52 protein-coding genes (2 of these 52 only partly in view) are annotated in these 54,848 nt (G+C 66.4%); 24 read left to right on the top strand and 28 right to left on the bottom strand.

Features of this window, described 5'->3' with window-relative positions; genetic code table 11:
* Positions 1 to 657, top strand: the 3' portion of a protein-coding gene (locus tag ACUJ46_RS08840) for a dienelactone hydrolase family protein (protein ID WP_445390102.1). The gene continues 219 nt to the left of window position 1, outside the view; the window shows 657 of its 876 coding nt (coding positions 220–876); its start codon lies off the left edge, out of view; its stop codon occupies positions 655 to 657.
* A 23-nt stretch (positions 658 to 680) separates the two neighbouring features.
* Here ACUJ46_RS08840 and ACUJ46_RS08835 read toward each other — a convergent pair whose 3' ends face one another.
* On the bottom strand, positions 681 to 1,424 hold the full coding sequence (locus tag ACUJ46_RS08835) for an alpha/beta fold hydrolase (RefSeq protein WP_445390101.1): 744 nt from the start codon (positions 1,422 to 1,424) through the stop codon (positions 681 to 683).
* 113 nt (positions 1,425 to 1,537) lie between these two features.
* Here ACUJ46_RS08835 and ACUJ46_RS08830 point away from each other — a divergent pair, with 113 nt between their 5' ends.
* Together ACUJ46_RS08830 and ACUJ46_RS08825 are read left to right on the top strand one after the other, a co-directional pair.
* On the top strand, positions 1,538 to 2,755 hold the full coding sequence (locus ACUJ46_RS08830; RefSeq protein WP_445390100.1) for a toxic anion resistance protein: 1,218 nt from the start codon (positions 1,538 to 1,540) through the stop codon (positions 2,753 to 2,755).
* 3 nt (positions 2,756 to 2,758) lie between these two features.
* Positions 2,759 to 3,475 carry a hypothetical protein gene (locus ACUJ46_RS08825; RefSeq protein WP_445390099.1) on the top strand — a complete coding sequence of 239 codons (717 nt, stop codon included), beginning with the start codon at positions 2,759 to 2,761 and terminating at the stop codon, positions 3,473 to 3,475.
* A gap of 84 nt (positions 3,476 to 3,559) precedes the next feature.
* Here the strand turns inward: ACUJ46_RS08825 and ahpF are convergent, their stop codons facing one another.
* The 6 genes from ahpF to ACUJ46_RS08795 all read right to left on the bottom strand — a co-directional run bounded on the left by ahpF (position 3,560) and on the right by ACUJ46_RS08795 (position 10,438).
* Entirely contained in the window at positions 3,560 to 5,137 is a 1,578-nt protein-coding gene (gene ahpF, locus ACUJ46_RS08820; protein ID WP_445390098.1) for an alkyl hydroperoxide reductase subunit F, read from the bottom strand.
* Positions 5,138 to 5,246: 109 nt separating this feature from the next.
* Positions 5,247 to 5,810: an alkyl hydroperoxide reductase subunit C gene (ahpC, locus tag ACUJ46_RS08815; RefSeq protein WP_445390097.1), complete on the bottom strand. Its 564-nt coding sequence runs from the start codon at positions 5,808 to 5,810 to the stop codon at positions 5,247 to 5,249.
* A gap of 149 nt (positions 5,811 to 5,959) precedes the next feature.
* Positions 5,960 to 7,000 (bottom strand): aspartate-semialdehyde dehydrogenase, encoded by a 1,041-nt coding sequence (locus ACUJ46_RS08810; protein WP_445390096.1) that lies wholly within the window; start codon positions 6,998 to 7,000, stop codon positions 5,960 to 5,962.
* Positions 7,001 to 7,086: 86 nt separating this feature from the next.
* Positions 7,087 to 8,130, bottom strand: coding sequence for an AI-2E family transporter (locus ACUJ46_RS08805; RefSeq protein ID WP_445390095.1), 1,044 nt, complete (start codon positions 8,128 to 8,130; stop codon positions 7,087 to 7,089).
* 117 nt (positions 8,131 to 8,247) lie between these two features.
* Positions 8,248 to 9,465 (bottom strand): argininosuccinate synthase, encoded by a 1,218-nt coding sequence (locus tag ACUJ46_RS08800; RefSeq protein WP_445390094.1) that lies wholly within the window; start codon positions 9,463 to 9,465, stop codon positions 8,248 to 8,250.
* A gap of 70 nt (positions 9,466 to 9,535) precedes the next feature.
* Complete coding sequence (locus ACUJ46_RS08795) at positions 9,536 to 10,438, bottom strand: N-acetylmuramoyl-L-alanine amidase (protein WP_445390093.1); 903 nt, start codon at positions 10,436 to 10,438, stop codon at positions 9,536 to 9,538.
* Between the two features lie 174 nt (positions 10,439 to 10,612).
* Between ACUJ46_RS08795 and ACUJ46_RS08790 the strand changes: the two genes are divergently transcribed.
* Positions 10,613 to 12,670 carry a transglycosylase domain-containing protein gene (locus ACUJ46_RS08790; protein WP_445390092.1) on the top strand — a complete coding sequence of 686 codons (2,058 nt, stop codon included), beginning with the start codon at positions 10,613 to 10,615 and terminating at the stop codon, positions 12,668 to 12,670.
* Here the strand turns inward: ACUJ46_RS08790 and ACUJ46_RS08785 are convergent.
* From ACUJ46_RS08785 to ACUJ46_RS08775, 3 genes are all read right to left on the bottom strand, one after another.
* The gene (locus ACUJ46_RS08785; RefSeq protein WP_445390091.1) at positions 12,652 to 13,347 is read right to left on the bottom strand and encodes a M48 family metallopeptidase; all 696 of its coding nucleotides are present in this window, start codon (positions 13,345 to 13,347) and stop codon (positions 12,652 to 12,654) included. The two genes, ACUJ46_RS08790 and ACUJ46_RS08785, sit on opposite strands and share 19 nt — an antisense overlap.
* Positions 13,332 to 14,171 carry a GNAT family N-acetyltransferase gene (locus ACUJ46_RS08780; RefSeq protein ID WP_445390090.1) on the bottom strand — a complete coding sequence of 280 codons (840 nt, stop codon included), beginning with the start codon at positions 14,169 to 14,171 and terminating at the stop codon, positions 13,332 to 13,334. The genes ACUJ46_RS08785 and ACUJ46_RS08780 overlap by 16 nt, the downstream gene beginning before the upstream one ends.
* Positions 14,172 to 14,233: 62 nt before the next feature.
* Entirely contained in the window at positions 14,234 to 15,562 is a 1,329-nt protein-coding gene (locus ACUJ46_RS08775; protein ID WP_445390089.1) for an AmpG family muropeptide MFS transporter, read from the bottom strand.
* A 77-nt stretch (positions 15,563 to 15,639) separates the two neighbouring features.
* Between ACUJ46_RS08775 and ACUJ46_RS08770 the strand changes: the two genes are divergently transcribed.
* Complete coding sequence (locus tag ACUJ46_RS08770; protein ID WP_445390088.1) at positions 15,640 to 16,815, top strand: aromatic ring-hydroxylating oxygenase subunit alpha; 1,176 nt, start codon at positions 15,640 to 15,642, stop codon at positions 16,813 to 16,815.
* Positions 16,816 to 16,840: 25 nt separating this feature from the next.
* Here ACUJ46_RS08770 and ACUJ46_RS08765 read toward each other — a convergent pair whose 3' ends face one another.
* Positions 16,841 to 17,038, bottom strand: a complete 198-nt coding sequence (locus tag ACUJ46_RS08765) for a YdcH family protein (RefSeq protein ID WP_445390087.1) — start codon at positions 17,036 to 17,038, stop codon at positions 16,841 to 16,843.
* Positions 17,039 to 17,382: 344 nt separating this feature from the next.
* Here ACUJ46_RS08765 and ACUJ46_RS08760 point away from each other — a divergent pair, with 344 nt between their 5' ends.
* Positions 17,383 to 17,541, top strand: coding sequence for a DUF465 domain-containing protein (locus ACUJ46_RS08760; protein ID WP_445390086.1), 159 nt, complete (start codon positions 17,383 to 17,385; stop codon positions 17,539 to 17,541).
* A gap of 106 nt (positions 17,542 to 17,647) precedes the next feature.
* On the opposite strand, the gene dksA is transcribed toward ACUJ46_RS08760, so the two are convergent.
* The 4 genes from dksA to hemB form a co-directional block, all read right to left on the bottom strand.
* Entirely contained in the window at positions 17,648 to 18,076 is a 429-nt protein-coding gene (dksA, locus tag ACUJ46_RS08755) for an RNA polymerase-binding protein DksA (RefSeq protein ID WP_445390150.1), read from the bottom strand.
* A gap of 268 nt (positions 18,077 to 18,344) precedes the next feature.
* Entirely contained in the window at positions 18,345 to 19,241 is an 897-nt protein-coding gene (locus tag ACUJ46_RS08750) for a C40 family peptidase (protein WP_445390085.1), read from the bottom strand.
* Positions 19,242 to 19,243: 2 nt separating this feature from the next.
* Positions 19,244 to 20,653: a leucyl aminopeptidase family protein gene (locus tag ACUJ46_RS08745; RefSeq protein ID WP_445390084.1), complete on the bottom strand. Its 1,410-nt coding sequence runs from the start codon at positions 20,651 to 20,653 to the stop codon at positions 19,244 to 19,246.
* Positions 20,653 to 21,645, bottom strand: coding sequence for a porphobilinogen synthase (gene hemB / locus ACUJ46_RS08740; protein WP_445390083.1), 993 nt, complete (start codon positions 21,643 to 21,645; stop codon positions 20,653 to 20,655). Before hemB ends, ACUJ46_RS08745 begins: the two co-directional genes overlap by 1 nt.
* A 47-nt stretch (positions 21,646 to 21,692) precedes the next feature.
* Between hemB and ACUJ46_RS08735 the strand changes: the two genes are divergently transcribed.
* Genes ACUJ46_RS08735 through ACUJ46_RS08725 form a run of 3 tightly spaced genes read left to right on the top strand, consistent with a single transcriptional unit; the run spans position 21,693 to position 23,249 of the window.
* Entirely contained in the window at positions 21,693 to 22,127 is a 435-nt protein-coding gene (locus tag ACUJ46_RS08735) for a ribose-phosphate pyrophosphokinase (RefSeq protein ID WP_445390082.1), read from the top strand.
* Positions 22,120 to 22,821, top strand: a complete 702-nt coding sequence (locus ACUJ46_RS08730) for an alpha/beta fold hydrolase (protein ID WP_445390081.1) — start codon at positions 22,120 to 22,122, stop codon at positions 22,819 to 22,821. The genes ACUJ46_RS08735 and ACUJ46_RS08730 overlap by 8 nt, the downstream gene beginning before the upstream one ends.
* Entirely contained in the window at positions 22,818 to 23,249 is a 432-nt protein-coding gene (locus ACUJ46_RS08725; RefSeq protein ID WP_445390080.1) for a hypothetical protein, read from the top strand. Before ACUJ46_RS08730 ends, ACUJ46_RS08725 begins: the two co-directional genes overlap by 4 nt.
* Before the next feature lie 24 nt (positions 23,250 to 23,273).
* Here the strand turns inward: ACUJ46_RS08725 and ACUJ46_RS08720 are convergent, their stop codons facing one another.
* A complete protein-coding gene (locus ACUJ46_RS08720; protein WP_445390079.1) occupies positions 23,274 to 24,059 on the bottom strand; it encodes a helix-turn-helix transcriptional regulator in 786 nt (261 codons plus the stop codon).
* A gap of 218 nt (positions 24,060 to 24,277) precedes the next feature.
* On the opposite strand from ACUJ46_RS08720, the gene ACUJ46_RS08715 reads away from it, so the two are divergent.
* Positions 24,278 to 24,652: a limonene-1,2-epoxide hydrolase family protein gene (locus tag ACUJ46_RS08715; RefSeq protein ID WP_445390078.1), complete on the top strand. Its 375-nt coding sequence runs from the start codon at positions 24,278 to 24,280 to the stop codon at positions 24,650 to 24,652.
* Between the two features lie 30 nt (positions 24,653 to 24,682).
* On the opposite strand, the gene ACUJ46_RS08710 is transcribed toward ACUJ46_RS08715, so the two are convergent.
* Positions 24,683 to 26,836 carry a S46 family peptidase gene (locus ACUJ46_RS08710; RefSeq protein WP_445390077.1) on the bottom strand — a complete coding sequence of 718 codons (2,154 nt, stop codon included), beginning with the start codon at positions 26,834 to 26,836 and terminating at the stop codon, positions 24,683 to 24,685.
* A gap of 44 nt (positions 26,837 to 26,880) precedes the next feature.
* On the opposite strand from ACUJ46_RS08710, the gene ACUJ46_RS08705 reads away from it, so the two are divergent.
* From ACUJ46_RS08705 to ACUJ46_RS08695, 3 genes are all read left to right on the top strand, one after another.
* Positions 26,881 to 29,292, top strand: a complete 2,412-nt coding sequence (locus tag ACUJ46_RS08705) for a ligase-associated DNA damage response DEXH box helicase (RefSeq protein WP_445390076.1) — start codon at positions 26,881 to 26,883, stop codon at positions 29,290 to 29,292.
* A gap of 178 nt (positions 29,293 to 29,470) precedes the next feature.
* Positions 29,471 to 30,979, top strand: coding sequence for a hypothetical protein (locus ACUJ46_RS08700; protein WP_445390075.1), 1,509 nt, complete (start codon positions 29,471 to 29,473; stop codon positions 30,977 to 30,979).
* Between the two features lie 97 nt (positions 30,980 to 31,076).
* A complete protein-coding gene (locus ACUJ46_RS08695) occupies positions 31,077 to 33,767 on the top strand; it encodes a TonB-dependent receptor domain-containing protein (protein ID WP_445390074.1) in 2,691 nt (896 codons plus the stop codon).
* 100 nt (positions 33,768 to 33,867) lie between these two features.
* On the opposite strand, the gene ACUJ46_RS08690 is transcribed toward ACUJ46_RS08695, so the two are convergent.
* The 5 genes from ACUJ46_RS08690 to gyrA all read right to left on the bottom strand — a co-directional run bounded on the left by ACUJ46_RS08690 (position 33,868) and on the right by gyrA (position 40,761).
* Positions 33,868 to 34,938, bottom strand: coding sequence for a glycosyltransferase family 4 protein (locus ACUJ46_RS08690; RefSeq protein ID WP_445390073.1), 1,071 nt, complete (start codon positions 34,936 to 34,938; stop codon positions 33,868 to 33,870).
* Positions 34,935 to 35,861 (bottom strand): UDP-2,3-diacylglucosamine diphosphatase, encoded by a 927-nt coding sequence (locus ACUJ46_RS08685; protein WP_445390072.1) that lies wholly within the window; start codon positions 35,859 to 35,861, stop codon positions 34,935 to 34,937. Before ACUJ46_RS08685 ends, ACUJ46_RS08690 begins: the two co-directional genes overlap by 4 nt.
* Positions 35,862 to 35,954: 93 nt before the next feature.
* Entirely contained in the window at positions 35,955 to 36,941 is a 987-nt protein-coding gene (locus tag ACUJ46_RS08680; RefSeq protein ID WP_445390071.1) for an NAD(P)H-dependent glycerol-3-phosphate dehydrogenase, read from the bottom strand.
* Positions 36,938 to 37,972: a tRNA (adenosine(37)-N6)-threonylcarbamoyltransferase complex transferase subunit TsaD gene (gene tsaD / locus ACUJ46_RS08675; protein ID WP_445390070.1), complete on the bottom strand. Its 1,035-nt coding sequence runs from the start codon at positions 37,970 to 37,972 to the stop codon at positions 36,938 to 36,940. The genes ACUJ46_RS08680 and tsaD overlap by 4 nt, the downstream gene beginning before the upstream one ends.
* The gene (gene gyrA / locus ACUJ46_RS08670) at positions 37,972 to 40,761 is read right to left on the bottom strand and encodes a DNA gyrase subunit A (RefSeq protein ID WP_445390069.1); all 2,790 of its coding nucleotides are present in this window, start codon (positions 40,759 to 40,761) and stop codon (positions 37,972 to 37,974) included. Before gyrA ends, tsaD begins: the two co-directional genes overlap by 1 nt.
* A 95-nt stretch (positions 40,762 to 40,856) precedes the next feature.
* Here gyrA and ACUJ46_RS08665 point away from each other — a divergent pair, with 95 nt between their 5' ends.
* The gene (locus ACUJ46_RS08665) at positions 40,857 to 41,510 is read left to right on the top strand and encodes a hypothetical protein (protein WP_445390068.1); all 654 of its coding nucleotides are present in this window, start codon (positions 40,857 to 40,859) and stop codon (positions 41,508 to 41,510) included.
* 64 nt (positions 41,511 to 41,574) lie between these two features.
* Here the strand turns inward: ACUJ46_RS08665 and ACUJ46_RS08660 are convergent, their stop codons facing one another.
* Positions 41,575 to 42,429, bottom strand: a complete 855-nt coding sequence (locus ACUJ46_RS08660; RefSeq protein ID WP_445390067.1) for a peptidoglycan DD-metalloendopeptidase family protein — start codon at positions 42,427 to 42,429, stop codon at positions 41,575 to 41,577.
* A gap of 682 nt (positions 42,430 to 43,111) precedes the next feature.
* On the opposite strand from ACUJ46_RS08660, the gene ACUJ46_RS08655 reads away from it, so the two are divergent.
* Entirely contained in the window at positions 43,112 to 43,825 is a 714-nt protein-coding gene (locus tag ACUJ46_RS08655; RefSeq protein ID WP_445390066.1) for a PEPxxWA-CTERM sorting domain-containing protein, read from the top strand.
* A 92-nt stretch (positions 43,826 to 43,917) separates the two neighbouring features.
* Here the strand turns inward: ACUJ46_RS08655 and surE are convergent, their stop codons facing one another.
* Complete coding sequence (gene surE, locus ACUJ46_RS08650) at positions 43,918 to 44,676, bottom strand: 5'/3'-nucleotidase SurE (RefSeq protein ID WP_445390065.1); 759 nt, start codon at positions 44,674 to 44,676, stop codon at positions 43,918 to 43,920.
* Positions 44,676 to 45,944: a serine--tRNA ligase gene (serS, locus tag ACUJ46_RS08645; protein ID WP_445390064.1), complete on the bottom strand. Its 1,269-nt coding sequence runs from the start codon at positions 45,942 to 45,944 to the stop codon at positions 44,676 to 44,678. Before serS ends, surE begins: the two co-directional genes overlap by 1 nt.
* 123 nt (positions 45,945 to 46,067) lie before the next feature.
* Between serS and ACUJ46_RS08640 the strand changes: the two genes are divergently transcribed.
* A complete protein-coding gene (locus ACUJ46_RS08640; protein WP_445390063.1) occupies positions 46,068 to 47,615 on the top strand; it encodes an AbgT family transporter in 1,548 nt (515 codons plus the stop codon).
* A gap of 24 nt (positions 47,616 to 47,639) precedes the next feature.
* Here ACUJ46_RS08640 and ACUJ46_RS08635 read toward each other — a convergent pair whose 3' ends face one another.
* Both ACUJ46_RS08635 and ACUJ46_RS08630 read right to left on the bottom strand, forming a co-directional pair.
* Complete coding sequence (locus ACUJ46_RS08635) at positions 47,640 to 48,299, bottom strand: queuosine precursor transporter (protein WP_445390062.1); 660 nt, start codon at positions 48,297 to 48,299, stop codon at positions 47,640 to 47,642.
* A gap of 25 nt (positions 48,300 to 48,324) precedes the next feature.
* On the bottom strand, positions 48,325 to 49,752 hold the full coding sequence (locus ACUJ46_RS08630; protein ID WP_445390061.1) for an MATE family efflux transporter: 1,428 nt from the start codon (positions 49,750 to 49,752) through the stop codon (positions 48,325 to 48,327).
* A 95-nt stretch (positions 49,753 to 49,847) separates the two neighbouring features.
* Here ACUJ46_RS08630 and ACUJ46_RS08625 point away from each other — a divergent pair, with 95 nt between their 5' ends.
* From ACUJ46_RS08625 to ACUJ46_RS08605, 5 genes are all read left to right on the top strand, one after another.
* Positions 49,848 to 50,093 carry a DUF2312 domain-containing protein gene (locus ACUJ46_RS08625; protein WP_445390060.1) on the top strand — a complete coding sequence of 82 codons (246 nt, stop codon included), beginning with the start codon at positions 49,848 to 49,850 and terminating at the stop codon, positions 50,091 to 50,093.
* A 61-nt stretch (positions 50,094 to 50,154) separates the two neighbouring features.
* The gene (locus ACUJ46_RS08620; RefSeq protein ID WP_445390059.1) at positions 50,155 to 50,793 is read left to right on the top strand and encodes a glutathione S-transferase family protein; all 639 of its coding nucleotides are present in this window, start codon (positions 50,155 to 50,157) and stop codon (positions 50,791 to 50,793) included.
* A 112-nt stretch (positions 50,794 to 50,905) separates the two neighbouring features.
* On the top strand, positions 50,906 to 51,373 hold the full coding sequence (locus ACUJ46_RS08615) for a (2Fe-2S)-binding protein (RefSeq protein WP_445390058.1): 468 nt from the start codon (positions 50,906 to 50,908) through the stop codon (positions 51,371 to 51,373).
* Entirely contained in the window at positions 51,370 to 52,149 is a 780-nt protein-coding gene (locus ACUJ46_RS08610; protein ID WP_445390057.1) for an FAD binding domain-containing protein, read from the top strand. Before ACUJ46_RS08615 ends, ACUJ46_RS08610 begins: the two co-directional genes overlap by 4 nt.
* Complete coding sequence (locus tag ACUJ46_RS08605) at positions 52,146 to 52,463, top strand: heavy metal-binding domain-containing protein (protein WP_445390056.1); 318 nt, start codon at positions 52,146 to 52,148, stop codon at positions 52,461 to 52,463. The genes ACUJ46_RS08610 and ACUJ46_RS08605 overlap by 4 nt, the downstream gene beginning before the upstream one ends.
* Positions 52,464 to 52,503: 40 nt before the next feature.
* Here the strand turns inward: ACUJ46_RS08605 and ACUJ46_RS08600 are convergent, their stop codons facing one another.
* Positions 52,504 to 52,980 (bottom strand): hypothetical protein, encoded by a 477-nt coding sequence (locus tag ACUJ46_RS08600; protein WP_445390055.1) that lies wholly within the window; start codon positions 52,978 to 52,980, stop codon positions 52,504 to 52,506.
* A gap of 80 nt (positions 52,981 to 53,060) precedes the next feature.
* On the opposite strand from ACUJ46_RS08600, the gene ACUJ46_RS08595 reads away from it, so the two are divergent.
* The 3 genes in view from ACUJ46_RS08595 to ruvA are tightly spaced (each overlapping or abutting the next) and all read left to right on the top strand, a layout consistent with a single transcriptional unit that may run on beyond the window.
* Positions 53,061 to 53,801 (top strand): YebC/PmpR family DNA-binding transcriptional regulator, encoded by a 741-nt coding sequence (locus ACUJ46_RS08595; RefSeq protein WP_445390054.1) that lies wholly within the window; start codon positions 53,061 to 53,063, stop codon positions 53,799 to 53,801.
* Entirely contained in the window at positions 53,798 to 54,289 is a 492-nt protein-coding gene (gene ruvC, locus ACUJ46_RS08590; RefSeq protein WP_445390053.1) for a crossover junction endodeoxyribonuclease RuvC, read from the top strand. The genes ACUJ46_RS08595 and ruvC overlap by 4 nt, the downstream gene beginning before the upstream one ends.
* A protein-coding gene (gene ruvA / locus ACUJ46_RS08585) for a Holliday junction branch migration protein RuvA (protein ID WP_445390052.1) crosses the window boundary here: on the top strand, positions 54,286 to 54,848 show its 5' portion. 40 nt of this gene lie beyond the right edge of the window; 563 of the gene's 603 nt are visible here — the first part of the coding sequence; the start codon lies at positions 54,286 to 54,288; its stop codon lies beyond the right edge, outside the window. Before ruvC ends, ruvA begins: the two co-directional genes overlap by 4 nt.

The following is a 54,848-nucleotide window of genomic DNA, read 5'->3' as shown; positions in this document are numbered from 1 at the left end:
CGCGGCAAGCGCGGCCATGATGCCCCGGTCGTGCTGGTGGTGCAGGAAATCTTCGGCCTGCACGAATGGATTAGGGACGTGACACGCAGGCTCGCCCATGCGGGCTATTACGCCATCGCGCCCGACATGTACCAGCGTCAGGGCGACCCGACGAAGGTGTCCGATATCCAGACCCTGTTTCGCACCATCGTCTCGAAGGTGCCGGATGCGCAGGTGATGGCCGATCTCGACGCGGCGGCGGCCTATGCCGGACGGCATGGCGGCGACGCGAAGCGCCTTGGCATCACCGGCTTCTGCTGGGGTGGGCGCGTCACCTGGCTTTACGCCCACCACAACCCCGCGCTGAAGGCAGGTGTTGCCTGGTATGGGCGGCTGGTGGGCGAACCGTCGGACCTGCAGCCGCGCCACGCCATCGATGTCGCCGGTGCGCTGAAGGCCCCGGTGCTGGGGCTTTACGGCACGCTCGACAAGGGCATCCCGCTTGCCGATGTGGAGCGCATGAACGCGGCGCTGAAGGCCGCCGGCAGCCCGAGCCACATCCGCCTGTTCGAGAATGCGGACCATGGTTTCCTGGCCGATTACCGCCCCAGCTACAATGCGGCGGCGGCAAAGGCGGCATGGGCCGATGCACTGGGCTGGTTCAAGGAGCATCTCTGAGCAGGTGGCCGCTCAGAGTCTTTTCAGAGGCTTTCCAGGAAGTCGATCATCGCCGCTGCCAGTTCGGGTTTCGTCACCGAACTCATGTGCGTGCCCGGAATGGCGCTGTAGCGGCCCTGCGGCAGCAGCCGGGCAAGATCGGGGGCCGGGCCATTGTCCTCGTCTTCCGTGCCGCACACCACAAGGGCCGGCAGGTCGAAGCCCGCAAGCACGTCTGCTGGCGTGTCCAGCTGCTGGCGCAGCAGGTGAACAAGGGCATCGGGTTGCGTCACATGGGTCTTCATGAAGGCTTCGGCCATGAAATAGGGGTCACCGCGTTTCCATTGCCCGCGCCCCTCGATCATGGTGATGAACCAGTCGCTGCGGCGGCTGGCGCTGGTAAGCCCTTCCAGCCCCATGCCGGCGAAGATGGCGGCGCGCGGCCGCATGCCCCGCGCCAGCAGCCGCGCGGTGGTGCGCGCGCCCAGCGAAAAGCCGCCGAGGACAAAGTCCCCGCCAAGGCCCAGCTGTTCGACGAGCGCCTCGATATCCCTTGAAAGCACATCGGCGGGCCATGCATCTGCATCGAGCGGCGCGTCGCTTTGCCCATGGCCGCGCAGGTCGGGCATGATCAGGCGATAGCCTGCATCCATCAGTTTCCGCGCCGTGCCGAAGCGGACCCAGTTGACATCCGCATTCGAGAACAGGCCATGGATAAGAAGAAGGGCCGGCCCATCGCCCATCTCCGTCACGTGAAGGCTGGTTCCGTCGAAGCTTCGATAGTGCATGTGGAAAGAGCTAGAGCCTTGAGGTGCCGCCGGCAAGGCGGCTGCTCTTGCGAACTGGCCGCGCAATCGCCATCCTCTGTTCCCGAGAGGGGTGTCAGACAGAGAAAGATGCCATGGAGCCCCAGACTGAGAGTGCCGCCGCCATTGCCGGGCAGAAGCCCCTGAAGCTCGACGCGCCCGAGCCTGTTCCCGCCGTCTCTCCCGAAACGGCGGCCGGGCTTGTGCCGCTTGACGAAGGGCAGAAGACCGAACTCGACCGCAAGGTGGAAGCCTTCATCGCCGATCTCGTGGCACAGGATGCCAACAGCCCGGAATTCGGCAAGCGCGTAGACCAGCTTGCGAGTCTTGGCAGCCGCCAGATCGCCGAGGCATCGGGCCAGTCCAACCGCTTTCTCGACCGGCCCGTGCGCGCCATGGACGCCGACACCGGTATCGGCGCCGACCTGACCGAATTGCGCCGCACGGTGGAGGATCTCGACCCATCGCGGCGCGGTGACATCACCAGCCGTCGCAGGCTCTTCGGGATCATTCCCTTCGGCAACAAGGCGCGCGCCTATTTCGACAGCTATGCCTCGGCCCAGTCGCATATCGCCACGATCCTGAAGCGGCTGCAGGGCGGCAAGGATGAACTGCTGCGCGACAATGCCGCCATCGACGTCGAGCGCCGGCAGCTGTGGGAAGCCATGGGCAAGCTTGAGCAGATGATCCACCTGTCGAAGACGCTGGACGCGCGGCTGGAGGAAAAGGCGGCCGAACTCGACCATGTCGATCCCGCCAAGGCCAAGGCCATCCGCGAGACGGCGCTCTTCTATACCCGCCAGCGCACGACCGACCTTCTGACCCAGATGGCGGTTTCGGTGCAGGGTTATCTGGCACTCGATCTCGTGAAGAAGAACAATCAGGAGCTGGTGAAGGGTGTGGACCGGGCATCCACGACCACGGTTTCGGCACTGCGCACCGCCGTCACGGTTGCCCAGGCATTGACCAACCAGAAGCTGGTGCTCGACCAGATCACCGCGCTGAACACGACGACCGCCAATGTGATCGATTCGACCGGCACCATGCTGCGCACGCAGACAGCCGAAATCCACAGGCAGGCGGCGTCTTCCACCATCCCGCTCGAAACGCTGAAACAGGCCTTCCAGAATATCTACCAGACGATGGATTCCATCGACCAGTTCAAGCTGCAGGCGCTGTCCAGCATGAAGCAGACGGTGGATACGCTTTCGGGCGAAGTCGAGAAATCGCGCGGCTATATCGCTCGGGCCGAGGGCATGGCGCAGATCGAGGGCAAGGCGCAGGAAAGCCCCTTCGCGCCTGTCGAGGGCTGATCCATGTCCCTGCTGCCCGAAACCCGCGAGGCGCTCGCCCGCTATGATGCGTGGCTGGCGCGCACCGTGAAATCGCCCGAGGCGATGAAGGCGCGCGCCCGCCGGATCGAGCGCAAGACCCGCGCCGTCGGCCGCAGGATCCGCAACATGCTCCTCGGCGCCTTTGCCGTGGTGCTGGCGGCTGTTGTCTATGGCGGCTTCATCGGCCCGCTGGGTTTCGGCGGGGTCATGCTCACCATTCTTGCGGCCTTTGTCGTCATGGCCGTTCTGACCAGCTGGCCGCGCGAGCGTTCGCCGACGCTCGAAGCCCTGCCCGAAGTGCCGCTGAAGGCGCTTCCCGCGCAGGTGGAGGACTGGCTGGAGGGCCATCGCGCCCTGCTGCCGGCGCCTGTCACGGCGGAGATCGACCGCATCATGACAAGGCTCGATCTCATCACGCCGCAACTGGCGAAGCTGGATGCCGGGCACCCCATGGCAGACGATGCCCGCCGCCTGATCGGGGATCATCTGCCCCGGCTGGTGAAAAGCTATGCCGAAGTACCGGCGACCCACCGCGCCACGCCGGAAGCCACCCGCCACCTGAAGGAAGGGCTGAAGGTGGTGGCGGCGGAGATCGACCGCATCAACGGCAGCATCGCCCGCGAAAGCCTGACCGCGCTGGAGGTCGAGGGACGCTTCCTCGAAAACCGTTATCAGCCGGAAAAGCCCGGCAAGCCCTGAGATCCGGGTTCATGAAAAAGGCCGCCCCCCGGAATGGGATGGCGGCCTTTTCATTCAGCCTGTTCAGGTTTGGCCTGTCGCGGTTCAGGCGGCCTTGGCCACATCCTGCGGCAGGCGGATCATGTAGTCGAAGGCGGACAGGGCTGCCTTCGAGCCTTCGCCCATTGCGATGACGATCTGCTTGTAGGGAACCGTCGTGCAGTCACCGGCCGCGAACACGCCGGGCACGCTGGTCTCGCCCCTGGCGTTCACCTCGACCTCGCCACGCGGAGAAAGCGCGACCGTGCCCTTCAGCCATTCGGTGTTGGGCACGAGTCCGATCTGGACGAAGATGCCTTCCAGTTCCACTTCGTGCAGCTGGTCGGTCGTGCGGTCCTTGTAGACAAGGCCGGTCACGCGCTCGCCATTGCCCTTCACCTCGGTGGTCAGCGCCGACGTGATGATGGTGACATTGGGCAGGCTGCGCAGCTTGGTCTGCAGCACCGCATCGGCGCGCAGCTGGCTGTCGAACTCGATCAGGGTGACGTGAGCGACGATACCGGCAAGGTCGATCGCGGCTTCCACGCCGCTGTTGCCGCCGCCGATCACGGCCGTGCGCTTGCCCTTGAACAGCGGGCCGTCGCAGTGCGGGCAATAGGCAACGCCCTTGTTGCGATAGTCATCCTCGCCCGGCACATCCATGGTGCGCCAGCGCGCGCCTGTCGAGAGGATGACGGTGCGGGATTTCAGGCTGGCGCCGTTCTCAAGTTTCACCTCGACAAGGCCGCCCGGCGTTGTGGCCGGCACCAGTTCGATTGCCTGCTGAAGGTTCATGATGTCCACATCATTGTCCTTCACATGGGCTTCAAGCTGCGCGGCGAGCTTCGGCCCCTCGGTATAGGGGACGGAAATGAAGTTCTCGATCCCCATGGTGTCGAGCACCTGGCCGCCGAAACGCTCGGCCGCGACACCGGTGCGGATGCCCTTGCGCGCGGCATAGATGGCCGCCGCCGCGCCCGCCGGGCCACCGCCCACGACCAGCACGTCGAAGGCGTCCTTGGCCCGGATCTTCTCGGCGGCGCGCGCGGATGCGTTCACGTCGATCTTCGCGACGATCTGCGCGAGGTCCATGCGGCCCTGGCCGAACACCTCGCCGTTCAGGAACACGGTCGGCACCGCCATCACCTTGCGGGCGTCTACTTCCTCCTTGAAGAGGGCGCCGTCGATGGCGACGTGGCGGATGCGGGGGTTGATGACGCTCATCAGGTTCAGCGCCTGCACCACGTCGGGGCAGTTCTGGCACGAGAGCGAGAAATAGGTTTCGAAGAGGAAGTCGCCGTCGAGGTCGCGCACCTGGTCGAGCAGTTCCTGCGCCTCGCGCGAGGGGTGGCCGCCGACCTGGAGCAGCGCGAGCACCAGCGAGGTGAACTCATGCCCCATGGGGATGCCGGCGAAGCGCACGCCGATGTCGGTGCCGGTGCGGCGGATCAGGAAGGAGGGGCGGCGCGCATTGTCATCGGCGCGAACATGGCTGACCTTGTCCGACAGCTCCGCGATCTGGCCGAGCAGTCCGGCGAGTTCGGCCGACTTCGGACCGTCATCGAGGGATGACACCAGCTCGATCGGCATGGTGATCTTCTCGAGATAGGCCTTCAGCTGGGCCTTCAGGTTGGAGTCGAGCATGGGGGTGTCTCCGGGTCAGTGAACAGGTGGCCGTCTTGTCGGGCCGGTGGCAGCCGCCGCCCGCCCACTGGGGGTGGGCGGCAGCGCCGTCATGCGGCTGGGGCCAGCCTCAGATCTTGCCGACGAGGTCGAGCGAGGGAGCAAGGGTCTTCTCGCCTTCTTCCCACTTGGCCGGGCAGACTTCGCCGGGGTGCGAGCGGACATACTGGGCCGCCTTCACCTTGCGCAGCAGTTCGGACGCATTGCGGCCGACGCCTTCCGAAGTGACCTCGACATACTGGATCACGCCATCGGGATCGACGACGAAGGTCGCGCGGTCGGCAAGGCCGACGCCTTCGCGCATGCAGTCGAAGTTGGTCGTGATCTGGCCGCTCGGGTCGCCCAGCATGAAATAGTTGATCTTGCCGACGGCCGGCGAGGTTTCGTGCCAGGCCTTGTGGCTGAAATGCGTGTCGGTCGAAACGCTGTAGATCTCGACGCCGAGCTTCTGGAACTCGCCGTAAAGGTCAGCCATGTCTTCGAGTTCCGTCGGGCAGACGAAGGTGAAGTCAGCCGGATAGAAGAAGAAGATGGCCCACTTGCCCTTGACGTCGCCGTCGGTGACGGTGACGAACTTGCCTTCCTTGAAGGCCTGGGCAGTGAACGGCTTGAGGGTGCTTCCGATGATGGGCATGCGAACTCCTTTGCCAGTTGATTCGGGCAAGGTGTATATAGGTCGCAGGCTTCAATCGAACAAATTGATTTACTGGAAGTGCGTGATCGCAAAAAGCGATTGAGCGAGCCGGGGCGCGCCATCTGGCTGCCCCGGCTGCCCGTTTGCTGTCAGCCCTTTTTCAGGTGGCGGCGGCCGAGAAGCTCGGCGATCTGCACCGCGTTGAGGGCCGCGCCCTTGCGGAGATTGTCGGAAACGCACCAGAGCACCAGCCCGTTTTCCACCGTGGGGTCGCGGCGGACACGGCTGACGAAGGTGGCATAGTCGCCCACGCACTCGACGGGTGTCGTGTATCCGCCGTCTTCCCGCTTGTCGATGAGCATGACGCCCGGCGCTTCCCGCAGGATGGACTGGGCGCGCGCCACGGAAATGGGCCGCTCGAACTCGAGGTTGATGGCTTCGGAATGGCCGACGAACACGGGCACGCGCACGCAGGTCGCAGTGACGCGGATGTCGGGCGAGAGGATCTTGTTGGTCTCCGCCGCCATCTTCCATTCTTCCTTGGTGTAGCCGTCATAGCCGGATGAGGAATCGAGGAAGACGTCGATGTGGGGGATCACGTTGAAGGCGATCTGCTTGGTGAACTTCTTGCGGACCTTTTCGTCGCCCACGAAGACGGCGCGTGTCTGCTCGAAAAGCTCGTCCATGCCGTCCTTGCCCGCGCCCGAGACGGACTGGTAGGTCGAGACGACGCAGCGGGTGATGCCGGCTTCGTCATGAAGCGGCTTCAGTGCGACCACCATCTGCGCGGTCGAGCAATTCGGGTTGGCGATGATGTTGCGCTTTTTGTAGCCGTCGATCGCCTCCGGGTTCACTTCCGGCACGATGAGCGGCACGTCCGGGTCCATCCGGTAGAGGGAGCTGTTGTCGATGACGGTGCAGCCCGCCGCCGCCGCACGCGGCGCGTGGATCTTCGTCGGCCCGGAACCGGCGGCGAAGAGGGCGATGTCCCAGCCGGTGAAATCGAAATTCTCGATGTTCTGGACCTTCAGCTCCTTGCCGGTATCGCCGAAGTCGATCATCGTGCCCTGCGAGCGCGGCGAAGCCACGGCCGCGATGTCGGCCAGCGGAAATTCGCGTTCGGCAAGGATGTTCAGCATTTCGCGGCCCACGTTGCCCGTGGCGCCGACGACGACAACCCGATAACCCACGTTAAAGCTCCAATCCCGGTTCATGCAGAGATATGCGACAGCGGCGCTTGGCGCAGCCGGCCCTTGCAGTCAATCTTTGCAGGGTTTCAGCCTGCGGGCGGCAGCGCCCCCTCGCCATATCTGGAGGCGACGAACTGCTTTACCAGCACAAGGCCGACGACGGTGAGCGGAACGGCCAGAATGACCCCCAGCGGCCCCAAGAGCACGCCGGCCGCAATCAGCGAGAAGACGGTGAGGGCAGGTGGAAGATCGACCATGGCCGACTGCGCCATCGGCGTCACGACATTGCCCTGCAGCTGCTGCACGACGATGAGGGCAATGACGGTGGCGATCCCGGTTTCGAAGCTGATGGAAAAGCCGAGAATGACGGCCGGGATGGAGACGACGATCACCCCCAGATAGGGCACGAACTCGCACAGGCCGGCCACCAGCCCAATGGCGAGCGGCGAGGGCAGGCCAGCGATCCACAGGCCAAGCGCCGTGCCCGCTCCGACGAAGCTCATCGACACCGCCTGTCCCTTCAGCCAGGCGTTGAGGCTGGCGAGCACGGCCTCGACCGTCATGAGGGCGGCCTGACGCCTTGCGGGGGGCAGCATCAGCAGGAGGCCCCGGCCATAAAGGCCCGGCTGGGCGGCCAGATAGACGCCCGACACCAGCACCACGACAAGGCCCGTGATTGCCGTGCCGGCGCTTCCGAGCACGGTTTGCACCACGGAGACGATGCGCTGGCCATCGGGCATGAAGCCGCCGATGTTCTCCATCACGGCGCGGCCTTCGGTCGATGTGTCGAGCCAGGTTTTCACCTGGGCAAAGGCCGAGGGCAGTTTTTCGAAGAGAATGGCGAACTGCTCGGCCATCAGGCTGCCGAAGGCCCAGCCAATGATGCCTATGCCGACGATTGGCAGGATCACCGCCAGAATCAGCGCCAGCGGGAAGGGCAGGCGCAGGCGGCGTTGCAGCAGCCGGGCGAATTCATGGAACATCAGCGCCACCAGCGCCGAGGCGAAGAGCAGGAGCAGAAGATCGGTCAGCCGCCAGAGCATGACGCAAAGCCCGATGGCCGCCGCCACCACGAGCGTGCGACGGAAGATGGCGGTATCTGTGAGGGGTGGGCGCGGCACGTCTGGCATCAAGGTCTCCTGCGCCCACAATAGGCTGGCCGCCCGCTCCCCGGAAGGGGGCAGGCAGCCTGCCTTGATGTCACCACGGCCCGGCTGGCGCAGGCCCGTAGCTTCAGCCCGATGGCCTCAGCCCTGCCGGTCGCGCTGGCCGAGCAGCCGCAGTCGCAGGGCGTTCAGGCGGATGAAGCCCTTGGCGTCGCGCTGGTCATAGGCGCCGGCATCGTCTTCGAAGGTGACGATGTTGGCGGAATAGAGCGAATAAGGCGATTTTCGGCCGACGACATTGACGCTGCCCTTGTAGAGCTTCAGCCTGACCGTGCCCGTCACCTTTTCCTGGCTGTAGTCGATCGCGGCCTGCAGCATCTCGCGTTCGGGTGCGAACCAGAAACCATTGTAGAGCAGCTCCGCATAGCGCGGCATCAGCTCGTCCTTGAGGTGGGCGGCGCCACGGTCGAGGGTGATGGATTCGATGCCCCGGTGGGCGGCGATCCAGATGGTGCCGCCGGGCGTCTCGTACATGCCGCGGCTCTTCATGCCGACGAAGCGGTTTTCCACCAGGTCGAGCCGGCCGATGCCATGGCGCTTGCCATAGTCATTCAGCCGGGTCAGCAGACTGGCGGGCGACAGGCCTTCGCCATTGATGGCCACAGGGTCGCCGCGCTCGAAATCGATGGTGATATATTCCGGCGTATCGGGCGCGTCTTCCGGGTTGTCGGTGCGGGAATAGACATAATCCGGCACTTCTTCCCACGGATCTTCCAGAACCTTGCCCTCGGACGAGGTGTGCAGCAGGTTCGCATCGGTCGAGAAGGGGCTTTCGCCACGTTTGTCGCGCGGGATCGGGATCTGGTGCGCCTCGGCGAAGGCGATCAGCGCCTCGCGGCTGGTCAGGTCCCATTCGCGCCAGGGCGCGATGATGCGGATACCGGGTTCGAGCGCATAATAGCCAAGCTCGAAGCGCACCTGGTCATTGCCCTTGCCCGTCGCCCCATGGGAGACGGCATCGGCGCCCACCTGCCGGGCGATTTCGATCTGCCGCCTGGCGATCAGCGGGCGGGCGATGGAAGTGCCGAGCAGATACTGGCCTTCGTAAAGCGCGTTCGCCCGCATCATCGGCGCCACGTAATCGCGCACGAATTCCTCGCGCAGGTCGTCGATGAAGATTTCCTTCACGCCCATCAGTTCGGCCTTGTGGCGGGCTGGCTCCAGCTCCTCGCCCTGGCCGAGATCGGCGGTGAAGGTGACCACCTCGCAATTATAGGTGGCCTGCAGCCATTTCAGGATCACGCTGGTATCCAGCCCGCCCGAAAAGGCGAGCACAACCTTTTTCACCTGCTCCGTCATTGCGCGCATCTCCTGAAAAAACGTCTTCGCGGGCCGCTTAACGGTCCGCGAAGACGGGCGCAATGAATCGCTAGTGCCGTGTCGCGATAGTTTCGCTGCCAACCGGCTTCAGATAGCCGCCATGGCACCAGCCCTCGAAGGGGGCCGCAAGACCGCCGGAATCCTCCACGCGCACGCGCAGCCAGTCGCCGTGCGCCTCCAGCGCATGCACCTGCCGGCCGTGCGGCAGCGGCCCGCGCTTCAGCGGTTCATAGCGGGTTCCGGGCCCGCTGCGGACATTCAGCGGCGTTTCGGGCGAGACAACGCGCATCCGCCGCCCGGCCCGTGCCGCCTCGCGGCCGGGCTGCGCCAGCAGGCGGCGCATGCGCTCCATGGGAAAGGCGGGGCCGGGGTCCACCTTCAGCCTGCGTACCGTATCGACATCGCGGTGGCCGACGATGGCCGAGATGGATGGAAACGCCCCGAGACAGGCCGTCACGATCTGCTCGATGGCGCGCAGCTGCCCTTCGGGATAAAGGGGCCAGAAGGCGGCGGCGGAGCCGACCCATTGGTCACGTGCTTCCAGCATGCCCGGAAAGGGTCTCAGCCTTGCTGCAGGCACGGGTTTCCGCTGCCAGTTCAGCCATTCGCCCGTATCGCTGCGGAAATGATAGCCGGGATTGACGATCTCGATCCCGATGGAGCGCTGGTTCACCTGCCCGGCGCCCCGGAAGACACCGCCCCCTGCATGCCAGGCGGTGTCGTTCAGGCTAACCATCTGGGTGATTCTGCCATCGGTTTCGATCACGAAATGGGCGCTTGCCCGTGATGCCCTGTTCCGGAATGTCGCGATTGCGGATTCAGCCGTGTAGCCTGCCGTGTAATGCATGACGATGCAGTCGCGCGCCCGGTGCCCGGTTTCGAAATTCGGTGAAGCCGCGCGCGCGGCGCCGGCCGCCCAGCCGTCGATGATCTGGCCGTTCAAGTTTTGCATGCCCCTGTCTCCCCCAGAAGGATTAACCAGATAGGTTAGTTACACGGCATTTCAAGGATTGTCGGCCTGGTGGTCCCTGTTGCGACTTGACCTGTAGTGACGTGTCCTGTTGCGACGAGCCGAGGGCGCATGGATCTTGTTGCCGCCATAATCCCTCCCTATTCCTGAAACCCCATGAAAGGCACATCCTCCAGGCGGAAAGCGCCGCGGCGCTCGCTTATCGGGCGCATCGTCTTCGGTCTTATCGGCTGGGGCGCGATATTGGCGCTGCTCGGCACGCTCGGGCTGGCGCTTGCCGTGGCTGTGAGCATGGCGTCCCTGCCCGGTTATTCCGAGATGATGAAAAGCCCGCAGGGCCAGTCCGTCGTCATCCGCGCGGCCGATGGCACCGAGCTTGTCACCGTCGGGCCAAGCTATGGCGCCTGGCTGCCTTATGATCGGATCCCGCGCGAGATGATCGAGGCGATGAAGGCCGTGGAGGACCGCCGCTTCGACTGGCACCCCGGCATTGACCCCTTCGGCATCGCGCGTGCGGCGGTGGTCAATTTCCGCGCCGGCGGCACGGTGGAGGGCGCCTCCACCATCACCCAGCAGCTGGCGCGGAACCTGTTCCTGACCCGCAAGCAGACCTATGGCCGCAAGCTGCGCGAGGCGGTTCTGGCGCTGGCGATGGAGCGGCGCTTCACCAAGAAGCAGATCATGGAGCTCTACCTCAACCGGGTCTATTTTGGCGGCGGCGCCTATGGAATCGATGCGGCCTCGCGGAAATTCTACGGCCATCCGGCAACGGAGCTCGATCTCGAGAAATCCGCCATCATCGCCGGGCTGGTGAAGGCGCCCAGCCGCTATGCCCCCACCGCAGACCCGGAACGCGCCCGCAGCCGCGCCCGCGTGGTGATCGGCACCATGCGCGAATCCGGCGCCATCAGCCCGGCCGAGGCAGCCGCGGCCGATGTCGGCGCCGTCCGCTTCGTGGTCGACCGCGATCAGGGCGACGTGCGCTACTTCACCGACTGGGTGCTCACCCAGCTGGAAACGCTGACGGACGAGGCCGACGAGGCGCTCGACGTCACCACCAGCCTCAACCCGCGCCACCAGGCCGCAGCCGAAGCTGCCGTGCATTCGCAGATGGTGGCGGGAACGCAGGCCGCCGTTGTGTCCATGCGCGCCGATGGCGCCGTCACCGCGATGGTGGGCGGGCGTGATTATGCGACCAGCATGTACAACCGCGCCGTCGTCGCGCGCCGCCAGCCGGGATCATCCTGGAAGCTCTTTGATTATCTTGTCGCGCTGGAAGAGGGGATGACCCCGGACAGCCGCGTGGTGGACGAGCCGCTGACCATCGGCAACTGGAGCCCGCGCAATTCCAACGGCCGCTATCTCGGCTCTGTCACGCTGCGCCAGGCCTTTGCGCTTTCGATCAACACCGTGGCGGCCAGGCTGGCGCAGCAATATGGCTATGACCGCGTGGCCGGCATGGCCCGGCGCTTCGGCATCACCACCCCCATTTCCACCCAGCCGGCCATGGCGCTGGGCTCGTCGGAAACGACCCTGCTGGAGATGACGTCGGCCTATGCGGCCATAGCCGCGCGCGGCGTGGAAGCCCGCCCCTGGGCCATCCAGTCGATCACCACATCCTCCGGGCGCACCCTCTACAACCGGGAGCCGGAAACCCCGCGCGTGCTCGTTGCCCCTTTCGTCGCCGCCTACATGACCGACATGCTGCGCGCCGCCGTCGAGGCGGGCACCGGCCGGGCGGCGCAGATCGGCCGCCCGCTGGCGGGAAAGACGGGCACCACCAGCTCGAACAAGGACGGCCTGTTCATCGGCTTCACGCCCGAACTCGTGGCCGGCGTGTGGATCGGGCGCGACGATGCGAAGGCGGTCCGCGGGCTGGCGGGCGGACAGGCGCCTGCACGGCTATTTTCCGCCTTCATGGCCAAGGCCCTCAGCGGTGTCGCCATTTCCGATCTCGAAGACCAGGTCGAGCAGCCGGAATACGGCAGCGAGCCCGACGCCGAGGCCTACGGCATCGTGCCCGGTTCCGAATTGTTCGGAGAGGGCGGGGAGACGCTGGATCCTGGCGCGCTCGATCCCAGTCTGGCGCCCGTCGCCGAGTCGCCCGTCCAGACCGGGGCCCTGCCGGAACCCGAGCCGCTCACCGACCGCTGGCTCGAAGATGCCGTCCGCCAGGAACGTCGCCAGCAGGCCGGTCAGGCGCCGGCGCCATAACCCATCAGGCGCGGGCCATGCTCCCTCAGCCAGGCGCGCGCCGGGCCATGGGGCGTGCCGAGCAGCTCTGTCGCCAGCGCCCAGAAGCCCGGGCCATGATTGGGGTGAGCCAGATGCGCCACTTCATGGGCGACAAGAGCCGCGCGGATCGTATCGGGCGCCAGGATCAGCCGCCAGCTATAGGCAATTCGTCCGTCGCGGGCGCAGCTTCCCCAGCGGCTGCGATAATCGCCCACGCGCACGCCAGTCACCCGTAGCCCCGCCGATGCCGCCAGCTGGCGGGTCTCCGCCTCAAGTAGCACCAGCGCCTGTTGGGTCAGCCAGCGCCGAACCCGGCCGGCAAACAGGCTGCCTTCCCCCGGAACCAGCAGCTGGCCCCCTTCATGCCGTGCGAGGCGGCCGCTGCCCGGCGCCAGCAGCAGGCTGCCGCCCCGGAAGGGCAGGTCGAGGCCCGGCACGAAGGGCCGGTTCAGCGTCGCGCGCCGTTCCCGTTGCAGGCGGATCCACTCCCGGTTGCGGGTGATGAAGGCCTGCGCCTCGGCGCGCGAGGTGCGCGGCGGAAGCGTCACGCGGGCCGTGCCGCTATCGGGACACAGGCGCAGCACCATGCGCCGGGCGCGCGGGTTCACCCTGATGTCGACGGCAAGGCCATCCTCGTCTTTCAGCAGCGTTCGCAACCCCCGGTGAAACGGTCGAGATAGCGGCGCGTGATCCGCTCGACAGGCATCAGCACGAACACGTCCACCGTGTTGAACTGCCGGTCGATATGGGCGCCGTCACCCACCATCGCGCCGACCCGCAGATAGCCTTTCAGCAGGGGCGGCAGGGCACGCTGGCTTCCACGCACATCATAGCTGCCGGCGGGCAGCCGGTCCATCGGCTCGTGGACGAGGGCGCGTGCCCGCAGGTCCGGGGGTGCCAGATGATGGTGGAACAGATAGCTCAGCTCGGCGGCATGGTCATCGGGGTTCGTGCCATGGAAGGATGCGCAGCCGAACATGTGGCCGATATCGTGCATGGCCAGATAGCTGGCGATGCCGCGCCACAAGAGGCTGATGGTCTGGCTGTCGCGAAAGGCAGGCGCAACGCACGACCTGCCCAGTTCGAGCAGTTGCCCGCCCTGATGCGCCGTGCGGAGCAGGGGGCCAAGATCATATTCTCCAGCGGAATAGAAGCCGCTGTTCTCCATCGCCACGTCCTGCCGCAGCAACCGGTAGGTGCCGACGACTCTTGGCCCTTCCGGCCCCTCATGGTCGATCACCAGCAGATGGTCGCACAGGCTGTCATAGGGGTCGATATCGCGCCCGGCCTCGATGGTGGCCGCATCGGCGCGCGCACCCATTTCGCCATAGAAAATGCCATGGCGCAGTGCCTGCGCCGCAGCGACCTCCTCGTCCGACCGGGCGAGCCGGACGTCGAGTCGGCCCTGCCGGTGAATGTGCGGAGATGTCGCCAGCCGGCGGGCGCAAATGGCGGTGGATGCGGATTCGGTCTGCTGCATGGCGGTCCCGTCCCTCGTTCGAGGCCCCGCGCGGGCCTGTCGACGAGGCCTGTGGCATCGAATTATGACAGTCTGTCGGGCATGTTTCCATCCCCGGCAGGCGGCGGGGCGTAGCGCTTCATCAGCAGCCGGAAGATAAGGATGCCCGGAACCGCCAGAACCGTCGTCAGTATGTAGAAGTTGACGAAGCCCATCACCTCGATAAGCCCGCCCGCCGTGGTGCCCGAAAGGAAGCGCCCCAGGATGGAGGCAAGGGCCGACAGCAGGGCGAACTGGGTGGCGGTGAAGCGCAGGTTGCACAGCCAGGACAGATAGGCGACGACGGCGACGCCACCGACCCCGCTGGAGAAATTCTCGAAGCCGATGGTGACGGCGAGCGCCCAGTCGATCGCGCCCATGGTTGCAAGCCAGGCGAAGCTGAGGTTGGAAACCGCCATCAGCACGAGCGAGAGCATGACGGCGCGCATCATGCCGAGCCGGGCATAGACAGCCCCGCCGACGAAGATGCCGACGAGTGTGGCCACAAGCCCGAAGCCGACGTCATAGACGGCGATCGAATCCTTGGTGAAGCCGAGGTCTGACAGCAGCAGCCTGAGCGAGAGGTTCGCCAGTGTATCGCCGATCTTGTGAATGATCACGAACAGCAGCACCAGAACCGCCCCCTGGCGCTTCATGAAATCGGCAAGCGGGGCGATGAAGGCGGTCCGCAGCCGCTGGCCCAGCGGCTGCAGCGCCTCGGCGGCCAGTGCCGCCGTCCGTGCGGCAGGTTCCCCCAGCAGCAGCCCGGCAGCCAGCGCCGGCAGCACGAAAAGGCCTGCCGCCGCATAGGCAAGCCCCCAGCCCGAACGCTCTGCAAGCACCAGGGCGAGGGCGCCCGCGCCTGCGGCGCCGAGCCGCCAGCCATATTGGCTCATCCCCGACCCCGCGCCCAGCTGGTCCTCGCGCAGGCTTTCGATTCGATAGGCGTCGATCACGATATCGAAGCTGGCGCCGAGGAAGGCGACGAAGAGCGCCGCCGCCACCATCTGGCCGATATCGGCCACGGGATCGACGGCCCCCATCCAGGTGAAGCCTGCCGCAAGGCCGATGGCGATCAGCACCAGCCATGCGCGGCGCTGGCCGACAGCGGCCGCCAGCAGCGGCAGCCGCGCCCTGTCGATCACCGGCGCCCACAGGAACTTGAAATTATAGAGCAGGAAGGTGAGCGCGAAGGCCGTGACGGTGGATTTCTGGATGCCCGATTCGGCAAGCCTCGTGGTGAGGGTTGCGGCCAGCATGGCAAAGGGCGCGCCCGAGGACAGGCCCAGCAGAAGCGCGCCGACGGGACCGCGTTCGAGATAGGGGCGTATGGCCGCGCCCCAGCCGCGGCCCTCTTTGGCGGATGCTGTCATGCGGCTGCTTGTGGCCGGTTTCCGTGCCCAAGGAAACAGGCTTGCGCTGATGGCGATGCCGGGCGCATCATGCCGGCATGAAGGCGTCCTTCGCCAACGCGCAAGGCGCGGCAGTGGCCCGCGCGCCGACCAGCGGCCAGATCCGCCTGGCGGAGCAGTGCCGTGACGGGCCGCCGCCCGATACGTCCATCATCTCGACCGTGCCGGCCAGCGCCTATCTCTGCCCGGACCGCTTCCGCGCCGAAAAGGAAAGGCTGTTCGGGGGCATGCCCCTCCTGATCGGGCCATCCGCCATGCTGCCAGCGCCCGGAACGATGCTGACGCATGACGGCTTCGGGCTCCCCTTGCTTCTGCTGCGGGATCCGGAAGGGCGGCTGCGGGCCTTTCTGAATGCCTGCCGGCACCGGGGCACGCGGCTGGCCGATGCGCCCGAACCGGTGGAGGCGTCGCAGATCCTCTGCCCCTATCATGCATGGGCCTATGGCCTCGATGGCCGGCTGAAGGCCCTGCCACGGCCAGAGACATTTCCCGGCCTCGACAAGGCGGTGATGGGACTGGTCGAGTGCGTTTCGGCAGAAGCCGGCGGGCTCGTCTGGGTTGCGCCCGGCCCTTCGGCGGATGTCGATTTCAGCCTGGCCCGGGGCCTGCTGGCCGAGGATTTCGACGCCCTCGGCCTTGGCGGCATGCATCTCTACGCCCGCCGCACCCACAGGGTCGCTTCCAACTGGAAGCTGGTGATGGATGCCTTCCTTGAAAGCTATCATGTCCAGCGGCTGCACCGGAATTCCATCGCCCGCTTCTTCGAGGACGGGCTTTCGGCCGGAGACAGCATCGGGCCGCACATGCGCTCTGCCGTGGCGCGGCTTGGCGGGCTGTCCGGGGTTGATTTCAGTGACTGGGCAGCTCTGCGCCGCATCGTCACCTATGCCTATCAGCTGCTGCCCGGCGCGATCCTGATTGCCAGCCCCGATTATGTGAACCTGATGGTGCTGATGCCGCAATCGGCCGGGGAAACGCTGGTCGAGGATTTCATGCTCATCCCCCAACCACCCGGAACGCCCGAGGAAGAGGCGCACTGGCGCAAGAGCTGGGCGCTGCTCGACGGCAAGGTGTTCGGCGCGGAGGATTTCATGGCGGCCGAAGCCGGGCAGCGTGGCCTGGAATCGGGCGCCGTGCCAGATCTGCTGCTGGGCGGGCTGGAGCAGGGCATTGCAGGCTTCCACGCACGGATCGAGGCGCTGCTGGCCCGCTGAAGGCCTCAGCTGCTCAGCCAGTCCTTCAGGCGATGATGTCGGGGATAAGCAGGTCGGTGATCTGGGCGATCTCGTCCTTCAGGCGCAGCTTGCGCTTTTTCAGCCGCGCGATCTGGAGGATATCGGCCGTTGCCGAACGCGATAGCGCCTCGATCGCGGCATCGAGATCGCGATGCTCCTGCGACAAGGCATGAAGGCGCGCCCTCAGTTCCGCTTCATCCATGGAATGCCGCCTGTTCCTGTTGCCCATCTATGCAATGGCTTGCCGGATGCCCGCCGCCGGGCCGGGCCGACATTGCGCGCCAATGACCATAAGCCATGCCCGCGTCAACATGCAGCCGGCCCGCCGCCGAGTCGGCTTCTGGCCCTTGCCCGGCAGAGATTCGGCCATGGCCCTCATCTTGTGGTGAAGCGCCTGGCACGGCCCCACATATGGCCATGGAAACGGCCGGGCCGGGACCATGGCGAAATTCCTGTTCAGCCCGCTGACAGGGGCACGAATGCATGATTTACTTTCCCCTGCGCCCAGGAATCCGGGCGCTTTCTGGAGAGAAAGGAACCGCCACCATGGCCAGCTCGCATCTCGAAGCTCTCAACTCCCGTCATGCCATGATCGAGGGTCAGATCACGACCGAGATGAACCGCCCGGTGCCGGATTCCGTGAAGCTCAGCGAACTGAAGAAGCAGAAGCTGAAGCTGAAGGAGGAAATCCGCCGCATGCAATAGCAGCGCTATCCGGGCTGGCGGCGGATGCGATCCGCCGCCTTTTCCCGTGTCGCCTGTTCAGCAACCCGCATAGCCAGGGGTGAGACCCCTTGGGTTCAGTTCGGGTTCAGTCGTCCCGGCTGATGCGCTCTTCCCGCTCGTGGCGTTCCTGCGCTTCCAGCGTCATCGTGGCGATCGGACGCGCTTCCAGCCGTTGCAGCGAGATCGGCTCGCCCGTGATCTCGCAATAGCCATAGTCCCCGCTGTCGATCCGCCGGAGCGCCGAGTCGATCTTGGAGATCAGCTTGCGCTGGCGATCACGCGTGCGCAGTTCCAGCGCCCAGTCGGTTTCCGATGACGCCCGGTCGGTCTGGTCCGGCTCCTGGATCGGGCCTTCCTTCAGCGTTTCGAGCGTAGCCTTCGATTCGGCTGCTATGTCGGCCTTCCATTGCAGCAGCTTGGCGCGGAAATAGGCCAGCTGCCTGTCATTCATGAAGGGTTCGTCATCGCTGGGCTGATAGTCCCGCGGAAGGCCGAGGCCTTCCAGGCGGGCCATCAGGCCGCCATGTTCCAATATGTCCGCACCAGATTGTTTCGAATGCATGTCCGCCACCTGGGCCTCTCCCGTTAGCCGGCGTTTTCACCGGTCCGTTTCGAGGGGTCTTTTGCCCCTTCCGGTGCCTCCCCGCACCTTGCGGGGCCAGATACTGCACGGTCCATGCAGCGGCAAGCGGAACAGATGCCGCAACAGAAATTTCATGTGGTTGCGGCAGAATGGCAACGGGTCGGGCTGTGGGTCGCAAGGCCCCATGGGCGGGCCGGTGTCAGAAGCGGCGCAGCCTTGGCTCGGGCTGTGCTTCGCCCCGCTGGCGCGCACGCGCCACCACATCTTCCAGCGGCTCCACCACGCAGGCCATCCAGTGGGCGTTGGCGTGCAGCAGGTGGCGGTCATCAACCATCACGCCGATATGGCCGGGCCAGCAGGCAAGATCGCCCCGGCGCACTTCGCCCGGCATGACGGCGTAGCTCGCGTCTTCCATCTGCATGTCGCTGTCCCGCCGGCAGGCATGGCCGGACAGAAGGCGCGACACCTGCACCAGGCCCGAACAGTCCACGCCGGCCCGGCTGCGGCCACCCCAGCGATAGGGCGTGCCGACGAAGCGTTCCGCGAATTCGACCCAGTCGGCGCTGCTGTCCCCGCCTGCGGGCAGCAGGTGCCGGTGGTGCATGAAGCAGCCGGCATGGGGGCCGGCAAGGATTGCATGGAAACGTTCGTCATGCGGGGTCACTTCGACCCGGGCCGCCATGGGCAGGGTGGCGACGACAGGCGCCTTCACCGCCGGTGCTGCCAGTACCAGCCCGTCTCCGGGGCCGATCAGCATGGCTTCGCCCGCAGGGGGCTGCGAAAGCGCCAGCGCGTCGAGCGGGACATGGCCCACATAATGGTCATGAAGGGAATAGCCCCAGCCATAGCCGTGGCCGCTGTCCAGCAGGGCGAAGGTCTCGCCCGGCAGCAGTTCGCTCACGGCGGGCGCGTCGGCGCGGTCGGCGCCCAGCATCATGGCCCGGCGCGTCGCCACCATGGTGCGCGGCTCGACATAGTTCGGAACTGCAACCAGTTGTGCAAGCGCGATGTCGGCCAGATCGTTGCGCCATGCTGCCGTGCGCGGGTCAAGCGGCCCCAACGGCTTCGCGATTCGGGGGCCGGAAATTCTGGTCATTGTCATTGAAAACGCTGCTCCAGCATCCGCAGGCAGGCGCCAAGGCCCATGGCCGCGCCGCCCTTGGGGCGCCCGGGCCGTGCCGTGGCGTTCCAGGCATAGAGGTCAACATGCGCCCAGGGCGTTCCCTCGGGCACGAAATGTTCGAGGAACAGCCCGCCCACGATAGCGCCCGCGAAACCGCCTTCGGCATTGTTGTTGAGATCGGCTACGGTCGAGCTGAACATGCTTCGATAGGGCCGCCAGAGCGGCAGGCGCCACAGCGGATCCTCGCAGGAATCGGCTGCCGCCAGCAGCGCATCCGCAAGCCTGTCGTCATTGGCGAACAGGGCCGGAAGGTCGGGGCCAAGGGCAACGCGCGCCGCCCCGGTCAGGGTCGCGAAATCGAGGATGAGATCGGGCTTCGCTTCCGCCGCCAGAGCCAGCGCATCCGCCAGCACCAGCCGTCCTTCGGCATCGGTGTTGCCCACTTCCACGCTCAGCCCCTTGCGGGTTGCGATGACGTCTCCGGGGCGGATCGATTCGCCGGAGACGGCGTTGTCGACAGCGGCGATCACCAGTTTCAGCCGCAGCTTCGGCCTGCTGCTGCCGGCGAGGCCCGAAAGCCGGGTAATGACAAGGCGGGCAAGCGCCAGCGCATGGGCCGCGCCGCCCATGTCCTTCTTCATCAGCGCCATGGAATTGCCGGGTTTCAGGTTGAGGCCGCCGGTATCGAAGCAGACCCCCTTGCCGACCAGTGCGACCAGCGGGTGCGAAGGATCGCCCCAGTCGAGCGTGATGATGCGCGGCCGCCGGGGCGAGGCGCGGCCCACGGCGTGGATGGCGGGGAAGTTGCGGTCCAGAAGCGCCTCGCCGGTCACGACATCGAAGCGCGCGCCATTGGCTTCTGCCAGCTTCCTGACTTCCGCTTCCAGCTCCGCCGGGCCCATGTCCTCGGCCGGGGTATCCACCAGGTCTCGGACGAGGGCGGCCGCTTCGGCTTCGGCCAGGGCCGGGGCAATGGCGCCGACATCGCTGACAAGCAGCTGGCGCGGGCCACGCGGGTTTTCCGCCTTCCTGTAGCGGGTGAAGCCATGCTGGCCCATCAGCCAGCCATGAAGCGCAACGGCAGGCACCGGCCCGGCCAGCCGGTAGCGGCCTTCGGGCAGATGGCCGAGCGCCGCCGCAAGCGTCCAGCGCCCGGCTTCAGCCTTGTCGCCAAGGCCGATGGCGACGGACCAGTCCTCTCCATTGCCGCCGGGCAGGAAGACGGCGCTGTCCTCCCGGCCGCGGAAACCGGCTGCCGCCACGGCCGCGCGCGCCACCTGCGGCAGGCTGGCGACAAGATCCTCGAGGCCCGATGCCGGCACCAGCCTGAGCATGCGGGCTTCCTCACCCTGGTCAGGCGCGATCAACCGTCCGAAATCCGTCATCAGCGCATGAGCCTCGCGGCAAGGGGGGCATGATAGGTGAGCACGCCACTTGCGCCGGCGCGGCGGAAGGCCGTGAGGATTTCGAGCACGACCCGGTCGCGGTCGAGCATGCCGGCGGCGGCTGCGGCTTCCACCATGGCATATTCACCCGACACGCAATAGGCAAAGACCGGCACGTCGAAGCGTTCGGATACGCGGCGCACGATATCGAGATAGGGAAGGCCGGGCTTCACCATCACGCTGTCCGCGCCCTCGGCGATGTCGAGGGCGACTTCCCGCAGGGCCTCGCGGGCGTTGGCGGGGTCCATCTGGTAGCTTTTCTTGTCGCCCTTCAGATAGCCGCCGGCGCCCACGGCATCGCGGAAGGGGCCATAGAAGCCGCTGGCGTATTTTGCCGAATAGGCCATGATCTGCACATCGGAATGGCCGCTTTCCTCAAGTGCTGCGCGAATGGCGGCGACGCGGCCGTCCATCATGTCGGACGGGGCGACGATGTCGGCCCCGGCACGCGCCTGGTTGAGCGCCTGCCCCGTCAGCACTTCGACGGTGGCATCGTTCAGCACATGGCCCGTCGCATCGACCAGCCCGTCATGGCCGTGGCTGGTATAGGGGTCGAGCGCGACATCTGTCAGAAGCCCGACATTGACGCCCGCATCCCGGATCACCTTCAGGGCCCGGCAGACGAGATTGTCCGGGTTCAGCGCTTCAGCACCATCGGCGCTGCGTCGTTCGGCTGGCGTGTAGGGAAAGAGGGCCAGGGCCGGAATGCCAAGGTCTTCGGCTTCGCGGGCCAGATCCGGCAGGCGATCGACCGAATGGCGGAAGACGCCGGGCATCGTCGCAATCGGCTCTGCTTCGCCCACGCCTTCGCGCACGAAGATCGGCCAGATCAGATTGTCAGGGGAAAGCCGGGCTTCCTGCACCATCGCGCGCGACCATGGGGCGCGCCGCAGCCGCCGCATCCGGGTTCCGGGAAAACGTCCTTCAGTCATCATTTCCGCATGTAGCGCGGGCCGCGTGCCTCCGCTAGCCTTGGTATATGCCTGAAAGCCGAGGGAAGGCCGGGGGAAAACCCGCGCGGGGCCGTGATGCGTCGGACCGGAACGCCGGCCTTTTCGCCGTCGATGAACTGGAAGCGCTGCTTGTGCTCAGGGCGAAGATGGGCGAACCCATCAGCTATGGCGAGGTTTTCCGCTGGTTCGGCATGCCGTTCCAGCGCTTTCAGGTGGGGCATCTGTGCGCCGCCCTCGAAGAGGTGGATGCGCTGCAGCGCGGGCGCGGCCTGCCCGAACTGGCCTCGCTTGTCGTGCGCCAGTCGGACGGGCTGCCGGGGCAGGGATGGTGGCTTTCCAAAGGGCACGACCCGTGGGAAGGTGCATTCGTGGGGCCTGAAGCCGCCGCTTTTGTGAGGCGGCATCAGCAGCGGGCCTGTGATCAATGGAATGACGCGAAGGGGAGGGACGAGAATGGCTGAATTCCTGCTTGTGCACGGGGCGTGGCATGGCGGCTGGGTGTGGCGCGATGTGGCCGAGGGGCTGCGCGCGCGCGGCCACAAGGTGTTCACGCCTTCGCTGACAGGCCTGGGTGATCGCGCCCATCTGCTGACGCCCGGCACCGGCGTCGACCAGCACCGGCAGGATATTCTGGCCATCATCGAAAGCGAGGAACTGCGCGACGCCGTCCTTGTGGGCCACAGCTATGGCGCCAGGCCGACGGCGCTTGCCACGGCGCATCCTGCCGTCAGGGCGTGGATCTCGCTCGACGGGGTGCATGTGGAGCCTGGCACCGGCCTGCTGGATGGCGCGCCGCCCGAAGCGCTGGAGGCGATGAAGGGCACATTGGTGGGCGGGCTTGGTTTGCCGCCGCTTCCGGCCGAGGCCATCGGCATTCCAGCCGATCATCCCGGGCATGACTGGGTGAACCGGCGGCAGACGCCCATGCCGTGGCGTTGCCTCGAGGAAAAGATGCCGCTGCTGCCCGACCGTTTCGCGGACCTGCCGAAAACCTATGTGCGGGCGCTTGGCAACACGCTCGATGCACCGGCCATGGGCGCGATCGAGGCGCGGGATTCCGGCTGGCCGGCCATCGACATCGATTCGGGCCATGACCTGCCCGTGACGGCCGCCGAAGAAACGATCGAGGCGCTCGACAGGGCGGCGCGCGCATGAGCGGCGAACCGCACGCCGCGTCTGCAGCCGACCGTTTCGCGGCCCTGCTCGAAGCCGGGGACCGGGACGGGCTGATCGACCTGATGGACGCGGAGGCGTGGTTCGGCTGCCCGGCGCATGTCGAGCCGCACACGGGTCGCGATGTCGCCCATTTCATCCTGTGCCAGTGGCTTTCGGTGCTGGAGGATATCGCCATCACGCCCGCCGGGCCGCATGATGGTCGCAGCCCGGCCCTTTACCACTTCACCGCAACAGCCGAAGGCCGGCCCTGCGAAGGCGTGTTCCGGCTGGAAGGCAGGGAATCGCATGACCGGGAATCGAGGGGCCAGATCACCGGGATCACCCTGATGCTGCGCCCGCTGGTGGCCCTTGAGGCAGCCAGCCATGCGGTCCACCTACGGCTGGAACGTCACTCGGGCGGGGCCTGATCGGGCACCCGCCCGCAGCGGCCTTCAGGCTGCGAAGCCGAGATAGCCGAGCTGGGCTGCCTTGAAGATGGTCTGGCTGCGGTTAACCGCGTCCAGTTTTTCGCCCGCATTCTGGATATGGAACCGTACCGTGGCATGGCTGCGCCCAAGGATCATCGAGATTTCCTTGTCGGTCTTCCCGATGGAGGCCCAGCGCAGGCATTCCACCTCGCGCTTGGTCAGCTGGCAGTCGGCGGGAAGCCACTGCCTCGTCCGCAGCGCCTTGACGCAGCCGGCGATGTAGCGATGCGTCAGCAGGGCCAGTTCGTCGGCATGCTCTTCATATTCGGCGGAAAGATCCGTCTGGTCCGCGTGGCTTGCATTGAAGGTCGCCATGCCGATCTGGCCGAAGGGCAGGTGCACGGGGATGACGATGGCCGCCTTGGTGAAGGCGCGCTTCTCGAAGTTGGCAAGATCGATCGCATCGAGATAGCGATTGTGCTGGCGGGTGCGGAAGCCGTCGGCATTGGCCCAGAAGGGTTCGGATTCATAGCGGCAGGCGCGCGGCAGCGGGGAGGAAAGCGCCAGGCGTGTATCGGCCCACCAGCGTTCATTGGGGGCATTCCAGCCGAAGACTTCCGAGGCAAGGATCGCGCCGTCCTCATCCATGAGGGGTGTCTTGCTGGCGATATTGTCCGCGACTGCCACGCGCAGGTTGGCGCGCGCCCATGCAATGTCGCGCAGGGCTTCCGCTGCGGGGCGTATGTCAGCCACCGAGCGGATGATCATCCGTGAAATCTCTTCCTTGAGGCTTGTCCTGCCTTCTCCCATGCGACTCTCCCAGGCGGCCCCTGCCTGATGGGTGTCCGGCATCTCCCACGCCGGTCCCGGGGCATTCCGCCGGTGCCTGCTTACGCGTCATCGCGTATATTGCAAGTGCCTGAGCGCCACTCGAAAGCGCGGCTTGCGGTCGACGGCGGCAGCGGCCAGCATCCATGCCGCACTGATCATGATCCCTTTGGAGGGATTGCTGCGGAGGAAGACGAAACATGAATGCAACCGAGACGGTAGAGGCTTTCATCTCGAAACTGAACGCGATGGAGCTGGATGCGGCCTGGTCTCTGCTGGCGCCGGACGTGGTCTATCACAACATCCCGATGGAGCCGGTACATGGCCGGGCGATGGTGAAGGCCGTCTATGACAACATCCCGATGGAGGGACTCGAGTTCATCAACACCGCCATCGCCGCCACGCCGGACGGCAAGGTCCTGACAGAGCGGGTCGACCGCTTCTTCATGAAGGGCGGGCACAAGGTCGAGCTTCTGGTGATGGGAACCTTCGAGGTGAAGGATGGCCTCATCACCCACTGGCGCGACTATTTCGACATGGCCCAGTGGAAGGCCCAGATGGCGCCGCAGGGCTGAAGCCCCGGGCGCCATCCCGGCCCGCCGGTGTCAGCGCGCGGCGGCTTCCTTCTCCGGCCCGACGCCCATTTCTTCGAGAAGGTGGCCGGCTCCGTCCATCTTCTCCATCACCCACAGCATGTAGCGGGCATCCACTGCGATGGTGCGGTTGGTCGCATCATCCACCTTCCAGTCCGAGAGCATGCCCTCGATCGTGCCATCGAAGGCAAGACCCACCAGTTCGCCACGCGCGTTGAGCACCGCCGAGCCGGAATTGCCGTTGGTGATGTCGGTGGTGGAGAGGAAGTTGACCGGCAGCGTGCCGAGCGCGGGCGAGGCCCAGCGGCCCCAGTCACCGGCCCGCACCTTTTCCAGCAGGGCGGGCGGCGCGTTGAAGGGTTCCTCGCCCTTTTCCTTTTCAAGGAGGCCGCGGGTCGTGGTGAAGGCCGTCCAGGCCTTGCCATCCTCGATCGCGCGCCCGGCAACCTTGCCCCAAGTGAAGCGCAGCGAGCCATTGGCATCAGGGTAGAGCAGCCGCCCTTCGGAGGCCGCATGCGTCTTCACGGCCTCCATATAGGCAACCCGCGCCGCGTGCAGGCGTCCCTCCCGCTCGCGTGCGCGCTCTTCGCCCATCATGTCGGCGGCATAGGCGGCCACCGCCACCTGGATGAAGGGGTCGTCCGAGGCGGCGAAGGCTTCCACCGGCCGGTCGAGCCAGGCCAGCCTTTCGGCCCTGTCCGCAAGGCGGGTGCCGGCGTACAGTCTGTCGAGCCCGCGTTCAGCGATGGCCTTTTCGAGTGCGAGGTTGCGCTGGCCCTCAGGAAGTTTCCCGACTTCGCGCAGCGCCTGTTCCAGCATAAGCCCGTCGATCCGCGCCACATATTGCCGGTCGATCAGGCTCAGCCGGTCGATGAGCGCCTGCCGGTCCCGGTCCTGATAGCCGGGGGCGCGCTTTTCATCTGGCAGGGCGCGCTCATTGGCCCAGCGGAACAGGTCGCGCGCGGCCCGCAGCAACTGCGCGCGGTCGAGCGTCTGGTTGACGATGCGGGCGCGGCTGGCGGCCAGTTCCCCGGCGACCGCCGCATCATAGTCGGCGATGGCGCGCGCATGCGTGCGCCGGTTCGCGGGCCGTGCCGCCCAGTCGGCGAGTTTGCGGTCATCGGCTTCCTTGGTGGCCAGCAGGTTGGTGGCCGCGGCCATCTCCATCTGGCCGAGGATCTTCTTCTTGAAATTGTCCGACCGCTTCTGGAGCGAGGCGGTGGCGATGCGCTCTGCATCCGTCTTCGCTTCGCGGGTGATGAGATCGGAATGCTCGGCCAGCAGCCTTTGCTGCAGCGGGTAGATGTCGGAATAATAGGCGCGCGTCTCTCCGGCCGTGCGGTAACGCTCCGTCACGCCCGGGAAACCGGCGATCATCACGAAATCGCCCTCTTTCAGGTCGCTGGTGGCGATCTTCAGATGGGCGCGCGGGCGATAGGGCACGTTCGCCGCGTCATGGCCGGCGGGCGAACCATCAGGGGCGACATAGGCGCGATAGAAGCTGTAGTCGCCCGTGTGGCGGGGCCACTGCCAGTTGTCCACTTCGCCGCCATAATTGCCGACGCTGCCAGCCGGCGCATGCACCAGCCGCACGTCGCGGATTTCCAGCATCTTCTGGAGAAACCATGTGCCGCCGCCGAAATAGGCGCGCACGTCGCAGCGCCGTCCTGCCTCGGCCTCGCAGGCGCTGATGAGGTTCTTGCGGTTGCGGTCAATGAGGTCGGTGCGGTTCTTGCCGGTCACCTTTACCGTCACGCCGGACAGAACCGCCGCCGTCACGTCGCGCAGTTCCTCTATCACAAGGATGCGGGCGCCCGGTGCGGCTGGCAGTTCCTCGGCCCTTGTGCGGGCAAGGAAGCCGTTCGTCAGCAGGTCGCGTTCGGGGCTGCTGTTGTACTGGATGGAGCCATAAACGCAGTGGTGGTTGGTCGCGACCAGCCCTTCGGGGCTGACGAAGCTGGCCGAGCATCCGCCAAGCGAGGCGATGGCGTTCATCGGGGCGGCGCCAAGGTCGGCGAGCGCCGCCGCCGGAATTTCGAGGCCGTCCGCCTTCAGCCTTTCGGCCAGAAGCGGCGCCTGGGACGGAAGCCACATCCCTTCGGCGGCGACTGCCGGAAGGGCGGGAAGAGCGGCAAGGGCGAAGCCGAGCAGAAGATGTGCGCGCATGTGAAGCCTTTGACTGGGCCGCCGGATCGGGCAGCTATGCATGCATGTCTGATAGACGCGATGACATGGCCGAGGCAACGCAACCGGACCTGCCCGGGGCCATCGCGGGGTGGTTCGCTTCCCGCGGGTGGCGGCCGCGCCGCCACCAGCTGGAGATGCTGCAGGCAGCACGCACCGGACGGCATGCGTTGCTGGTGGCCGCCACGGGGGCGGGCAAGACCCTGGCCGGGTTTCTGCCGGTGCTGGCGGATGCGGCCCTTCATCCCGGCCGGCCGGGCCTGAAGGCCATCTATGTCTCGCCGCTGAAGGCGCTTGCCGCCGATGTCGGCCGCAACCTGATGGCGCCCATCGCCGGCGCCGGCCTGCCCCTGCGCGTGGAAAGCCGCACCGGCGACACCAGCGCAGACAGGAAGCGTCGCCAGCGCACCGACCCGCCCGACATCTTGCTGACGACGCCGGAAAGCCTGTCGCTGCTTCTCAGCTGGCCCGATTCGGCCGCCCTGCTCGGCAGTGTCGAAACGCTCATCATCGATGAAATCCACGCCTTCGCCACCACGCGGCGCGGCGATCTTCTGGCGCTGGCGGCGGCGCGGATGCGGGCCATGAACCCGGCGCTCAGGCTGGTGGGCCTATCCGCCACCATCGCCGATGCCGACGCCATGGCTCGCTGGCTGGCGCCGGGGGGAAATGTGGCGCTGGTGCGGGGCGAGCCGGGCGCTCCGCCCGACATTTCCATCCTCGTGCCCGACGGGCGCATCCCATGGTCGGGGCACAATGGCCGCCATGCCGCACGCGACGTGATGCGCCTCATTGATACATCGCGTCAGGCGATCGTGTTCGTGAACACGCGGGCCATCGCCGAACTTGTCTTCAACGACCTGTGGGCGGTCAATGACCAGGCCCTGCCTATCGGCATCCACCATGGCTCGCTCAGCGCCGAAGCCCGGCTGAAGGCCGAAGCGGCGCTGGTTGACGGGCGGCTCCGGGCTATTGTCGCGACCTCAAGCCTCGATCTCGGGATCGACTGGGGCGACGTCGATCTCGTGGTGCAGATGGGTGCGCCCAAGGGCGTCGCGCGGCTGCTGCAGCGGGTCGGCCGCGCCAACCACCGGCTGGAGGAATCCTCTCGCGCGGTGATCGTTCCCGGAAACCGCTTCGAATATCTGGAAGCGCTCGCCTGCCTCGATGCAGTGGCCGCCGGCGAGCTTGATGGCGAGGCGCACCGGCCGGGCGCGATCGATGTGCTTGCCCAGCATGTCATGGGGGTGGCATCGGCCGGCCCGTTCGGAGCCGATGCCCTGTTTGCCGAAATCAGGATGGCGGCACCCTATGCCGGCCTTCCACGCAGCACCTTCGACCGGCTGCTCGCCTTCGCGGCGACCGGGGGCTATGCTCTCGGCGCCTATGACCGCTTCCACAAGCTGGTCGAAGGCCCGCCGGGCCATTGGCGGCTGGCACATCCGAAGCTGGCGGCACAGCATCGCCTGAACGCGGGCGTGATCGTGGAAGCTCCGGCCATGACGGTGCGGCTGGGGCGCGGCCGGGCGCTCGGCACCATAGAGGAATGGTTCGGAAGCCAGCTTCGCATCGGCGACCGCTTCCTCTTCGCCGGGCAGGTGCTGGAACTGGTGCAGTCGACCGAGACGGACCTGCATACCCGTCTGGCGCGGGGCGAACCGTCCGTTCCGGCCTATGTCGGCGGGCGCATGCCGCTCAGCACCAATCTCGCCCGCCGGGTTCAAGGCCTTCTGGCGGATGACAGCCAGTGGGCGCGCATGCCGGCCGATGTGCGCGAATGGCTCACCTTGCAGAAACAGCTGTCGGAGCTTCCCGGGCCGGGCAAGCTTCTGGCCGAGACCTTCGCCCGCGATGGCCGCCATCACCTCATCCTCTACGGGTTCGAAGGGCGAAACGCGCACCAGTCCCTCGGCATGCTGCTGACCCGGCGGATGGAGACTCTGGGGCTGAAACCGCTGGGCTTTCTTGCCAGCGACTATGTGCTGGGCCTGTGGGGGCTGGAGCCGTTCGACGATCCGGCCGCCCTGTTTTCAGGCGCCATCATGGCCGATGAACTGGAGGAATGGATCCGCACGACGCCTTTCCTGAAGCGCGCCTTCCGCGATGTTGCGGTGATATCGGGGCTGGTGGAACGGCAGCAGCCGGGCCGGCGGCGTAGCGGCCGCTCCATCGCCTTCTCGACCGACCTCATCCACGATGTGCTGCAGCGCCACGAGCCGGGCCATATCCTGCTCGAAGCCGCCCGGGCCGAGGCGGGCAACCGCCTGACGGACCTGGACCGGCTGGACGCGCTGGTGCGACGGGCGCGCACGCAACTGGTCGTGCGCCACCTCGACCGCGTCAGCCCGCTCGCTGTTCCGGTGCTGCTCGACATAGGCCGTGAAGGCGTGCGCGGCGAAGCCGAGGAAGCGCTTCTGGCGGAGATGGCAGGGGCCTGACAGATCGCGCTGTCATCAAAGCGCAACTTTTGCGTCACCTTAGTGTCACGCGATTGAAACCCAACTGAAAGCTGCGCGCAACCAAGCTGCAATGCTTGCAGCCTAGTGAGACGCCGCCGCACCGGCACGGGCCGGGGAAGCGGACCGGATTCGCACCTTACACGCCAAGGGGAATACCATGTCTCAATTTCGCGCCCTGCTTCTCATCGGCTCGGCCATGGCGCTGGCCGCCTGCAGCGGAGCAACCGACGTCGCCTCTCCCGGCGACGGCGTGATCGTCTTCCCGCCGGCGCCCACGCCCACGCCCACCCCCACGCCGACCCCGACCCCCACGCCGACGCCGCCCACCGGCCCGGCCGAAAGCTGCCCCGCCGGCACGTCGAACGTCGGCATCATTGCCGATCTGCGCAATTGCCAGGTCTCGGGCACCATCACGGGCAACCTCGTCCTCGAGAACCTGCCGGGCGTGATCTACTCGGTCTCGGGCGGTGTCCGCATCGGTCGCGATATCGGCGGCGATGGCCAGAAGCCCGGCGGCGCGCAGGGCATCCTCACCATCGAGCCGGGCGTCGTCCTCTTCGGCTCCTCGGGCGGTGACTTCATTCTCGTCGAGCGTGGCTCGCAGATCTTCGCCGAAGGGGCGGCCGACAAGCCGATCGTGCTGACCAGCCGCCAGAATGTCGAAGGCACCACCAACGACGATTCGATCGGCCAGTGGGGTGGTCTCGTCATTCTCGGACGCGCGCCGATCCACACCTGCATCGGTGCGGGAATCGTTGGCGGCAGTGTGGACTGCGAAGCCCAGATCGAAGGCGCCAACGGCCTTTACGGTGGCGCTCTGCCGACCGACAACTCCGGTCGTCTGCGCTATCTGCAGGTGCGTTACGCCGGCTTCGAGGTTTCGCCCGGCAACGAACTGAACGGCATCACCCTGGGTGGCGTCGGCTCGGGCACCTTCATGGAGAATGTCCAGGTCCACAACGGCTCCGATGATGGCGTCGAATGGTTCGGCGGCCGCGTCAACAGCCGCTACCTCGTCGTGACCGGCGCCGATGACGATTCGCTCGACACCGACCTCGGCTATCGTGGTTTCAACCAGTTCGGCCTCGTGCTGCAGCGCTCGACCGGCGGTGACCGCGTGATCGAGGGTGAAACCTCGGGTAATGACCTGCGCACGCCGCGCTCGCGTCCGGTCTTCACCAACTACACTTTCGTCGGCAATCGCACGCCTGCCGCCCTGCTGTTCCGTGGCGGCACCGATTACCGCATCTACAACAGCATCGTGACGGCTCCGGGCGCATGCTTCCAATATGCCAACCCGCAGACGATCGCGCCGGCCGATGCCGCCATCCAGGAAGAAGGCCCGCCGGTCGTTGCCTCGACCTTCATGGCCTGCGCCGGTGGTGCGGCGGCAGCCGGCACGGGCATCACCCAGCAGCAGATTCTCGATCTGCTCACGGGCAACAACAATGTCCTCGACGGCACCAGCACGCTGATCGACGGCATTTTCCCGGGCGCCAATGAACTGGCCGTCACGCCGTTCGCGGTGTCGGGCTACAACAGCTACTTCACCGACACGACCTATGTCGGCGCCTTCCGCGACCAGAATGACCGCTGGTTCGCTGGCTGGACCTGCGGCCTGCCGGGCACGGTTTCGTGCACCGCGGCAGCCCTGCCGATCAACTGAACCTGAAAAGCGCCGGGGGTGGCGTTTGCGCGCCACCCCCGCACTCATGATGTCTGCCCTGCGGTTTCAAGGCCGCTTTCACCTCCGGGGAACCCAGATGACCAATTCCACTCTGGCGAAGCTGCTTCTGGCGACGACCGCACTTCATGCCGCACCGCTCCTGGCACAGCAGGCTCCGCAACAGGCGCAAGAGGCGCCGGCCGCCCAGGAGGCCGAGCCAGAGGATGATGTCGATGTGTCCGCGCCGGGTGCCGGTTCCTTCGGCAGCGGCGATATCGTCGTCATCGGGCGCAACATCCCCAACCCCATTCGCGCCACGCCGTCCGTCGTCTCGCTCCTGTCTGCTGCGGATCTCTCGCGCACGGGTGAAGGTGACATCGCCGGCGCCCTGAAGCGCGTGACCGGCCTGTCGGTCGTCGGCGGCAAATATGTCTATGTGCGCGGCCTTGGCGAACGCTATTCGCTCGCGCTTCTGAACGGTCTTCCCATCCCCTCTCCGGAACCGCTGAAGCGCGTTGTCCCGCTCGACATCTTCCCGACGGACCTTCTGGCCTCAACGCTGGTGCAGAAAAGCTACACTGCAAACTATCCCGGCGAATTCGGCGGCGGCGTCATCAACCTGACGACCCGCGCCGTGCCGGATGAGGCGTTCCTGAACGTTTCCGCCTCGGTGTCGGGCGACACCGTCACCACCGGCCAGCTCGGCTACACCTATTTCGGTTCCCGCAGCGACTGGACCAGCTTCGACAGCGGCACGCGCTCCGTGCCCACGCCGCTGAAGGGCGCGCTGGGCGCCGGCAAGCTGATCGGGATCAGCAATTATTCGCTCGATGAGCTGAAGACGATCACGGCCAGCCTGTCGAACGCGCGCACCAATCTCATCCAGCGCAACGACACCATCCCGGCCAACATGTCGGTCGGCTTCACCGCCGGCAACGCCTGGGACATCGGCGAGGATCGCCTCGGCTTCGTGCTGTCGGCCAACTGGTCGAACAACTGGCAGACCAAGGATGGCCTGCAGCAGACGACCCTTGGCATCTCGACCGATGCCGATGGCAATGAAATCGTCTTCCCCGACCAGGATTACCGTTTCCTCTCGACCGAAAACCGCATCCAGCTGAACGGTCTGCTCGGCATCGGCTACGAGTTCGGCGAGAGCAAGCTGCGCTTCACCAACCTCTACATCCGCGATGTGCTGAAGGAAGCACGCATCCAGGCCGGTATCGACGATGTGAACGTCGGCGAAGACCCGGTGAACCGCAATTATACCAGCTGGTTCGAGCGTCAGCTCTTCTCCTCCTCGCTCGTGGGCGAGTTCCGCTTCGGCGACCTCAGGCTCGACGTGCGCGGCACCTATGCCAATTCCCGCCGCGACAGCCCCTATGAGCGGGTGAACAGCTATCGCCTCGACCCGGTCACCAATTCCTATTTCAACGACCTGCGGACCAACGGCACCTCTTCCACCATCGCCTTCTCCGAACTTTCGGACAATGTGTGGGCGGGCGGCGTCGACCTCGGCTACAGGCTGCCGACGGAGCGCCCGGTCTCGGTCTCGGCCGGTTACGCCTATACCGACAACAGCCGCTCCGCGAGCCGACGTGATTTCCGTTATCAGTCCGATGGCGCCCTGCCTGCCGGTGTCAGCCAGCAGCGGCCGGACTATCTTCTGTCGGATTTCAACGTCTACGCCTACGACATCTACATCAGCGAAACCTCGGGCGCGGCCGGCCTTGCCGCCTATGATGCGGCGCTGACCGTTCACGCCGGCTATGGCCAGGTGGAAGCGGAAGTCGCCGATGGCGTGAAGCTGACGGCGGGTGTGCGCTATGAGGATGGCCGCCAGTCGGTCACGCCGCTCGACCTGTTCGGCACGGGCGCCGGCCAGCTGCTTTCCAGCCGCATCGAAGCCGATTACTGGCTGCCGGCCGGCACGCTGACCTGGAACTTCGCCGAGGACATGCAGCTGCGCCTTGCGGCATCGAAGACCATCGCCCGCCCGCAGTTCCGCGAGCTGGCGGCCCAGCAGTATCTCGATACCGACACCGACCGGACCAGCTTCGGCAACCCCTATCTCGTCGATTCCGAACTGCTGAACTTCGAAGCCCGCTACGAATGGTATATCGGCCGTGACGAGCGCTTCCAGCTAGGGGGCTTCTACAAGAAAATCGATCGCCCGATCGAAGTGGTCTCCTTCCAGCAGGGCGGCACGCTCTTCACCACCTTCGCCAATGCGCCCGAGGCCGAGCTTTACGGCATCGAGGCAGAGGTTCAGAAATATTTCCACATCGCCGACGAAGGCCTGTTCGCCGGTCGCCGGCTCTTCACCACCGCCAACTACACCTTCACCAATTCCAAGCTGAAGGTCGGCGAGGGTGATACCACGCGCCCCGTGACCGGCAATGGCGCCGATGCCCCGGCCAGCGACTATTTCGTCAATGGCGCGCCGCTCACCGGCCAGTCGGACCATGTGGCCAACTTCCAGATCGGCTTCCAGCATGAGGACAGGCTGTCCGAACAGACGCTGATGCTGACCTATGCGTCCGATCGTGTGTCGCAGCGTGGCCCCAACGGTACGCCCGACCTGACCGAACGCCCCGGCCTGCGGCTTGACCTTGTCGTGCGCGAGGAAATCGAGATCGGCAGCCTGCCGATGGAGATGAAGCTCGAAGTCCGCAACATCACGGGCACGGAATTCAAGGAATTCCAGCGTCTTGGTGACAGCATCATCTACAACAACCGTTATGATGTCGGCACGAGCTTCTCCTTCGGGCTGACAGCGAAATTCTGATTATCCGGTTGATTTCAGTCCTTCCGGAATACTGAAAGGGGGCGGCCGGTGACCCGGCCGCCCCCTTCTTTTCGCCAGAGGCTTTTCCTGAAAGTTGCTGTCAGGCCTTTCCGGTGGCGCCGCACAAGTCGATGCCCGGCCTGGCGTCCGTGCCTGCCATTGCGGCACAGGCGATTACTGCCGATTCGAACTGGCTGGCGGCTTTTTCCCAGCTGTAATCGCGGGCGCGGGCGATGGCGGCTCCGCGCGGAATGGTCAGGGCCCTGCCAATGGCGCGCGACAGGTCCCTATCCAGCGCGCCGGCAAGGCTGTCGCCCAGGATGTCGAGCGGGCCGGCAACCGGATAGCCGGCAACCGGCAGGCCGGAAGCCAGTGCTTCCACCAGCACCAGGCCGAAGGTATCGGTGCGACTGGGAAAGACGAAGATGTCTGCCCCGGCATAGGCACGCGCAAGCGCTTCACCCTGAAGCGCGCCCAGGAACAATACCTCGGGGTGGCGCGCCTTCAGTTCGGCGAGGGCCGGTCCGTCGCCGACGACGACTTTCGATCCCGGAACCGTGGCTTCGAGAAAGGCGGAGATGTTCTTCTCCACCGCCACGCGGCCTACATTCAGCAAGATGGGGCGGGCAAGGCCATGATAGGCATCCGGAGGGGGAAGGCCGGGGCGGAAGGCAGCTAGGTCCACGCCGCGCGACCAGATCTGCGTATGCGTCAATCCCTGCCCGGCCAGCTCCGCAGCCAGGCGCGGCGTCGCCACGAGAATGGCGCGCGCGGCCCCGTGAAACCAGCGCAGGTACCGCCAGCTCAGGCTGCGCGGCAGGCGGAAGCGGGCGTGGAGATAGTCTGGAAAGCGGGTGTGGAAGCTGGTGGTGAAAGGGCGCGCGGCCTTCAGGCAATGGTGTCGCGCCGCAAGCCCCAGGGGGCCTTCGGTGGCGATGTGCACCGCTGCATTGCCGGCTTGCGCGATCAGCCGCGCGACGGCGCCGGGCGTGGCGCACGCCAGGCGGATTTCCGGGTAGGTGGGGCAGGGCAGGGATGCGAAGCGGTCCGGCGTGATGGCCGTCACCGTCCAGCCGCGCTGTTCCAATATATCGGCAGTGGTGCGCAGGGTGCGGACCACGCCGTTTACCTGCGGGCTCCAGGCATCCGATACGAGGACGAGGTGCTTCATGCAGCGGCACCGGCGCCCGCCTTCAGGCGCGGCTTCACGGCCTGGCCGGCAGCAGCCTCGGCGCGCACAAGGGCTGCCCAGTCCAATATCTCCAGATGGCCGTCGGCATGCTCCACCAGCGCAGTGCAGCTTTCCACCCAGTCACCGTCATTATAGTAGGTGATCTCGCCGAACTGGCGGATTTCTGCGCAATGGATGTGGCCGCAGACTACGCCATCGGCGCCGCGTTCCCGCGCGGCATGGGCGACGGCCTCTTCGAAGCGGCAGACATATTCGACCGCGTTCTTCACCTTTTTCTTCAGATAGGCGGAAAGCGACCAGTAGGGCAGGCCGAAGAGGCGGCGACAGGCATTGAAGGCCCGGTTCAGCTTCAGCAGCGCGACATAGGCATGATCGCCCAGGAAGGCGAGCCAGCGCTGGTAGAGCACCACGCCATCGAATTCGTCGCCATGCAGGACCAGCAGGCGCCGGCCGTCGGCGGTGACATGCAGCGCTTCCGGCCGGATCTCGATGTCGCCGAAGCCGAGGCCTATGAAGTCGCGCAGCACTTCATCATGGTTGCCGGGGACATAGACGACCCGCGTGCCCTTGCGCGCCATTTTCAGCACGCGGCGCACGATGTCATTATGGCGTGTCGGCCAGAACCAGCCCCGTTTCAGCCGCCAGCCGTCGATGATGTCGCCCACCAGATAAAGTGTCTCACACTCGATCGACTTCAGGAAATCGAACAGCAGGTCCGCATTGCAGCCCGGCGTGCCCAGGTGCGTATCGGAAATGAAGACCGTCCGCAGCTTAAGCCGCTTGCGCGGCGCATGTTCGTCAGGCCCGTCGATCCATGCGGGAAGCAGGGTAACAGGCGGCGGTGGGGGTGGGAAGCTATCGCCCCGGGGGTGCTCAAGCGGTGCGCGGGCAACTGTGGCCATGGGGAGTCCCTTTCCAGAAAGGGGGTGGCTCGGTTGCCTTATTCTCCTAGTGGCCGGGCATGACTTTCCGGTGACGGTGCCGTTGCGTCCCTGTTACAGCCCTTCTTCCCTCAGCGGCCGGTTGAGAAGCCGCTCGACCGCTTCGGCTGCTGTCAGCCGGCCTTGCAGCAGGTCTGTCACAGCTGCCGAGATCGGCATGTCGACTCCGGCCTTTGCAGCCGCCTCCATCAGGACAGGCGCCGTCGCGGCCCCTTCGGCCACGGTCGCCTTGCCGGCCAGCGCCTCGGCTGCCGTCTGGCCCCGGCCCATGGCCATGCCCAGCGCCATGTTGCGCGATTGCGGGCTGCCGCAGGTGAGAACCAGGTCGCCCAGGCCCGAAAGCCCGGCCAGCGTTTCGGCGCGACCGCCGCGCGCCACGGCAAAGCGGGTCATTTCCGCGAAGCCGCGCGCGATGAGAGCGGCGCGCGCGCTTTCGCCAAGGTCTGCGCCCACCACCACGCCGCAGGCGATCGCCAGCACATTCTTCACCGCGCCGCCGATCTCGGCCCCGGTCACGTCGTCGGAGGCATAGGGCCGGAAATGGGGCCGGGCGAGGGTTTCGGAAAGGCTGCGGGCAAGGGCGATGTCATCGGCGGCCAGCGTGACGGCCGTCGGCTTTCCTGCAGCAACCTCGGCGGCGAAGCTCGGCCCCGAAAGCACGGCGATCGGCGAATGCGGCGCGATTTCGCGGGCGACATCGGCCATCAGCCGGCCTGTCCCGGCCTCGATTCCCTTGGCGCACAGCACAAGGCAGGTCTGGTGCGTGACCGGCGTGGCCTGCAAGACGCTACGCATGTGCTGGGCGGGCGGCACTGCCAGCCACAGCCTGCTTGCAGCAAGCGCGCCGGCATCGGTGGTTGCGCGGATGCGCGGGCTGAGCGGGATGCCGGGCAGGAACGGGCGGTTCTCATGCGTGCTGTTGATGGCTTCGGCAACAGCGGCCTCGCGCACCCAGAGCAGCACGTCGGCTTTCATGGCCATGGTCTGGGCAAGGGCAGTGCCCCATGCGCCGCCACCGATCACCGCGATTGTTTCGGTCATGCCTTCACTCCAGCGCCGCGCACGGGTTCAGCCGCCGGGTCGAGCGGCCAGCGCGGGCGCGCTTGCGGGTCGGCATCCGGCGTGAGGCCAGCGGCGATCCGTTCTTGCGCCGCCCATGCGATCATGGCCGCATTGTCGGTGCACAGCCGCAACGGGGGGGCAATGAAGGGCAGGCCATGGGCGGCGGCCAGCCGTTCCAGGGTTGTGCGGATGGCGCTGTTGGCGGCCACGCCGCCTGCCACCACAAGGGCGCTTGCCTCGGGCATGGCGCGGATGGCGCGGCGGGCGCGGTCTTCGAGGCAGTCGCACACGGCTTGCTGGAAGCTGGCGGCGATGTCGGCTGTTTCGTGCCTGCCTGTTTCCGTGGCCCGCAGAACCGCTGTCTTCAGGCCGGCGAAGCTGAAATGCGGCTCGCCCGAGCCGATCAGCGGGCGGGGCAGGGGCACCGCCTTCGGGTTGCCCGCCATGGCGGCGCGCTCGACAGCCGGGCCTCCGGGAAAACCGAGGCCCAGCATCTTCGCGACCTTGTCGAAGGCTTCGCCGGCGGCGTCGTCGATGGTGGTGGCAAGGCGGCGGTAGCGGCCCACGCCTTCCACTGCGATCAGCTGGCAATGGCCGCCCGAAACCAGCAGCAGCAGATAGGGAAAGCCAAGGCCGGGATCGACGAGGCGCGGTGAAAGGGCGTGGCCTTCCAGATGGTTGATGCCATGTAGCGGCTTGCCGGACGCGAAGGCGAGCGCCTTGCCGGTGACAAGACCCACCATCACGCCCCCGATCAGGCCGGGGCCGGCGGTGGCCGCGATGGCGTCCACATCCGCGAGGGTGACGCCCGCTTCGGCCAGCACGGCTTCCAGCATCGGGGCCAGCCGCTCGGCATGGGCGCGCGCCGCCAGTTCGGGCACAACGCCGCCAAAGGGGCGATGCTCGGCTTCCTGGCTGGCGATACGCTCGGCGAGGATGCGGCGGTCGTCCGTCACCAGCGCGACCGCCGTTTCATCGCACGAGGATTCGATGCCCAGTACCAGTGTCATCAGTCTTGCGGCGAAGCGCCACCGCTCCCTTCCGGCCCGGGCGCATCCGTGGGCTCGCCCGTTGCATCGCCGGCAGCGTCGGCAGCGTCGGCAGGGGTGGCGTCGGCTTCGTCATCGCCTTCATCGGCGCTTTCGCGGATTCGCGCGGCCGAAACGACATGTTCGCCTTCCGCCACGCGGAAGATGGTGACGCCCTGAGTCGCGCGCCCGGCGATCCGGATGTCGGCGACACGCGTGCGGATGAGCTTGCCCTGGTTCGTCACCAGTATAAGCTCCTCGCCCGGTTCCACCGGGAAGCTGGCGACAACCAGCCCGTTGCGCTCCGATGTGTCGATGTTGACGATGCCTTTGCCGCCCCGGTTTGTGCGGCGGTATTCATAGGCCGAAGAACGCTTGCCATAGCCATTGGCGGTGATGGTCAGGATGAACTGCTCGCGCTCGGCCATCAGGGCGTAGCGTTCGGGCGCCAGCCCCTCTGCCCCGGTGCCGCCGCGCCATGCGGGGGCCTTCATGTAAAGCTCGCGCTCTTCCGTCGTGGTGCCCACCCGCTTCAGGACGGACATGGAAATCACCGCGTCGCCTTCCTCGAGATCCATGCCGCGCACGCCGGTCGAGGTGCGGGACTGGAATTCGCGAACGGCTGTCGCCTCGAAGCGGATGGCCTTGCCCGAGCGTGCGGCGAGAAGAATATCCTCGCTCTCGTGGCAGAGCGCCACGCCGATCAGCCGGTCATCGCTGCCATCCTCGAAGCGGATGGCAAGCTTGCCGTTGGACGGCACATTGGCGAAGGCATCCATGCTGTTGCGCCGCACCTGGCCCTTGGCCGTTGCGAACATGACATGGAGCTGGGCGAGTTCCGCCTCGTCTTCGGGAAGCGGCAGAACGGTGGCGATGCTTTCGCCCGGATCCAGCGGCAGCAGGTTCGCCATGGCCCGCCCCTTGGACTGGGGCGTTCCCTCCGGCAGCTTCCATACCTTCATGCGATAGACCTTGCCGAAGGTGGAAAAGAACAGGACGGGCGCGTGGGTGGAGGCCACGAACAGCTCGGTAACGGTATCCTCTTCCTTCGTCGCCATGCCCTGGCGGCCCTTGCCGCCACGATGCTGGGCGCGATAGCTCATCAGCGAGACGCGCTTGATCCAGCCCGAAAGCGTGACCGTGACGACCATGTCCTCGCGGGCGATGAGATCCTCGTCCTCCACATCGTCGGCCATCACCACTTCCGAGCGGCGCGGGTTCGCGAACTGGTCGCGCACCTCGATCAGTTCCTGGCGCAGCACTTCCACGAGGCGCACGCGGCTGGAAAGGATGTCGAGAAGGTCGGCGATCGTTTCGGCCAGCTGCTTCAGCTCGTCGCCGATCTCGTCGCGGCCCAGCGCCGTCAGCCGGTGCAGGCGCAGGTCGAGTATGGCGCGCACCTGCAGTTCCGACATGCGGTAGGTGACGGCGGTGAGGTCCTCGCCCGAAAGCTCCAGCTCGGCGTCATCCACAAGCTTGAGATAGGGTGCGATCTCGCCCACCGGCCATTCGCGCGCAAGCAGGGCTTCCCGCGCCTGGGCCGGGGTGGCCGAACCGCGGATGATCGCCACCACTTCGTCGAGGTTGGAGACGGCGATGACAAGGCCGAGCAGCAGGTGGGCGCGATCACGCGCCTTGGCCAGCAGGAACCGCGACCGTCGCTGGATGACGTCTTCGCGGAAGGCGATGAAGGCCTCGATCACATCGCGCAGCGACAGCTGCTCGGGCCGGCCGGCGCGCAACGCAAGCATGTTGACGGCGAAACTCGATTGTGCCGGTGTATGGCGCCACAGCTGGTTCAGCACCACTTCGGGCACGGCATCGCGCTTCAGTTCAAGCACGATGCGCACGCCTTCGCGGTTGGATTCGTCGCGAAGGTCGGACACGCCCTCGATCCGCTTGTCCTTCACCGCCTCGGCGATCTTTTCCACCAGGCCGGCCTTGCCCACCTGATAGGGAATTTCCGTCAGCACGATCTGCTGTCCGGTGCCACGGCGCTCTTCCAGCACGTGGCGGCTGCGGATGAGGATGGAGCCGCGCCCCGTCGTCATCGCGCTGGCGATTCCGCCGGTGCGCAGGATCAGGCCGCCGGTCGGGAAATCGGGGGCGGGCACATGTTCCATCAGCGCTTCGGCGCTGATCGCCCTGTCATCCAGATAGGCGAGGCAGGCATTGACCACTTCGCCCAGATTGTGCGGGGCGATGTTGGTGGCCATGCCGACGGCAATGCCATTGGCCCCGTTCACCAGCAGGTTGGGGAATCGGGCCGGGAGAACCGATGGCTCGCGTTCCTGCCCGTCATAGTTGGGCACGAAATCGACTGTATCCTTGTCGAGATCGTCGAGAAGGGTTTCGGCGGCCTTGGAAAGCCGCGCCTCGGTGTAGCGCATGGCAGCCGGGGGGTCCGGGTCCATGCTGCCGAAATTGCCCTGGCCGTCGATCAGCGGCAGCCGCATCGACCAGTCCTGCGCCATCCGCGCAAGGGCATCGTAGATCGCGCTGTCGCCGTGCGGGTGATATTTACCCATCACGTCCCCGACGATGCGGGCCGACTTGCGGAAGGGCTTGCCCGAGGTGAAGCCATTTTCCTGGCTGGCGAACAGGATGCGCCGGTGAACAGGCTTCAGGCCGTCGCGCACGTCGGGCAGGGCGCGGGAGACAATGACCGACATTGCGTAGTCGAGATAGGAGGAGCGCATCTCGTCCACGAGGCTGATGGGCGCGATGTCGGAGCCCGGCGCCGGGGCTTGTGGTTCGATGGTGTCGGTCATGGATTGTCCCTAGAACAACTTGGGCTTCCGTCAAAGTCGGCAGCTCATGTCATCTGCGGCTTTTCCTGCCGCCGTTTCGCGGGCATGCTGGGGGCATGGCGGAAAGCAACGGCAAAAGGCCTGTTTTGCGGGCGCTGGCAGGGGGGTTGGCAGGGGGGCTGGCAGGCCTGTTCCTGCATGGGCCGGCCGTGGCGCTGCCCAGCCATTGCGCGGCCCTGCCCGAAAGCGCCGAGGTGATGGTGCAGCCGCCCGACAGGCTGGTTCCGGCCGAACTCACATCGCGGGGCATGATATGCCCGCGCGGCTTCACGATGGAAAAGGCCGATGGCAAGGACCGCTGCCGCCAGCCGGTTGCCGCCGTGCGGGAAAGCCGCCAGCCGCGCGCGGCCTGCCATGCAGCGCTGGCCCTTGGCCCGGTGGAGGCCGAAGGGCCGGTTCCCCGCCCGGCCATGCGCTGCCAGACGGCACCGCGCATGACAGCCACGCTTGCGCTGCGCGGCCCGAATGCCGGCTGGGAGGACTTGACCCTGACCGCCTCGCCGGGTGCATCCGTCATTCTGGAGCCGGTGGGCGATGCAGAGGAGGGCGGGGCGCATTCGCGGGACTGTTTCCCGCATGATTGCCGGCTGGTGCGGATTACCACCCGCACAGGCACGCCGCCCCGGTTCGACCTTCTGCTGGCAACGCCCGGCAAGGGCGCATCCACACCAGTTCGCATCACGACAGAAGCGATGTGCCCGTCACACTGATGCCTGTGCCTTCAAGGCCGTGGCTGAAGGCTCTAGCCCGATTTCCTGATTCCGCTGCGGTCCCTTAGCGTGGCAGATAGGGCAGCGGGTCGAGCGCCCGGCGGCCCTGACGCAGCTGGAACAGAAGCTGCGGTTCGCGCGCCTCGCCGCTTGAGCCGGCGCGGCCGATGGGCTGGCCGCGCTGCACCCTGTCCCCCCTGTCGGCGAGGGCGTCCTCAAGATGGCCATAGGCGGTGACGAAGCCGTTTTCGTGGCGCAGCAGCAGCAGCAGGCCGAAGCCGGCGATGGCATCGCCGACATAGATGACCTCGCCATCGGCTGCTGCGCGCACCGGGCTGCCGCGCACCGCCTTGATATTGACCCCGTCGTTCACCCGGCCTCCGGGCTTTGGCCCGAAGCGGGACAGGATGACCCGCCCGTCCACCGGCCATGCAAGGCGTGGCGCCGCTGTCATGGTGGCCTGCACGGGCGGTCGCGGGGTTGGCGCTGCTGCCTGCCCGGCAGCCGCCCGGGGCTGCGGGTCACGGGCTTCGGCCGAGCCGGTGATGAGATCATCGACATCGATCCGGAAGGCGGCGGCCTGTTCTTCGGGCGTCAGGGGGCGGGCGGGTCTTGCGGCTGTGTCGCGGCGCGTGCTGCGGGCCTGAGTATCACGGGCCTGAGTATCACGGGTCTGAGAAGCACGGGTCTGGGTATTGCGGTTTTGCGCTCCGCTGGCCTGCTGGCTGGCGCTGCTTCCCGTCGGGATGAAAAGCGCCTGCCCGGTCAGCAGGATGGAATCGCGTTCGATCCGGTTGGCGGCTGCGATCCGGCTCCAGGAAACGCCATAGGCGATGGCGATGGCGATGCCCGTTTCGCCGCGCTTCACGATGTGGCGGCGACCGCCTGGCACCACGGCGCCATCGGCCTTCGCCGGCACGGCCCGCCAGCGCTGACGTGACTGTTGTTGCCTCTGCTGGTCCACATAGACATGTGAGCCACCCGAACCCGGGCGCGCCGAGGGCGGTTTGGGGGCGGCACAGGATGCAAGCAGCAAGGGCAGCAGGCATGCAAATGCCGTAAATGCGGGGGTGGCAATATTGGGGATTTCAGGAAAGCGGCGCACAAAGGCCCTCTAGCCGAGCATTCCGTCATGTCCAACGGCCTGCGCGCCAGCCTGTCCCGTTTACGCGTTAACCATGTCGGAAAATTTGACAGTCAGCCCGGTGGTTTTTCCTGTGCCATTTTTTCAAAATTCAATGAAATCAATACAATGTGATTTTCAGGGATGGTTGGCATGCAATCTGCATGCTGTATTTGCGCTGGCGGGGGCAAGCTGCCGGCACGAGACAGGTTCGTCACCTTCACACGGATCGTCACGGAAGGGGCAGCGGCGCGGGGGCGCCGCTGCCCCTTTACCAGGCCAGTTTCCCGACACTCCGTGAAGCCTCAGGGTTAACCATACGCCTGTCCGGCCTGTCGGGGAATCTTACAGGTCGCGGAGTCACCACTTTGCACGAATACTGCAATCACCTGAAATATATTCGAAAAAATTAGTTTCAGTGGATGGCACGATAGTTGCTCTTCAATTCCTGAAACCTTTTTCAGTGCAGGAGTGTCCCATGCGTATCAGCCTTGTCCTTGCCGCAGCCGCGATTTCCCTTTCCGCTCCGGCAACGGCCGCGATCGTGTTTTCCGACGGGTTCGATGCAGAAAATGGCGGCAATTCCGCGCTGAACTACAGCGGGTTTGCCAACTGGACCGTTCAGAACGGCACGGTCGATATCATCCGCTCGGGTGATTATGGCATCGTCTGCCGGGGTGGCGCCGGTTCCTGTGTCGATCTCGACGGTTCCACCAGCAATGGCGGGGAACTTGTCCTCAACTCCGCCATCGGCTTTGCCAGCGGCGAAGTGGTTGCAGGTGAACTCTGGCTCAGTGGCAACCAGCGCAATGGCGCCTCTGAAAGCATCCAGGTCGGCGTTTTGTTCGGTTCGCCGGTCGCCCAGTCCGGTTTCGTCTGGGAAGGACCGTTCGGCACGATTTCCATCCCCGATGGCAGCTATTCCGGGCATTATCTTGGCCCGAGCATCAACGCCGGTTCCGTCTTCCAGCGTTTCGGTTTCCAGTTCACGGCTGGCGAGGCCGGCAGCCTGACCCTCAGCATCGCCACCTCCAGCAACGACAATATCGGCGCGATCCTCGATGATGTGTCGGTTTCGGTGACGCCGTCGGTTGCGCCGGGCGTTCCCGAGCCTGCCACCTGGGCGATGCTGATCCTGGGCTTCGGCCTTGTCGGTCATGCTGCCCGCCGCCGTCGGGCCATGACGGCCTGAAGCCGGCCTATGCCATCAAAAGAAGGCCCGGTGCGCAATCACCGGGCCTTTTTCATGCCTGTCGCTCCGCTGTCCGCCCGAAGGCGGCGGCTTCAGCCCTCCAGGGCGCTGCGCAACGTTGCCAGCGTCTGCCGGTGCGTCAGGTCGAGGTGCAGCGGCGTGACAGAGACATGCCGGTCGCGGATGGCTTCGAGATCGGTGCGGTGGGCGGGGGTTTCCACCTCCCGGCCATAGCCGAACCAGTAATAGGGGAAGCCGCGCGGGTCGATGCGCTCCTCGATGCGGATATGGCCGTAATCGCGGAAGCCCTGTTCCGTCACGCGCACGCCTTCGGGCACGTCCACCGGCGGGAAATTGATGTTGATGAGCACACCGTCGCCCCAGTCGGCGGCGGCCACCTTGCGAATGATGTCGGGCGCGGTCAGTTCCGCGGCGGCGAAGCTTTCCTTGCCATGGGTGTAATCGGCCAGCGACTGGCTGAGCGCGATGGAGCGGATACCCGCAAGCGTGCCTTCCATCGCGGCCGAGACGGTGCCGGAATAGGTGAGATCCTCGGCAAGGTTCGGCCCGCGGTTGACGCCCGACAGGATGAGGTCGGGCTTCTTCCCTTCCATGATGTGGCCCAGCGCCATCATCACGCTGTCGGTCGGCGTGCCGGCAACGGCGAAGCGCCGCTCGCCCAGTTCGCGCACGCGGATGGGCCGTGTCAGCGTCAGGGAATGGCCGGCGCCCGATTGTTCCTCGGACGGGGCAACGATCCAGAGATCGTCCGAAATCTGCCGGGCGATCCGTTCGAGCGCGGCGAAACCGGGCGCGTTGATCCCGTCGTCGTTGGTGAGAAGAATGCGCATCAGGCCTCCGGAGAGAGTGTTTCAAGGCCGCCCATATAGGGGCGGAGAAGCGGCGGAACGGTGACGCTGCCATCGGGCTGCTGCCAGTTTTCAAGCACGGCAACGAGTGTGCGGCCGACAGCCAGACCGGAGCCGTTCAGGGTGTGGACGTAGCGGGTGCCCTTTTCGCCCTTCACGCGGAAGCGCGCGTCCATCCGCCGGGCCTGGAAATCGCCGCAGTCGGAAATGGAGGAAATTTCTCGGAAGGTGCCGGCGCCGGGAAGCCAGACTTCGAGGTCATAGGTCTTGCGGGCGGAAAAACCCATGTCGCCGGTGCACAGAAGCATGCGCCGGTAGGGCAGTTCGAGCGATTCGAGGATGGCTTCCGCTGCCTGCACCATACGCGCATGCTCGGCTTCGGCCGCTTCCGGCGCGCAGATGGTGACAAGTTCCACCTTCTCGAACTGGTGCTGGCGGATCAGCCCGCGCGTGTCCCGCCCGGCCGCACCCGCCTCGGAGCGGAAGCAGGACGTCAGCGCCGTCATCCGGAGGGGCAGGTCGTCGAGATCGAGGATCTGTTCGCGGACAAGATTGGTCAGGCTGACCTCGGCCGTCGGGATCAGCCAGCGCCCGTCCGTCGTGCGGAAGAGATCCTCGGCGAATTTCGGCAGCTGCCCGGTGCCGAACACGGCCTCGTCACGCACCAGCAGCGGAACCCAGCTTTCCGTATAGCCGGCAGCCACCTGCCGATCGAGCATATACTGCCCAAGCGCCCTGTGCAGCCGCGCGAGCCCGCCCTGGAACAGGGCGAAGCGGGCGCCGGAAAGCCGCGCGCTCGCATCCGGGTTCCAGCCAAGGCGCTGGGCGATGGCGTCATGTTCCTCGCCGCGCGGCTCGGGGCTTCCCCAGCGCTTCACCTCCACATTGCCGCTTTCGTCCGCACCCGCTGGCACATCCTCCGCCGGCTGGTTGGGCAGGGCGGCCAGCATGGCGGCAAGCGCCTCCTGCCGCGTACGCTCCTCGGCCTCGCCATCGGCGATCGCGCCCTTCAGCGCCGCCACTTCCTCCATCAGCGCGCTGGCGCGGGCCTCGTCCTTCGCGGCCTTGGCGGCGCCGATCGCCTTCGACGCCTCATTCCGGCGGGCAAGGTCCGCCTGAAGCCGTGTCTGCAAGGCGCGCAGGGCGGCATCGGCTTCGATGATGGCGGCGGATGCGGCCCCGGCGCCGCGGCGGGCGAGCGCTTCGTCAAAGCCCTGGGGATCGGAACGGATAGCCTTCAGGTCATGCATGCCCGGCCTATGGCCCCGGCCTGCCGCCGGGGCAAGTGCGTCATCGCCGGCCACGCGGCCGCTTTTGCTTGCGTGCGGCACCGGAAGGCGGCAATTTCGCCATCATGATACAAGGTTACACCCATGGCTGATCCAGCCGCCGCCTCTGCCGCCACCAGCCGCATCGAGCGCATCGGCAAGGCGATCCCCGATCCCATCGTGCTGTTCATGCTGCTGTGGGTCATCGTGTTCGTCGCCTCCATCATGCTGGGCGGTTACAGCTTCGACATCCGCGCCCCCGACGGCGGCAGCGCCACCCAGACGATCCGGCCGATGCACAGCACCGAAAATGTGCGCTGGATCTTCGACAACGCGATCCTGGCCAACTGGCTGGCCTTTGGCGGCGGGGTGATCGGCATCATCATCTTCATCGTGATGGCGGTTGGCGTGGCCGAGCATCTCGGGCTTCTGGGCGCGCTCATCAAGCGTGCGGGCGCTGCCATACCGGAACGCTGGCTGGCGCTTGCCGTCGTGTTCCTCGGCATCATGAGCTCGCTTGCATCCGATGCCGGCTATCTCATCCTCGTGCCGCTCGCCGGGCTTCTCTACGCCAGCCTCGGCAAGCATCCTCTGATCGGCATGGCGGCGGCCTTCGCCGGGGTTTCGGCCGGCTTTTCGGCGAACCTCATTCCCGGCACCACCAGCGACGTGGTGGTGGGCGTGAACGCCCGCGCCTTCGCCGAGGCCGCCGGCATGGCCTTCGAAAGCGCCGATGGCCGCCCGCTCAACCCGGCCACCATGATCTACTGGTTCACGGCGGCGTCCACCTTCGTCCTTGCCCCCGTGGGGGCGTGGGTCACCACCCGCTTCGTTGCCCGCAAGCTGGAGCGGGTACCCTACCAGATTCCCGCCGACATCGATGTCGGCGAATTCCGCCTGACATCCGCCGAGGCCCGCGGCCTCAGGTTCAGCCTCGTGGGGCTTCTTCTCAGCCTGGTGCTGATCGCGCTGCTGGCGACCGGCCCGCTCGCTGCCTACACCGACCCGGAAAGCGGCAAGCGCATCGTTCCCTATCTCGAACGGCTGGTGCTGCTGATCGGCATGCTGTTCATCCTGTGCGGGGCGGCCTTCGGTATCGGCGCCGGCAAGGTCCGGTCCGTCATGGACGTGATGCAGGGCATGGTGAAGCAGATGAACACCATGGGCTATGTCGTGGTGCTCAGCTTCTTCGCTTACAATGCGCTGTCGATGTTCTCCTATACGGGGCTGGGCACGCTTCTCACCCATCTGGGGGCTAGCGGGCTGATCTGGCTGGGGCTGCAGGATGCGCCGATGCTGCTTCTCGTCGCCTTCATCCTGCTGACGGCGCTGACCAACCTGATGATCGGAGGGCTGAGCTCCAAGTGGCTGCTTCTTGGCCCGATGTTCGTGCCCATGCTCTACACGGTGAACCCGGCGATGACGCCCGATGTCGTGGCGGCAGCCTATCGCGTGGGTGACAGCCCGACCAATGTGATCACCCCGATGATGACCTATGCCGGCGTCATCCTGGTCTTCATGCGGCGCTATGTGCCGGGCTTCACACTGGGCGAGATGTTCATCCTTATGGCGCCCTATGCCTTCGTCATGCTCGGCGTGTGGACAGCCTTCCTGCTCGCCTGGGTGTCGCTGGGGATCCCGCTGGGTTTCTGACCCCGGCGGGGCTTCGCGCCTGTGTCAGCGCCGGTCGAGTTTCCGGCCGGCGCCGACCACCGCATACAAAAGCGGCACGGCGGCGAACCAGATGATCGCCTTGGCGGCAAGCTGCCCCCCGATCACCGGCAGCAACGGAAAGACGCCGTAGAAGGCGATGGTGACGAAGATGAGCGTATCGACCGTCTGCGCCACCAGCGCCGCCACCGTCGCGCGCACCCACAGCAGGTGCCCGCCCGGCTGGCCGCGCATCCAGGTGAAGATGGTGACATCGAGCGTCTGCGAAACGCCATAGGCCACCATGCCGGCAAGGATCAGCCGCATGGAAGAGCCGAGCACCGCCTCGGCCGTGGCCTGCCCCTGCCAGCCTTCCGCCGGCGGCAGCGCCAGCACCAGCTGCATCAGCGCAATGGCGACAAGCAGCGGCACGAACCCCATCAGCACCATGCGCTGCGCCACCGGCCTGCCATGCAGCTCGGCCGTGGCATTGACCGTGACGATCGCGAGCAGGAAGCCGAAGACCCCGCCCGGCACCGCCAGCGGCCCGATGCCGAAGATCGGCCCCAGCTTGATGAGCTTGTAGCCGAGCACGCCCGCCACCACGAGCAGCCCGCCGTAAAGCACGGCATAGGTCTGCAGCGAGCGGGGGATGGACGGTGCCGGGCTGGCGGGGCTGTCTGTCATTCTGTCTCCATCTGCGGGAGGGGCTTCAACCAAGGCTTGTCCGCATCCTGTCGCCCAGCCAGAGGAAGCGGGCGACGAGCCCGCCGCCTGACACGAGGCTGGCGATGATGACGGCCCAGAGGATTCCATCAAGGCCATGCCCGCGCGCGATGCCCAGCCACCAGGACAGGGGAATCATCAGCAGCAGATAGGACACGACATGCATGCCGGTCGGCCACCAGATGTCGCCCCGCGCGCGCAGGGCGTTGGAGGCCACCACCTGCGCGCCATCGGCCATGAAGAAGATGGCGGCGAGCAGCAGCGCGCCCGAGGCCATGGCGACGAGGTCGGGGTCAGCGGAATAGGCGCGGGCGACGAGCGCCGGATCAAGCGCCATCAGGATGGAGAGGAGAAAGAGGACCGCAAGCGCCAGCTTCATCCCCATGGCAAAGGCCCGGCGCACGGCGCGCACGTCGCGCGCGCCCACCGCGCGCGAGACGAAGATGGCCGTGGCCGTGGCAATGCCCATCGGCACCATGAAGACGACCCCGGCGACATTGAGCACCACGGCCCAGGCGGCCACCACCATCACGCCGAGCTGGGCGGCGACGAAGTTCATGCCTGAAAAGGCCCCGGCCTCGATGGCGTAGGAAATGCCGGAGGCATAGCCGATGCGGCGCTGCTCGCGCGCTTCGGGGGGGGCGGGCGGGGTCTTTCGGAACACACCCACCGCATGCGCCACCGGCCAGCGCCAGATCCACCAGCCGAGCATCAGCATCAGAGACAGCCGCGCGAAGAAGGTGACCCAGCCGGCCGCCACCGCGCCGGAAACGGGAAAGGGCGAATTGCCCGGCACCAGCCACAGGGCAAGCAGCAGGTTCAGCCCGTTGGCCAGCCACATGGCCACCATCGGCACCTTGGGCCGCCCCTGTGCTTCCAGCCAGAACCACATCGCATCGGCCACCAGATAGGGAGTGAGGCTGAGCGAGAAGATGATGAGGGCAGCCGAGGCCCCACGCGCGAGATCGGGCTCCAGCCCCATGACGCCAAGGGCGACCGGGCCGAGAAGGGTCAGAAGCAGCGTCGCGCCAATGCCCAGCAGAATCGCATAGACGACACCGCGCCTGAGCACCGCGCCGGTCAGCTCGGGCCGGCCAGCGCCGATGTGCCGTGCCGTCAGCACCTGCACGCCCATCAGCAGGCCTATGCCCGCCACCAGCACGGTGGAGGTGGGCGCCCAGCCCAGTGCATGATAGCCAAGCTCGACCGCCGAATACTGGCCGACGACGATTGCATCCGTCAGGCCCATGGCCATGATGCCGAGGCGCGAGGCCACATTGGGGCCGGCAAGGCGCAGAAGCGCGCCGTAAGTGCCTTCCATATTGTTGTCCGTGCCGCTTTCCGTGCCGCTTTCCGGGCTGTCATCCGGGCGGCGTGCGCGCGCGTTGCTGTCCGGCTGGTCTGCGGCTGTCATCGCGGCGCCTTAGCCGGCCCGGACCCGTTGCGCAAAGCGGCCTTCGCGCCTAGCAGGGGCGGCATAGTTTCACCCTGTCTTTTCGAAGGACCATCATGTCGCGCGCGAACGTCTCCGCCGAGCAGCTCAAGCTCTTCATCGAACGAATCGAAACCCTCGAGGAAGAAAAGCGCGGCATCGCCGACGATATCAAGGGAGTCTATGCCGAGGCCAAGTCCAACGGTTATGACGTGAAGACGATGCGGACCATCGTGCGCCTGCGCAAGATGGACGAGAATGCCCGGGCCGAGATGCAGGCGCTTCTCGAAACCTACAAGTCGGCGCTCGGGCTCGAGGGCTGAGGCGAGCCGGCTCCGGGGGCCTGAGGGGGCCTCCGGCACCATCTGGAGGAGGGAGGAACATATGAAGATTCTCGGAGGACATCTCAGCCCGTTCGTGATGCGCGCGGCGCTTGTCGCGCGGCTGAAGGGCGTGGACATTCCGGTCGAGATGCCGGCTGACGGGATCAAGACCCAGGCCTATCTCGCCATGAACCCCATGGGGAAGATGCCGACGCTGGTGGATGGCGACTTCGCATTGCCCGAATCGGCCGTCATTGCCGAATATCTGGATGAAGTGCTGGATGGCCCGCGCCTGCTGCCCGAAGAGCCGAAGGCCCGCGCGCGAGACAGGCTGCTGGCACGCGTCGCCGATCTCTACATCGTGCCCAACCTGGTTCCGATCTTCCGCGCGCGGGAAAACCCCGGCGCCGTTCCCGCCGCCATCGAGGGCATGCGCGAGGCGCTCGGCCATATCGAGGCGCTGCGCCCGGCCGGTGCGCAATGGCTGGCCGCCGATCGCCCCGGCCTGTCCGATGCGGCGGTGATGCCGCTTCTCTTCTTCCTCGACAGCTTCGACAGCGCCTTCGGCACGGGCAAGCTGGTGGCCGAGCGCCCCGGCCTTGCAGCCTGGTGGGCGAAGGCCAAGGCCAGCCCCGAGGGCGAACGCATGATGCGCGAGATGGCCGCCGGGCTTGCCGCCTTCATGACGACGAAGAGCTGAGCCGGGGGTCTGAACGGGGGGCTGAGCCGGCCTAAAGTGGCGCTTCCATGGCGATGAATCTTATCGCCAATGAGGGGCTGAAAGCGCGCGGCTGTTGGGATAGGGTCTGCACATGAAGGCACAATTCACGCTGAACGGTGAGGGCCATGCGGCCGATGTCTCCGATGAAACCCTGCTGAGCGACTATCTTCGCGATACGCTCGGCCTGACCGGAACCCACATCGGCTGCGACACCAGCCAGTGCGGCGCCTGCAACGTGCTGGTGGACGGGGCGCCGGTGAAATCCTGCACCCTGCTCGTCGTCACGCTGGATGGCGCCAGCATCACCACCATCGAGGGGCTGGGCCAGCCGGATGCGCTGCATCCCATGCAGGCCGCCTTCCGGCGCGCCCATGCGCTGCAATGCGGTTTCTGCACCCCCGGCATGGTGATGGCCGGAATCGGCATCGCCCGCCGCCACGGGCCCGAGGTGGACGACGAGACGATCCGCCACGAGCTGGAAGGCAATCTCTGCCGCTGCACCGGCTACCAGAACATCGTGGCGGCCATTCGCGAAGGCGCACGGGAGATGGAACGGTGACACCTTTCGATCTGAAACGGCCGCAGACCCTGTCCGAGGCGCAATCGGCCTTCGCCGGCGATGCGGCCTATCTGGCCGGCGGCCACACGCTGATCCCGGCAATGAAGGCGCGGTTGCGCAGCGTCGAGACGCTGGTCGACCTGTCGCGCATCCCCGGCCTCGATTCGATCACGCGCGAGGGCGACAGGCTCACGGTCGGCGCCATGGCGCGCCATGCTGCCGTGGCTGCAAGCCCGGTCGTGCGTCAGGCCATTCCGGCGCTTGCGGCCCTGGCAGGCGGAATCGGTGACCCGCAGGTGCGCAACCGGGGCACCATCGGCGGCAGCCTCGCCAACAATGACCCGGCCGCCGATTATCCGGCCGCCGCCCTTGCGCTCGATGCGGTGATCGAAACCAGCCATGGCAGCCATGCGGCGGAGGAATATTTCCAGGGCATGTTCGCGACCGCCCTTGCCGATGGCGAAATCATCGCCCGCGTCGCCTTCCGCGTGCCCGACGCCGCCGCCTATGCCAAGCATCCGCACCCGGCCAGCCGCTATGCGCTTGCCGGCGTGTTCGTGGCCCGTTTCGGCGATGACGTACGCGTGGCCGTGACGGGGGCAACCATGGGGGTCATCCGCTGGCCCGAGGCCGAGGCGGCAATCGCTGCTGGCCGGTCGCTGGCGGGGCTGAGCCTCGAATCCGACGAATTGTCGAGCGATATCCATGCGTCGGCTGAATTTCGCGGACATCTGGCGGGCGTGATGCTGCGCCGGGCGGCCGAGGCCATGGCATGATCATCACGACGACACCCAGCCTGGAGGGCAAGCCCGTGAAAACCTATCTCGGCATCGTCGCCGGGGAGACGATCGTGGGCGCCAACCTGTTCCGTGATCTTTTCGCATCCATCCGCGACATCGTGGGCGGGCGGTCCGGGGCCTATGAAGAAGTGCTGGGAGAGGCCCGGCAGACCGCGATCCGCGAAATGGCCGACAGAGCGGCCGAACTGGGCGCAAATGCCGTCATCGGGGTGGACATCGGCTATGAAGTCGTCGGGCAATCCGGCTCGATGCTGATGGTGACGGCAACGGGAACCGCAGTACAGGTCTGAGCCGCCAGGGCCTGAGGGGCCCGGGTCTGGGCGGGCCGGTTCAGGGCTGGCGCGCAAGCAGCCAGCCAAGCCCCAGAACCAGCAGCCACAGGAAGATCGACAGGAAGGCCATCAGCCATACCGGCATGCTGTTGGCGCCGCCGCCCAGCCAGCGCCGGCGGGAAACAAGGGCGTTCCAGCTTGCCAGCAGGATGATCGCCAGCTTCCATGCCATCACCGGGCTTGCCGTGAGCATGGCTGTATCCTTCAGCAGCATCAGCCCGCCTGTCAGCACCAGCAGCAGGAAGCCGGACGCGGCGATCGGCTGCACGGCCTGCGCCAGCGCCACCAGGGGCAGCTGGCGAAAGGCCCCCAGCAGCCTGAGATCGAGCAGCCAGACCGGACCCAGCAGCATCACCAGCCCGACGAGGTGAAGCACGCCAGAAAGCGGTTCGACCCAAGGCGTCGATTCTGTGAAACGGGCGAGCGCGCTTGCCTCCGCCATGGCCAGCAGCCCAGTCTCCCCGGCTGCCGTCATGGCCGCCCGCCCCCTGCTTTCTGCATGTTCGGCTTCCCCCTCCCTTTTCAAGGCGCGTGCGCCCTATTATTGCCCCTTGCATGGCAGGACATTCCAAATTCAAGAACATCATGCACCGCAAGGGTGCACAGGATGCAAAGCGCTCCAAGCTGTTTTCCAAGCTGGCGCGTGAAATCACGACGGCGGCCAAGGGGGGGAACTCCGATCCGGCCTTCAACCCGCGTCTCAGGGCCGTGATCGCCGCCGCAAAGGCCGCCTCCATGCCGAAGGACAATATCGACCGGGCGCTGAAGAAGGCCGAGGGCGGCGACGCCGAGAATTACGAGGAAATCCGCTACGAGGGTTTCGGGCCGGGCGGCGTGGCCATCATCGTCGAGGCCCTGACCGACAACCGTAACCGGACAGCCACCGACGTGCGCACCGCCTTTGCCAAGAATGGCGGCAACATCGGCTCCTCGGGGTCCGTCGCCCATGGCTTCGACCGCCTCGGCCTCATCAGCTATCCGGCCAAGGCCGGCGATGCGGACAAGGTCTTCGAGGCGGCGCTCGAAGCCGGCGCCGATGATGTCGAATCGAGCGAGGACGGCCACGAGATCTGGACCGCGCCCGATGCCCTTCACGAAGTCGTGAAGGCGCTTGAGGAAACGCTCGGGGACTCCGATGGCGCGAAGCTTGCATGGCGCCCGAAGGAGCGGGTGGACGTGACAACCGACACGGTCCAGCAACTGATGAAGATGATCGACACGCTCGAGGATCTCGATGACGTGCAGAACGTCTATGGCAATTACGAGCTGTCCGACGACGTTCTGGCCAGCCTGTGACGCTCATCCTCGGCCTTGACCCCGGCCTCGCCCGAACCGGGTGGGGGCTGGTCCGGGCCGAGGGGTCCAGGCTTTCGCATGTGGGGCATGGCGCGATCGAGACGCGCGCCGCCGATCCGCTGGCGCGGCGGCTTTCGCTCCTCCACATGGCGCTTTCGGCGCTGGTCGCCGACCATGGCCCGGATGAAGCGGCGGTCGAGGAAGTGTTCATGAACCGCAACCCGCAATCCACGCTGAAGCTGGGGCAGGCGCGGGGCGTGGTGCTGCTGTCCGTTTCCGGGCTGCCGGTGGTGGCCGAACATGCGACGCGGCTGGTTAAGAAGGCGCTCGTGGGCACGGGCGCTGCCGACAAGGCGCAGGTGGCCGCCATGGTCTGCCGGCTGCTGCCCGGCTGCGGCCCCATGGGCGAGGATGAATCGGATGCGCTGGCTGTTGCCATCGCCCATGCCCATCTGCGCCAGACGGCCCGCCGGATGGCCGTGGCATGATCGCCTCGCTCAAGGGTCTTGTCGAGATGATCGGGCAGGATCATGCCGTCATCGATGTGCAGGGCGTGGGCTATCTCGTCCAGGCGTCCTCGCGCACGCTGTCGATGCTTGCTCCCGGGGAGGCGCGGCATCTTCTCGTCGATACGCAGGTGCGCGAGGATGCGATCACCCTTTATGGCTTTGCCCAGCCGGCCGAGCGGGAATGGTTCCGTCTTCTCACCTCCGTTCAGGGGGTGGGCGGCAAGGTGGCCCTCAACATCCTCGGCGCCCTTGCGCCCGATGAACTGGCGCGCGCCATCACGCTGGAAGACAAGGCGATGATCGCCCGCGCGCAAGGGGTGGGGCCACGTCTTGCTGCCCGCATCATCACCGAACTGAAGGGAAAGCCTGCCCCTGCCGGCGCGATCATGGGAAGCGGGCCGGCCGATGCGCCCGCGCCTTCGGCCGGCCCTGAGGCCGATGCCGCCTCGGCGCTTGAAAACCTCGGCTTCCGGCCCGCCGAAGCAGCCCGCGCCGTGGCGGAGGCCGTGCGCGATCTTGGCGGCACCCCCCCTGTTGA

The sequence above is a fragment of the Sandaracinobacteroides sp. A072 genome, from assembly GCF_052616365.1.
This window is presented reverse-complemented; position numbering and strand designations above follow the sequence as displayed.

What these genes read in the sequence shown, in the direction of transcription:
- ACUJ46_RS08835 (WP_445390101.1), bottom strand. Translation starts at nt 1,424, where the DNA reads ATGCACTATCGAAGCTTCGACGGAACCAGCCTTCACGTGACGGAGATG.
- ACUJ46_RS08830 (WP_445390100.1), top strand. Translation starts at nt 1,538, where the DNA reads ATGGAGCCCCAGACTGAGAGTGCCGCCGCCATTGCCGGGCAGAAGCCC.
- ACUJ46_RS08825 (WP_445390099.1), top strand. Translation starts at nt 2,759, where the DNA reads ATGTCCCTGCTGCCCGAAACCCGCGAGGCGCTCGCCCGCTATGATGCG.
- ahpF (WP_445390098.1), bottom strand. Translation starts at nt 5,137, where the DNA reads ATGCTCGACTCCAACCTGAAGGCCCAGCTGAAGGCCTATCTCGAGAAG.
- ahpC (WP_445390097.1), bottom strand. Translation starts at nt 5,810, where the DNA reads ATGCCCATCATCGGAAGCACCCTCAAGCCGTTCACTGCCCAGGCCTTC.
- ACUJ46_RS08805 (WP_445390095.1), bottom strand. Translation starts at nt 8,130, where the DNA reads ATGCCAGACGTGCCGCGCCCACCCCTCACAGATACCGCCATCTTCCGT.
- ACUJ46_RS08800 (WP_445390094.1), bottom strand. Translation starts at nt 9,465, where the DNA reads ATGACGGAGCAGGTGAAAAAGGTTGTGCTCGCCTTTTCGGGCGGGCTG.
- ACUJ46_RS08795 (WP_445390093.1), bottom strand. Translation starts at nt 10,438, where the DNA reads ATGCAAAACTTGAACGGCCAGATCATCGACGGCTGGGCGGCCGGCGCC.
- ACUJ46_RS08790 (WP_445390092.1), top strand. Translation starts at nt 10,613, where the DNA reads ATGAAAGGCACATCCTCCAGGCGGAAAGCGCCGCGGCGCTCGCTTATC.
- ACUJ46_RS08780 (WP_445390090.1), bottom strand. Translation starts at nt 14,171, where the DNA reads ATGCAGCAGACCGAATCCGCATCCACCGCCATTTGCGCCCGCCGGCTG.
- ACUJ46_RS08775 (WP_445390089.1), bottom strand. Translation starts at nt 15,562, where the DNA reads ATGACAGCATCCGCCAAAGAGGGCCGCGGCTGGGGCGCGGCCATACGC.
- ACUJ46_RS08770 (WP_445390088.1), top strand. Translation starts at nt 15,640, where the DNA reads ATGAAGGCGTCCTTCGCCAACGCGCAAGGCGCGGCAGTGGCCCGCGCG.
- ACUJ46_RS08765 (WP_445390087.1), bottom strand. Translation starts at nt 17,038, where the DNA reads ATGGATGAAGCGGAACTGAGGGCGCGCCTTCATGCCTTGTCGCAGGAG.
- ACUJ46_RS08760 (WP_445390086.1), top strand. Translation starts at nt 17,383, where the DNA reads ATGGCCAGCTCGCATCTCGAAGCTCTCAACTCCCGTCATGCCATGATC.
- dksA (WP_445390150.1), bottom strand. Translation starts at nt 18,076, where the DNA reads ATGGCCCGCCTGGAAGGCCTCGGCCTTCCGCGGGACTATCAGCCCAGC.
- ACUJ46_RS08750 (WP_445390085.1), bottom strand. Translation starts at nt 19,241, where the DNA reads ATGACCAGAATTTCCGGCCCCCGAATCGCGAAGCCGTTGGGGCCGCTT.
- ACUJ46_RS08745 (WP_445390084.1), bottom strand. Translation starts at nt 20,653, where the DNA reads ATGACGGATTTCGGACGGTTGATCGCGCCTGACCAGGGTGAGGAAGCC.
- hemB (WP_445390083.1), bottom strand. Translation starts at nt 21,645, where the DNA reads ATGACTGAAGGACGTTTTCCCGGAACCCGGATGCGGCGGCTGCGGCGC.
- ACUJ46_RS08735 (WP_445390082.1), top strand. Translation starts at nt 21,693, where the DNA reads ATGCCTGAAAGCCGAGGGAAGGCCGGGGGAAAACCCGCGCGGGGCCGT.
- ACUJ46_RS08730 (WP_445390081.1), top strand. Translation starts at nt 22,120, where the DNA reads ATGGCTGAATTCCTGCTTGTGCACGGGGCGTGGCATGGCGGCTGGGTG.
- ACUJ46_RS08725 (WP_445390080.1), top strand. Translation starts at nt 22,818, where the DNA reads ATGAGCGGCGAACCGCACGCCGCGTCTGCAGCCGACCGTTTCGCGGCC.
- ACUJ46_RS08720 (WP_445390079.1), bottom strand. Translation starts at nt 24,059, where the DNA reads ATGGGAGAAGGCAGGACAAGCCTCAAGGAAGAGATTTCACGGATGATC.
- ACUJ46_RS08715 (WP_445390078.1), top strand. Translation starts at nt 24,278, where the DNA reads ATGAATGCAACCGAGACGGTAGAGGCTTTCATCTCGAAACTGAACGCG.
- ACUJ46_RS08710 (WP_445390077.1), bottom strand. Translation starts at nt 26,836, where the DNA reads ATGCGCGCACATCTTCTGCTCGGCTTCGCCCTTGCCGCTCTTCCCGCC.
- ACUJ46_RS08705 (WP_445390076.1), top strand. Translation starts at nt 26,881, where the DNA reads ATGTCTGATAGACGCGATGACATGGCCGAGGCAACGCAACCGGACCTG.
- ACUJ46_RS08700 (WP_445390075.1), top strand. Translation starts at nt 29,471, where the DNA reads ATGTCTCAATTTCGCGCCCTGCTTCTCATCGGCTCGGCCATGGCGCTG.
- ACUJ46_RS08695 (WP_445390074.1), top strand. Translation starts at nt 31,077, where the DNA reads ATGACCAATTCCACTCTGGCGAAGCTGCTTCTGGCGACGACCGCACTT.
- ACUJ46_RS08690 (WP_445390073.1), bottom strand. Translation starts at nt 34,938, where the DNA reads ATGAAGCACCTCGTCCTCGTATCGGATGCCTGGAGCCCGCAGGTAAAC.
- ACUJ46_RS08685 (WP_445390072.1), bottom strand. Translation starts at nt 35,861, where the DNA reads ATGGCCACAGTTGCCCGCGCACCGCTTGAGCACCCCCGGGGCGATAGC.
- ACUJ46_RS08680 (WP_445390071.1), bottom strand. Translation starts at nt 36,941, where the DNA reads ATGACCGAAACAATCGCGGTGATCGGTGGCGGCGCATGGGGCACTGCC.
- tsaD (WP_445390070.1), bottom strand. Translation starts at nt 37,972, where the DNA reads ATGACACTGGTACTGGGCATCGAATCCTCGTGCGATGAAACGGCGGTC.
- gyrA (WP_445390069.1), bottom strand. Translation starts at nt 40,761, where the DNA reads ATGACCGACACCATCGAACCACAAGCCCCGGCGCCGGGCTCCGACATC.
- ACUJ46_RS08665 (WP_445390068.1), top strand. Translation starts at nt 40,857, where the DNA reads ATGGCGGAAAGCAACGGCAAAAGGCCTGTTTTGCGGGCGCTGGCAGGG.
- ACUJ46_RS08655 (WP_445390066.1), top strand. Translation starts at nt 43,112, where the DNA reads ATGCGTATCAGCCTTGTCCTTGCCGCAGCCGCGATTTCCCTTTCCGCT.
- surE (WP_445390065.1), bottom strand. Translation starts at nt 44,676, where the DNA reads ATGCGCATTCTTCTCACCAACGACGACGGGATCAACGCGCCCGGTTTC.
- serS (WP_445390064.1), bottom strand. Translation starts at nt 45,944, where the DNA reads ATGCATGACCTGAAGGCTATCCGTTCCGATCCCCAGGGCTTTGACGAA.
- ACUJ46_RS08640 (WP_445390063.1), top strand. Translation starts at nt 46,068, where the DNA reads ATGGCTGATCCAGCCGCCGCCTCTGCCGCCACCAGCCGCATCGAGCGC.
- ACUJ46_RS08635 (WP_445390062.1), bottom strand. Translation starts at nt 48,299, where the DNA reads ATGACAGACAGCCCCGCCAGCCCGGCACCGTCCATCCCCCGCTCGCTG.
- ACUJ46_RS08630 (WP_445390061.1), bottom strand. Translation starts at nt 49,752, where the DNA reads ATGACAGCCGCAGACCAGCCGGACAGCAACGCGCGCGCACGCCGCCCG.
- ACUJ46_RS08625 (WP_445390060.1), top strand. Translation starts at nt 49,848, where the DNA reads ATGTCGCGCGCGAACGTCTCCGCCGAGCAGCTCAAGCTCTTCATCGAA.
- ACUJ46_RS08620 (WP_445390059.1), top strand. Translation starts at nt 50,155, where the DNA reads ATGAAGATTCTCGGAGGACATCTCAGCCCGTTCGTGATGCGCGCGGCG.
- ACUJ46_RS08615 (WP_445390058.1), top strand. Translation starts at nt 50,906, where the DNA reads ATGAAGGCACAATTCACGCTGAACGGTGAGGGCCATGCGGCCGATGTC.
- ACUJ46_RS08605 (WP_445390056.1), top strand. Translation starts at nt 52,146, where the DNA reads ATGATCATCACGACGACACCCAGCCTGGAGGGCAAGCCCGTGAAAACC.
- ACUJ46_RS08600 (WP_445390055.1), bottom strand. Translation starts at nt 52,980, where the DNA reads ATGACGGCAGCCGGGGAGACTGGGCTGCTGGCCATGGCGGAGGCAAGC.
- ACUJ46_RS08595 (WP_445390054.1), top strand. Translation starts at nt 53,061, where the DNA reads ATGGCAGGACATTCCAAATTCAAGAACATCATGCACCGCAAGGGTGCA.